Origin of the sequence: Paraburkholderia gardini (genome assembly GCF_907164545.1) — a bacterium.
Lineage (GTDB): Bacteria > Pseudomonadota > Gammaproteobacteria > Burkholderiales > Burkholderiaceae > Paraburkholderia > Paraburkholderia gardini.
This window is the reverse complement of record NZ_CAJQZB010000003.1, coordinates 107,850-165,520: the sequence shown is the minus strand read 5'-3', so window position 1 is coordinate 165,520 and position 57,671 is coordinate 107,850. Positions and strand designations below refer to the sequence as shown.

Sequence of the window (57,671 nt, the reverse complement as noted above, 5' to 3'; positions counted from 1 at the left end):
ACAGGCGCCGGGAAGATGGCTGTGCGCGACAAGCGCACAGTCCATGCCGCATCGCGATCTCTCCGGTCGCGAGAGCCGTTATCTGATTGCAAAAACCCAGTAGAGGGGAGACACGTGGTCCCGGTTCGCGGCCCTGAGGCGGAACCTGGCAGAGGGGTACAGCCATGTCCCCGCTCCACGATCACAGACATTAGAAGGGAACGACGCCATGAACGGCTTGATGATGCAAAAGCAGTTGTTGATCTCCTCACTCATCGTGCATGCCGACCGGCATCATGGCGACACGGAGATCGTGTCCCGGCGAGTGGAAGGCGATATCCATCGCTACACTTTCCGCGACTGCCACCGTCGCGCGCGCCAGATGGCCAATGCGTTGACCAGCCTCGGTGTCAATCCCGCCGACCGGATCGGCACGCTGGCGTGGAACGGCTACCGGCACCTCGAGTTGTACTACGGCGTCTCCGGCATGGGTGCCATTCTGCATACCATCAATCCTCGTCTGCATGAAGACCAGGTCGCTTACATCGCGAATCACGCCGAAGACCAGTACATCTTCTTCGACCTGACTTTCCTGCCGCTGATCAAGGCGGTCGCTGGCCGCTGCAAGACGGTCAAGGCGTTCATCGCCATGACCGACCGTACAAACATGCCGAAGGACGCCGGCATTGACAATCTGCTGTGCTACGAAGACCTGATCGAGGCGTCTTCGCCCGATTACGCGTGGCCGCGTTTCGACGAAAACGCCGCCAGTACGCTCTGCTACACCTCTGGCACGACAGGCAACCCGAAAGGCGCTCTGTACAGCCATCGCTCTTCGATGCTGCATACCTATGCGGCGGCGCTGCCTGATTCGCTGAACTGTTCGGCACGCGACGTGATCCTGCCCGTTGTGCCGATGTTTCATGTCAATGCGTGGGGACTTCCGTACATCGCGTGCATGGTCGGCGCCAAACTCGTACTCCCCGGGCCGGCGCTGGACGGCAAATCGCTGTATGAACTGCTCGAAGCCGAGCAGGTTACGGTCTCCGCAGGGGTTCCGACTGTCTGGCAAGGCCTGCTTGGCCATCTCGAGGAAACAGGCCAGGCATTCTCGAGCATGAGACGCACCATCATTGGTGGCGCGGCCTGCACCCCGGTCATGCTGCGCAAGTTCCAGGAAACATACGGCGTGGCGGTATTGCACGTCTGGGGAATGACCGAAATGAGCCCTATCGGAACCGTCGGCACCCTGAAGGCCAGGCACGTTGAGATGTCCATGGAAGAGCGTTATGCCGTGCAATCCAAACAGGGTCGCGCAGTGTTTGGCGTCGACATGAAAATCGTTGGCGCGGACGGCATGGAGTTGCCCTGGGACGTCGCGACTTCCGGTGACCTGCTGGTGCGTGGGCCATGGGTGGTGCGCGACTACTTCAGGAGCGAGGGGGACAGTCCGCTGCAGCTCGATCACGAAGGGCAGGAATGGTTCCCGACCGGCGACGTCGCGACCATCGATGCCGATGGCTTCATGCAGATCACCGATCGCAGCAAGGACGTCATCAAGTCCGGGGGCGAGTGGATTGGCTCCATCGATCTCGAGAATATCGCGATGGCGCACCCGGCAGTCTCCCAGGCAGCATGCATTGCCGCGAAACACGCGAAGTGGGACGAGCGTCCGTTGCTGATCGTCGTCAGGAAGCCGCAAGCGGATTTGACGCGGGAAGAACTGCTCGCTTTTTATGAAGGCAAGATCGCCAAATGGTGGACGCCTGATGATGTGGTCTTCGTCGACGCGATCCCGTTGGGCGCTACAGGCAAGATCCAGAAAAACCGTCTGCGGGAGCAGTTTGGCGATCATCTGATGACGAGAGTTGCGAACTGAGCGTGGTGGAATCGATCCGGTCGTGTCGATGAGGCCGACGGGGGAAACGTAAGCACGCGATTCGACCTGCCGCACCATCACCACAAGGAAGCCCCATGGCCGAGTTACAGCCCCAGATTGGCACGGTCCCCCTCTTGCATGCCGATATGGGCCTGCCGCTTCCGCAGCGCTTCTGGGCGGTCGTCTTCATCTCGCTGGGCACCCTGCTCGCCGTGCTCGACGGCGCGATCGCCAACGTCGCGTTGCCGACCATCGCGCGCGACCTGCATGCATCCGACGCCGCGTCGATCTGGATCGTCAACGCCTATCAGATCGCCATCACGATCACGCTGCTGCCGCTCGCGTCGCTTGGCGATCGCGTCGGCTACCGGCGCATCTACATTGCCGGCCTCGTGGTGTTCACTGTCGCGTCGCTCGGCTGCGCACTCGCGAGTTCGCTGCCGACGCTCGCGGCAATGCGCGTGATCCAGGGGCTCGGCGCATCGGGCATGATGAGCGTCATCGCGGCGCTCGTGCGGACAATCTATCCGTCGTCGATGCTTGGACGCGGCGTGTCGGTCAATGCGATGGTGGTCGCACTGTCGGCGGCGATCGGGCCAACGATCGCGTCCGCAGTGCTGTCGGTCGCATCATGGCCGTGGCTTTTCGCGATCAACGTGCCGATCGGCATCGCCGCGGTGCTCGGCGGCCTGCGCGCGCTGCCCGCCAATCCGCTGCACGACGCGCCGTACGATGCCAGGAGCGCGCTGATGAATGCCTGTGTGTTCGGGCTGCTGATCATGGCCGCGGACGGGCTCGGCTACGGCGAGCGCGGTGCGTTCATCGTTGCGGAATTGACGCTGGCGTGCATCGTCGGCTATTTCTTCGTGAAACGACAGCTATCGCAGCCGGCACCGCTCCTGCCCGTCGACCTGATGCGCATCCCGGTCTTCGCGCTGTCGATCTGCACGTCGATCGCGTCGTTCACCTCGCAGATGCTCGCGTTCGTCGCACTACCGTTCTGGCTCCAGAATTCGCTAGGCTTCTCGCAGGTGCAGACAGGCCTCTACATAACGCCCTGGCCACTCGTGATCGTGATCGCCGCGCCGCTCGCCGGCGCGCTGTCCGACCGCTACTCGGCCGGCGTGCTCGGCGGCATCGGGCTCGCGCTGCTAGCGGCCGGACTGCTGTCGCTTGCGACGATCGGCGCGCACCCGGGCACGGTTGACATCGTCTGGCGCATGGCGCTATGCGGTGCCGGCTTTGGCCTGTTCCAGGCGCCGAACAACCACGCAATCATGTCGTCGGCGCCGCGCAGGCGCAGCGGCGGTGCAGGCGGCATGCTCGGCATGGCGAGGCTGACCGGGCAGACGCTCGGGGCGGCGCTCGTCGCGCTGATCTTCGGCGTCGCACCCGGGCACGGACCGACGATCGCGCTCTATGTCGCCGCCGCGTTCGCGGCTGCCGCGGCCCTGGTCAGCACGCTGCGCATCGCGGCTCCGCACCTGGATGCGTCGGTCTAACCACGTCACGTCCGGCGCCCAGCGTGTCAAGTGCGTCCGCACGTAGCTGGCGATCCGGGCGTCCATAAAGGCCGGGATACTTCCAAAGGGCACCCGGCAGGTTTCGCAGTGGACCGGCCGTTCGAATGACAGAGTTGTGGGATGGGCAAGCGGCAACAAATGACCGGGAACGCCAGTCGGGCTGTGACGTACCCCGCCGGACAGGCGACGTTTACCAGGACGACACGGTTGATACCGGGGAGGTAATCCGCTCGCGCGGCTTGCCTTCAAAAAACTGACCATTGGGCCTGGCGAATCCAGGAATTGGCCCCTTGCGCGCTAACCCCGATCCTCCGGGAATTCCTCGCTGCCTGATGGTAGACCCATGGTAGACCCATGCCTGCCCATTTCTATCATGTCTATCGGACCAAGGTCGCATAGTTTCGCGAGAAAAATGGGACCAGACTGGTACTACAGGCGTAGCCTGCCTGCGCCCCGCGCTGATGTAACCTGGACCGCTGTCGAGGTCCGTTCATACGGGCAAGGCGATAGCAAGCCATCCGCGCACCACCGCGCCTTACGGCCTGTCGTGCCAGACCCGCGATCCCTGCTGGATTTATCGTGGCTTTTGACAACTGGAGCGAAAAATGAAGGTCATCAACACACTCAAGTTTGCTAGCGGCGCATTAATCGTGATCGCATCGATCAATGCGTGGCCCCAGACCAGCGAATCAGCCGCTACATCGACAGCGCCGGCAGCAGAGGGAAGTGCTAAAGCCACCCGACAGGCGAATCGCGCACTAAGCAAAAAAGTGCTTCACGCCCTCTCGAAGGGCGGTGTCGCCACTCCCGGAATCAACATCATTGCAAAAGGCGGCGCAGTGACCCTCGCGGGATTCGTCACTGACGCCAGTCATATCGACAAGGCGACCGAAATCGCAAAGACTGTGCCTGGCGTGACGTCCGTGAAAAATGCGCTGACAGTTAAAGAAAAGGGACAGTAACACTTCGTGAGGCATAGTTTCGATCAAACCCTGACGGTGGGATCGAGCAGGCTGCTGACCGCGCCTTGAAGCAGTTCGAGGCTGGATGCGAAGTGTTTCAGCAACCTTGATAGTCTGCGGTCACCCGTATTGCGATGCGAGTGTGAATTTGCGGACGGAAAGGTGCTGCCCGGATCCCTGGTTCTCCCACCGTCAGCAGATCAATGTATTGCGACGCGTGGCTGGGCAGCCTGATGCTGTCGATCACGCCCACGGGTCATATCGACGGCTACGGCACGAACGGCTGGGCCGCTGTCGCGCTCGTGCTGCTGGCCCTCGCGTGGATCAGCCGCGTGAAGGCCGTCGATGAGCAGGTTTCGCCGGTGGTTCTGGAAGACGCCGGCGTGCAGGCGAGCCGGTAGCCGGTCCGGGATGTCTCGCGCAACGCGGTAACGCCCGGACCAGCCGGCCGACGATCACCCGGCATCCCCGCCCTTGTCCTTGCGATACAGCTTGATCACCGCGGAGAAGTCCAGCCGGCCCGCGCCCTGCGTGCTCACTGTCTGATACAGCTGCTGCGCGAGCGCGCCGAGATAGACGGGCTGGCGGGCGAACTTCGCGGCGTCGGTGGCAAGGCCCAGATCCTTCAGCATCAGATCGGTGCCGAAGCCGCCGGTATAGCCGCGCGATGAAGGTGCCGTTTCGATCAGGCCCGGAAACGGGTTATAGGTGTCCGAACTCCAGCAGCGCCCCGTCGACGTATTGATGATGCCCCCCAGCACCTTCGGATCGATGCCAAGCGCCTCGCCGAGCGACATCGCTTCCGCGACGCCGGCCATCGTGATGCCGAGCACGAGGTTGTTGCAGATCTTCGCGACCTGCCCCGTACCAGTATCGCCGCAATGCACGATGTTCTTGCCCATAGCGGAAAGCACGGATTTCACGTGCTCGTACGACGCGACGCTGCCACCCACCATGAACGTCAGCGTGCCCGCCGCCGCGCCGCCGGTTCCGCCCGACACCGGCGCATCGACGAATGTATTGCCGTGTTTCGCGGCGATTTCGGCGCATGCCTTGACGGTCGCGGGATCGATCGTGCTCGAATCGATGATCGTCACGCCTTTCGGGATGCCCGCGAGCACACCGTCTTCGGCGGTGAGCACGCTGCGCACGTGGGCCGCGGCCGGCAGCATCGTGACGACACATTCGACGCCGCTCACGGCCGCTTTCGCCGAGTCCGCCGCTTTCGCGCCTGCGTCGACGAGCGACTGTACCGCCTGCGCGTTCAGGTCGAACACGTTGACGGTATGGCCTGCCTTCAGCAGATTGAGCGCCATCGGCGCGCCCATGTTGCCGAGTCCGATGAAACCGATTTTCATGGTGCTGTCTCCGTTGCGTGCATTCAGGATCGCGGCCTAGCGCAGGCTGATCGTCGTGTTGACGCCGTCGTTCACGGTGGCGTCGTCGAACCAGCGCGCGATGACGGTTTTTGTCTGCGTGTAGAACTGCACGACCTGCTTGCCGTACGGACCGAGATCGCCGAGCTTCGAGCCGCGCGAGCCCGTGAAGCTGAACGCGGGCACGGGCACCGGAATCGGAATGTTGATGCCGACCTGACCGATATCGATATCGCTCTGGAATTTACGCGCCGCCGCGCCGCTCTGCGTGAAGAGCCCCACGCCGTTGCCGAACGGATTGCGGTTGACGAGTTCGATCGCCTCATCGAGCGTCGGCACGGTCACGACCGACAGCACCGGTCCGAAGATTTCAGTGCGGTAGATTTCCATATCGGTCGTGACGCCGCTGAAGATCGTCGGGCCGATGAAGTTACCTTTCTCGTAGCCCGGCACCTTGATGCCGCGGCCATCCAGCGCGAGCGTCGCGCCTTCCTTCAGGCCGGCCTCGATCAACCCGAGAATGCGTTCCTTCGCCGCACGCGAGACCACTGGCCCGATATCCGTGTTTGCCTCGCTGCCTGCGTTGACCTTCAGCGTCTTCGCTTTTGCGACGAGGTCCGGCAGCCACTGCGCGGACGCGCCGACCAGCACGACCACCGACGTCGCCATGCAGCGCTGCCCCGCCGCGCCGAAGCCCGCGCCTGCCAGCGCGTTGAGGGTCTGTTCGCGGTTCGCGTCGGGCAACACAACGGCATGATTCTTCGCGCCCATCATCGACTGCACGCGCTTGCCATGTTCGCTGCCGAGGCGATAAACGTGGGTACCGACAGCCGTCGAGCCGACGAACGAAATCGCCTTGACGAGTTCATGCGTACACAGTGCATCGACGACTTCCTTGCCGCCGTGCACGACGTTCAGCACGCCCTTCGGCACGCCGGCTTCGATCGCGAGTTCGACGAGTTCCATCGTCGACATCGGATCCTGTTCCGAAGGCTTCAGCACGAACGTATTGCCGCAGACGATCGCCATCGGGAACATCCACAGCGGAATCATCGCCGGGAAGTTGAACGGCGTGATGCCCACGCACACGCCGAGCGGTTGACGCAGCGTATACGTATCGACGCTACCCGCGACGTTCTCCGCGAATTCACCCTGCTGCAGGGTGCCGATCGAACATGCATGCTCGACGACTTCGAGCCCGCGAAAGATATCGCCTTCCGCATCGGGAAGCGTCTTGCCCTGCTCCGCGCTCAGCGTCTTCGCAATGCGCGGCATATGCTCGCGAATCAGCGCCTGATACTTCAGCATGATGCGCATGCGGGCGCCGATCGGCGTGTTCTTCCACGTCTTGAACGCGTCGTGCGCGGCACGGATCGCAGCGTCGACTTCGCTGACCGTGGCAAACGGCACGCGTGCGAGCACGTCCTGCGTCGCCGGATTGACGATGTCGCGCCATTCAGTGGATTTCGATTCGACGAATTCGCCGTTAATCAGCAGTTTGACGGTCGCCACGCCGGACGCCTTGCTGGCGAGGGTCGATGGATGTGCACTCATCTGGATTCTCCTTTGCGTTTGGCCGCTCGCGCAGCCGCACATCAATGCAAACAATGAAAGACGGCAATCAGGCCGTACAACGCGTAAAACGTATCGTCTAGCGCTTCGAAGCGGTCTCGCGCAGCTCGGGGAAATCTTCTTCCCAGTATTCGCCAGGCAGGCGCGCGGGTTCCGCGTCGCGCTCCAGTTCGCGCCGGCGCAGCTCGACGCGGCGGATCTTGCCGGAGATGGTCTTCGGCAGTTCGCTGAACTGCAGCCGGCGAATCCGCTTGTAGGGTGCGAGTTTTTCGCGCGAAAACGCGAACACCGCACGCGCCAGTTCCGGCCCTGCTTCGTAACCCTGGCGCACCGTGACAAATGCTTTGGGTACCGACAGACGCAACGCATCGGCGCTCGGCACAACCGCCGCTTCGGCGATGGCCTCATGTTCGATCAGCACGCTTTCGAGTTCGAACGGGCTCAGGCGGTAGTCGGACGACTTGAACACGTCGTCCGCGCGGCCGACATAGACGTAGTAGCCGTCGTCGCGTCGCATCGCGACATCGGACGTGTGATAGAAACCGTTGCGCATCGCCTGCACGGTGGCCTTCTCGTTGTTCGCGTAGCCGGTCATCAGGCCAAGCGGACGCTGGTCCAGCGGCAGCGCGATTTCACCTTCGGTAGCCGGTTGATCGTCGGCGTCGACGAGTTCGATCCGGTAGCCTGGCAACGGTCGTCCCATCGCTCCCGCCACGACTGGCTGGCCCGGCGAATTGCCGATCTGGCAGGTGGTTTCCGTCTGGCCGAAGCCATCGCGAATGGTGACGTTCCACGCATGACGCACGCGCTCGATGATCTCCGGATTGAGCGGCTCGCCCGCGCCGACAATCTCGCGCAGTTTGACAGGGTATGACGCGAGCGGCTCCTGCACGAGCATGCGCCAGACAGTCGGCGGCGCGCACAGCGTCGTGACGTTAAAGCGCACGAGCGCGTTGAGGGTTTCCTTCGGCTCGAAGCGCGGCGTGTTGAAAATGAACACGCACGCACCCGCATTCCACGGTGCGAAAAAGCAGCTCCACGCGTGCTTGGCCCAGCCAGGCGAACTGATATTCCAGTGAACGTCGCCGGGTTGCAGGCCGATCCAGTACATCGTCGACAGATGGCCCACCGGATAGCTCTGATGCGTATGCTCGACGAGCTTCGGCTTCGACGTGGTGCCGGACGTGAAGTACAGCAGCATCGGGTCGGTCGCGTGCGTAGGACCATCGGGTTCGAACGACGACGGTGCTTGAGCGGCGCGCGCGAGATCGATCCAGCCTTCACGCGGCGCGCCTGCTGAAATGCGCGTGACACCGGCATCGATCGCGTCGAACTTCGCCAGCTCGCCGCTATCGACCACGACGTACTGCGCGCCGCCGATCTGCACGCGATCGCGCACGTCGTCCGGTGACAGCTGGGTCGTCGCGGGCAGCACGATCGCGCCGAGCTTCATTGCCGCGAGCATCACGTCCCACAGTTCGACGCGATTCGGCAGCATCAGCAACAGGCGATCGCCGCGCCCGACGCCGATTCCGCGCAGGAAGTTCGCCATGCGCGCCGAGCGCTCCGACATCTGCGCATACGTGTAGCGCGTGCCTTCGCCCGCTGCGCCGTCGACGATCATGAGTGCCGGCTGGTCGTTATTGCGCGCGAATGTGTCGAAATAGTCGAGCGCCCAGTTGAACTCGCCGAGCGTGGGCCACGTGAACTCGCGATACGCACTGTCGTAATCCGTGCGATGGCGAAACAACAGGTCGCGCGCCGCCAGAAAGCTGTTCGCTGCAGTCATCGTTGTCTCCTGATTGGCGCATACGCGCTCTATGTCTGATTATTTTGCGCTCAAACGTTCCGCGCGATCACCATTCTTTGTACCTCGCTGGTTCCTTCGTAAATCTGCGTGATGCGGGCATCGCGATAGTGGCGCTCCACCGCGTAGTCTTCCAGGTAACCGTAGCCGCCGTGAATCTGGATCGCTTTCGAACACACGTCTTCAGCGATTTCGGAGGCGTACAGCTTCGCCTGCGATGCCTCCGACAGACACGGCAACCCTTCGCTGCGCAACCGCGCCGCGTGATGCACGAGCAGGCGCGCCGCGTTCAGGCGTGTCGTCATGTCGGCGAGCATGTTCGCGATGGTTTGATGGTCCTTCAGCGCCTTGCCAAACTGGACGCGCTCGTTCGCGTAGACACGCGCCGCGTCGAACGCCGCGCGCGCGATGCCGACTGCCTGCGCCGCGATACCGATACGTCCGCCTTCCAGGTTCGACAGCGCGATGCGCAGACCTTCGCCGGGCTGGCCGAGCAGATTTGCTTCGGGCACGGCGCAGTCGTCGAACGAAATCGGGCAGGTGTCCGACGCGCGGATGCCAAGCTTCTTTTCCGGCTTGCCAACGTTGAACCCTGGCGTGGCGGTCGGCACGATAAACGCCGAAAGACCGCGCTTGCCGCGATCGGGATCGGTGACGGCGAATACGATTGCGATATCGGCGCGCGAACCGTTCGTCACGAACTGCTTGCTGCCGTTGATGATCCACTGGCCGTCGCGCAACACGGCACGGGCGCGCAGATTGTTCGCCTCGGAACCGGCCTGCGGCTCGGTCAGACAGAACGCCCCGAGGCGTTTTCCCGTTGCCAGATCGCGCAGATACTGGTCTTTCTGCGCGTCGGTGCCGAAGTTCAGCACCGGGCCGCAGCCGACGGAGTTATGCACGCTCATCAGCGTCGCGCACGACGCGCAGCCCGCGGCGATTTCTTCTATTGCGAGCGCATAAGCCACATAATCGCTGTAGGAGCCGCCCCATTCCGCAGGCACGATCATGCCCAGAAAACCGAGTTCGCCCATCTGCGTGACGATTTCCGGCGGCAATGCGCCGGCGCGATCCCACTCGCCCGCATGCGGTGCGAGACTATGGGTCGCGAAGTCGCGTGCTGCGTCGCGGATCATCCGTTGTTCGTCGGTGTAGAAATCGTGCATGGGGTCCGCCTTGCCTTGTGAGCGAATGGGGCGCATGGGTTCGCGCGTGTTACGTTCGGTCTGCGTCACACGCGCCCGTGATGTCGCGCCAGGACGGATCGGTCTGCGCTGCACCGCGTTGCTGCAGCGCAGCGTCGCGACGTACGCGCAGCGGCGCCTGATCAGAAAAGTGTAGGCAGTCCACGGCCCAGGTTCGATGCTCAGCCCGCTCAATCTCGGTGAGCGCATTTGCCATAGTCAGGATGAAAAGCGAAAAAGGCACCATTTCCGTCAGTCTCGTCGAGGAAACGCTCGCCCTCGCCCGTGCGCGCGGGCTCGACGTGCGGCCTGTCATCGAAGCCGCCGGCATCGCGCCACAGGTGCTGGCTTCACCGAAAAGCCGCGTGACGTCGGCGCAATATGGCGCGCTGTGGGCCGGTATCGCCCGTGCGCTCGACGACGAATTCTTCGGCCAGGACTCGCATCCGATGAAAAGCGGCAGTTTCGTCGCGATGACGCATGCGGCGCTCACCGCACGCACCGGCGCACACGCGCTTGCGCGCGCTGTCGGTTTCATGCGGCTCGTGCTGGATGACCTGCATGTGCGGATCGTGAAGGACGCGACGCGCGTCAGGCTCGAATTCACGCATCGCGAAGGCACACCTGCTCCGACCATGTTCGCCTGTGCGACGTATTTCATCCTGGTCTACGGCCTCGTGTGCTGGCTGGTCGGGCGACGCATTCCACTGCTTCAGGCGCGTTTTCGCTGCGCGGAACCGCCGGCTGCGCACGAGTACCGGCTGATGTTCTGCGACGACATGGCGTTCGGAGAGGACGCATCGTTCGTCGATCTCGCGCCGGCGTTCCTCGATCTGCCGGTCGTGCAGACCGCGAAATCGGCAAGAACCTTTCTGCGCGATGCGCCCGGCAATTTCGTCGTCAAGTACCGCAATGCCGGCTCGCTGGCGGTGCGCGTGCGCAAGCTGCTGCGCGCGCTGCCGATGTCCGCGTGGCCCGGCTCCGATGAAATGGCACTGCGCCTGCATGTCGCCGAAGCGACGATGCGCCGCCATCTGAAGCTGGAAGGCTATACGTATCAGTCGATCAAGGACGATCTGCGGCGCGACATCGCCATCGGCGAGTTGCAGGACACCGACCACGCGATCGCCGACATCGCGGCGAGCGTCGGTTTTGCCGAACCCAGCGCGTTTTACCGCGCGTTTCGCAAATGGACGGGCATGCGTCCGACCGATTACCGCGTCACGTCGCTCACGCAGCCAGCGGAAGCGGACTAAGCTATAGCTATCAGGCCAGTCCTTTCCGTCCGGCGCTTGCCGACAAGGTGTGCCGGCTGTCCGCGATGAGAACGTACTCGTTTCTCCTGCTCCGGCAGTCTGGTCCGCACCGTCATGTACCCCGTGACGGCCTTGCGGCCCAGTGTTTGAGCGTTCTGCGCGGCGCAGCCGTGTCGGGACTGCTGATGGCGTTGGCGGCCCTTCTGCCACATTCCCCTTTATTCGCGGCGCCGGCCTCAAAAAGCGTCGTCGTGATTCCGGTCAACGGTGCAATCGGCCCGGCAAGCGCGGATTTCATCGTTCGCGGCCTCGCGCGGGCAGCCCACGATCACGCGCAACTGGCCGTCATCCAGCTCGATACGCCCGGCGGCCTGGATACCTCGATGCGGCAGATCATCAAGGCGATCCTGGCTTCCCCCGTGCCTGTCGCTGCGTTTATCGCGCCAGGCGGAGCACGGGCCGCGAGCGCCGGCACCTATATCGTGTACGCGAGCCATATCGCGGCGATGGCGCCCGGCACCAATCTCGGCGCGGCAACGCCGGTGCAACTCGGGCTCGGCAGCGCTGCGCCGCAGCAACCAGGCGCGTTGCCTGCAGCGGGCGGCGGGAAAGCCGCTTCGTCACCGGGCGCGGCGTCCGAACCGGGCGCGCTCGATACGCAGTCGACCGAAATCCGCAAGCAGGTACACGATGCGGCTGCCTATATCCGCGGACTCGCGCAACTGCGCGGACGCAACCAGGTCTGGGCCGAACGTGCCGTGCGCGAAGCCGTCAGCCTGTCGGCGCGCGAGGCGCTCGACCAGCATGTGGTCGACCTGATCGCACGCGATGTCCCCGACCTGCTGCATCAGCTCGACGGGCGCACGGTCAACACCATCGCGGGAGACCAGCATCTCGCGACGAATGGAGCGCCTGTCGTCACGCTCGAGCCCGACTGGCGCAGCCGCTTTCTTGCGGTCATCGCCGATCCGAACGTCGCGCTGATCCTGATGATGATCGGCGTATACGGGCTTTTCTTCGAATTCGCCAATCCGGGTTTCGTGCTGCCGGGCGTCGCGGGCGCGATCAGCCTGCTCGTCGGGCTGTTCGCGCTGCAACTGCTGCCGGTGAACTTCGTCGGGCTCGGGTTGATCTTTCTCGGCATCGCGTTCCTGATCGCCGAGGTTTACCTGCCGACCTTCGGCACGCTCGGCTTTGGCGGGATCATCGCGTTCGTGATCGGCGCGTTGATGCTGATCGACACCGACGTGCCCGGCTACGGTGTGCCGGTTCCGCTCATCGTCTCGCTCACGGTTTTCAGTGCGCTCTTTATCTTCACGGTGTCGAGCGTGGCGATGCGCGCGCGGCGGCGGCCGGTCGTCACGGGTAGCGAAGCGATGCTGGGCAGCGTCGGCATCGTGCTGGACGACAGTGTCGTGTCGCCGGATGGTTCGGCGACGAACCAGGCCTGGGCGCGCGTGCATGGCGAGCGCTGGCGCGTAACAAGCGCAGAGCCGCTTGCCACAGGATGCGAAGTGCGTGTCACCGGGCGGCGCGGCCTGTTGCTGACGGTTGTGCCGCTCGCGCGCCATCCATCACCACAGGGAGAACACTCATGATCGGTTTCACGTTCGGCTTTAGCAGCATCCTGCTTCTGGTGATCATCGTGCTGATCGCGTCATCGGTGCGCATTTTTCGCGAGTACGAACGCGGCGTGGTGTTCATGCTCGGACGCTTCTGGAAGGTCAAGGGACCGGGACTCGTACTGATCATTCCAGTCGTGCAGCAGGTGGTGCGCATGGATCTGCGCACGATCGTGTTCGATGTGCCGCCGCAGGACGTCATCACGCGCGACAACGTCTCCGTCAAGGTGAACGCGGTGATCTATTTTCGCGTCGTCGATCCGGAGCGGGCCGTGATCCAGGTGGCGCGCTATTTCGAGGCCACCAGCCAGCTTTCGCAGACGACGCTGCGCTCCGTGCTCGGCAAGCACGAACTCGACGACCTGCTTGCCGAACGCGAACAGCTCAATGCCGACATCCAGAAGGTGCTTGACGCGCAGACCGACGCGTGGGGCATCAAGGTCTCGAACGTCGAGATCAAGCATGTGGATATCAACGAAACGATGATCCGCGCGATCGCGCGTCAGGCGGAAGCCGAGCGCGAACGACGCGCCAAGGTGATTCACGCGCAGGGGGAACTGCAGGCTGCCGCGCATCTGCTGGAGGCGGCGCAGATACTCGCGCGCCAGCCGCAGGCCATGCAGCTGCGTTATCTGCAGACGCTCACCACCATCGCCGCCGACAAGAACTCGACCATCGTTTTCCCGCTGCCCATCGACCTGCTGACGGCCGTGGTCGACCGGATGGGAAAAGCGTCGAACGCCTGACATGCAAGGTTTTTGAAGGCATGAGCGACGTGCATTCATGGCATTGCGCGCAACAATGCATTGCCAGATGACGTCTTCCTGTTCGCAGGTCGCACATCTAGAATGTCAGGGTTATCCCTTATAAAAGCCACCGCTACCATGAACATCATTTCCCGTATCGCTGCCGGCGCACTGCTCGGCACGCTGCTCGTGCCTGCTGTATTCGCCCAGACCGCGACGCAGACATACGATCCTTCCGCACCGAAGACCCGCGCCGAGGTGAAATCCGATCTCGTGGCGTGGCGTGCGGCCGGTTACGATCCGTTCGACTGGATCAACTACCCGACGAACGCGCAGCAGGCGGGCCAGATTGTCGCGGCGCGACGCGCCCAGTCAGCAGCCACCCCGCAATAACCGGGTAACAGGTAACAGGCCACACCCTGTCGCATCGGTCGCGCTATCCTGAGTCGGGTATCCTCACGCTCCTTCGACTCCGGAAGCCGACACGATGCAAATCTGGGTAGACGCGGACGCCTGTCCGGTCGTCATCAAGGACATGCTGTTTCGCGCCGCGCGGCGCGTCAGCGTGACCGTCACGCTGGTCGCGAACCAGTTCCTGCGTGTTCCTCCTTCCCCCCTGATCCGCACGATCCAGGTGCCGGCCGGCTTCGATGCCGCCGACGACCTGATCGCTGAACGCGTGGTGGCGGGCGACCTCGTGATCACCGCCGACATCCCGCTTGCCGCCGCCGTGCTGCGGAAAAACGCGCATGCGCTCGATCCGCGCGGCAACTGGTACAGCCCCGGCACGATCGAAGAACGCCTGCGCATGCGCGCGATGCTCGACCAGCTGCGCGGCAGCGGCGTCGACACGGGCGGCCCGTCCGCCTTCAGCGCGCGCGATACAAAAACCTTCGCGGGAGAACTCGACCGATGGCTGGCGCGCCATGCGCCGCGCCCCGTTCCGCCTTCTGCCGCGCCTGGCTCCCTGTCTGCCGGTACGTCCACGCCCGATGGCGATCCGCAAGATCCGCACGAAGACTGAAGCGCGTCAACCGGTGTTGCACCGCCTCCACGAAGCACGCGACGAACTGCTACTTCACAATCAATCGTGTTTACAATCCGCCCGTAGCATGCGGTTATGGCTGCTCTGCGTCCGGTTTCGTCTGCCTTGCGCCCGGAACGAAGCCTCCGCTCATCACAAGAAAACCATCAGGACACAACGAGAGACGCACTCATGGACTCCGTAAAACGCTATTTCGGCTTCGACGAAGCCGGCACCAATCTGCGCACGGAAGTGCTTGCAGGCGTGACCACGTTCCTGACGATGGCCTACATCATCTTCGTGAATCCAGCGATTCTCGGCGATGCAGGCATGCCGAAAGAATCCGTGTTCGTCGCCACCTGTCTCGTGTCCGCGCTCGCCACGCTCATCATGGGGCTGTACGCGAACTACCCGATCGCCTGCGCGCCGGGCATGGGGCTCAACGCCTATTTCGCGTACACGGTCGTGAAAGGCATGGGATTCACGTGGCAGGCCGCACTGGGGGCCGTGTTCATTTCCGGATGCCTGTTCCTGATCGTGACGCTGTTCCGGGTGCGCGAAGTCATCGTGAACGGCATTCCACATTCGATCCGTATTGCCATCACGGGCGGCATCGGCCTCTTTCTCGCGATCATCTCGCTCAAGTCGGCGGGTATCGTGGTGGGCGATCCGGCGACGCTCGTCACGCTCGGCAACCTGCACAGCGCGCATGTGGTTCTCGCGATCGTCGGCTTTTTCACGATCGCGACGCTCGACTTCCTGCGCGTGCGCGGCGCGATCCTGATCGGCATCGTCGGCGTGACCGTGCTCAGCTTTTTCTTCGGCGGCAATCATTTCAACGGCATTGTGTCCGCACCGCCTTCGATCGACGCGACGCTCTTTCACCTCGATATCCGCGCTGCGCTGTCAGGCGGCGTGCTCAACGTGATTCTCGTGTTCTTCCTCGTCGAACTGTTCGACGCGACCGGCACCCTGATGGGCGTCGCGAACCGCGCCGGCCTGCTCGTCGAAGGCAAGATGCATCGCCTGAACCGGGCGCTACTCGCCGACAGTACCGCGATTCTGGCGGGCTCCATGCTCGGGACGTCGTCGACGACGGCGTATATCGAAAGTGCGTCTGGCGTGCAGGCCGGTGGCCGCACGGGCGTGACGGCAATTACCGTCGGCGTGCTGTTCCTCGCCGCGCTGTTTTTCGCGCCGCTCGCGGGCGTCGTGCCGGGATACGCGACCGCGCCGGCGCTGCTCTACGTGTCGTGCCTGATGCTGCGCGAAATGGCCGACCTGCCGTGGGACGATGCCACGGAAGTCGTGCCGGCCGCCCTCACCACACTGCTGATGCCGTTCACGTATTCGATCGCAAATGGTGTTGCGTTCGGTTTTATCTCGTACGCCGGGCTGAAACTGCTGACGGGTCAGGTACGTCAGGTAAAACCTGTTGTATGGATCATCGCGGCCGTTTTTCTGTTCCGCTATTTCTATCTGGGCTCCGAATAGGCGCTCCTGACAAACCACAAAGGATGCCGCAGCGTGCAAAACTCGACCTCACAGGACCGCTATTCGAAACCTGCCGTGTTCTTTCACTGGGCAGTCTTCCTGCTCGTCGCGCTCGCATATCTGGCCATCGAGATTCGCGGCCCGAAGGGCAGCGATAGCCGCATCTTCTGGAACGGGGTGCATTACTGGGCCGGCACGCTCGTGCTCACGTTCGCGGTTTTCCGGCTGGTGTGGCGCTTGTGGCGCGGCGCGCCCAATGAGATTGAAGTCAACCCCGTGCTGACCTTTCTCGCGCGGCTCGCTCACGTCGCGCTGTATCTGTTTATTTTTGTGCAGCCGCTGCTTGGCATTCTGACGCTCAATACCGGCGGCCATCCGCTGACGCTAGCCGGATTGAACATCGAAATCACGCTGGTGGGAACCGACACGATTGCGCGACACGCGATAAAAAGCGCGCATGAGTGGATTGGCAATGCGTTTTACTTCGTGATCGGACTGCATGCGCTGGGCGCGCTCATGCATCACGTCGTCTTCAGGGACCGCACGCTGCGACGCATGCTTTGAGCGCATCACGGACGTAGCCCGTCGACGCAGCGTGGCAGTATCCGCCTCGACCGGGGTGAACTTCGGGCAAACTTCGACGCCGCCCTATCCGATGGCGGCGGTCACGCTGATCCGCTCGCGCGTCACGCGCCCGATACCCCAACCTAGTTGCGCAGGTTCGCCTGGTAGAAACGCACGTAACCGCTGCGCAGCACGAGACATTGCGCCCGTGTTTCCGACAGCAACCTGCGCGTTGCGGCTTCAATGTGTTCACGGTGCGTGGAGAATGCGCCGATCATGTCTTCGAGGCGTGTCGATGCGGCCCCGTAGTGGTCTTCCAGCGTTTCGGCGGTAATCATGCACTCCACCCTCTCCCCATCGACCATTACCGGGAATGCCAGGGTAAGTTCTTGTCCCGAGTATTCAGGGGTTTCGTTCAGGAAAATGATCTGCATGGGAATCGCCTTTCGGGTGACGAACAATCAATCGGGGCCACACATGTCTGCTAAAAGCGCCTCCTGACCGGTTACATGCGCGGATGACAGCCGCACAATCCGTAACGTGACACGCCGGGCGGCTGATTTTATTCACTTTAGACGACTTCTGCCGGGCTGCAAGTTTTCCCTGCCGCGCTCACCGTCGCGACGCAGTCGATATGAAGCACTGGCCCGCGCCGGCCGTGGATTCCGGGCTTTTCGGGTCTTTCCCGGCCGGTTCGTCGCGGCAGGTAGCGAAACGTCGTTACATGCCGCGCACTCCGTTTTCTCCCGCATGTGAAGACCTGGACGCATCTTGTATGATGGGGAATCCATCCGCTGCCATGCTGCAGCGCGCCATGAACAGCGGTGGCGACTCGCGAGGCTACGCATCTCGCGGGCGCGTTCGGGAAGAACCGGAGACATGCATTGACGCAACGCTATTCGACGCCACCCGCAACGGCACTCCCGGATGTCATCGCAACGGCTCACGCGCGCTCGTTGAGCGTCGGACTGCGCGCATCCGAAGCACCCGATTTCCATCCGCTGCGCCGCCCGGCGTTGCGCGAACTCGTCGAGCGCAATCACGCGCTATGCGCCCACGCATTGCCGGTGATGGAGACGTTGTATGCGCAGATCGTCGATACGCAGAGCATGGTGCTGCTCACCGATAGCGAAGGCGTCATCCTGCACAGCTTTGGCGATAGCGACTTCGTCGAAAAAGCGAATCGCGTCGCGCTGTGCGCGGGCGTGTCATGGGCCGAATCGGATCGCGGCACGAATGCAATCGGCACCGCACTCGTCGACGGACAGCCGACCGTCGTTCATGCCGACGAGCATTTTCTTCACGCGAACCGGATTCTCACCTGCTCCTGCGCACCGATTGCCGACCCGTTCGGGCGCACGATCGGCGCGCTCGATGTGAGCGGCGACACCCGCGGCTTTCACAAGCACACGCTGGCGCTCGTGCGGATGTCCGCGCAGATGATCGAAAACGTGATCTTCACGAACCAGTTCGCCGACGCCATCCGCATTCATTTCCACGCGCGTGCTGAATTCATCGGCACGCTGTTCGAAGGACTCGCCGCGTTCGCACCTGACGGCCGGTTTCTCGCCGCCAACCGCAGCGCGCTGTTCCAGTTCGGACGCCCGCTCGCGACCCTGCAAACGCAAACCTTTCCCGAACTGTTCGGCATGGCGCTGCCCGCGCTGCTGAACCATGCGACATACCGGCCCGGCGAATACGTGACGCTCACGTTGCCAAGCGGCGTGCGCGTCATCGCGCGCGGCGAATATGCAGCAGGCGCGCGACAGGTGTTTCGCGCACCTGCCGATGAAGGCTTCGAAACGGGTGTGCGGTCCATACGCGCCACACGCCCGGCGAACGCGCCGGCCCAGAATGTGACGTTCGCGACGCTCGACACCGGCGACGAACAGATGTCGGCGGTACTTCGGCGCGTCGGGAAAGTGCGCGGCCGGGATATTCCGATTCTGGTGCTCGGGCACACCGGCACCGGAAAGGAATGGCTTGCGCGCGCGATCCATAACGATTCGCCGCGTCGCGATGCACCGTTTGTCGCGGTGAACTGCGCGTCGCTGCCCGATACGCTGATTGAAGCGGAACTGTTCGGCTACGAAGATGGCGCGTTTACCGGCGCGAAGAAACGCGGCAGCGTCGGCAAGATTGTTCAGGCCGACGGCGGCACGCTCTTTCTCGATGAAATCGGCGACATGCCGCTCGCGCAGCAGGTGCGGCTGATGCGCGTGCTGCAGGAGCGCAACGTCGTGCCGCTTGGCGGAACGCGAGCGATTCCTGTCGACCTGCGTATCGTCTGCGCGACGCATCGCAACCTGCGCGCGATGATCGAAGCCGGCACGTTCCGCGACGATCTGTATTACCGCATCAACGGCCTTGCCGTCACGTTGCCGGCTCTCAGCGAACGAACGGATCTCGCCGCGCTGATCGCACGCATGCTCGATCTGCAACGCGACAGCGACGCCGTTCCAGCGCGTGTTTCGAGTGCCGTGCTCGAACGCTTCCAGCGTTGCCGCTGGCCGGGTAACCTGCGGCAAATGGCGAACGTGCTGCGCACTGCGGCCATCATGGCTGAAGGCGAGGACGAGATCGGACTCGAGCATCTACCGGACGATTTCCTGCAGGACTGCGACACCGCGCCCGAACGCTACGTGTCGCCGTCGATGCAGACCGTGCGAAGCGCCAGCACGACCCCGGGGAACATGCAGGACTGGCAGGTAGCGCTGATCGAACAGACGCTGGGGCGCAACGCAGGCAATGTGTCGGCGACCGCGCGTGAGCTCGGGCTCGCGCGAAATACGGTTTACCGTTATCTGCGGCAGCGGCGCACGCATTGAAACCGGCTCCCGGTTCACATGACGCGGCGGCTTAAGCTAAGCTTGCACGTTCTGGACACCTTCCCGTGATTGCCGGGAGAACCCGTCATGGCCTGCCGCCCCTCTTTCGAACCTGATTCAGGCGCCCGCGTTTGTGGTGGTAACAACGTGCGAGTGACATCGCATGCAAAGAGACTGTGCGGGTTGAACGATGTCTGAGGCCGCGCGACCGTTCTCCGTGCGTATCGAGCCGTCAGGGAAAACGTTCGAGGCACCGGATTCGCTGACCGTGCTCGAGGCCGCCGGCTTCGCCGGCTTGCGGCTGCCACGATCGTGCCGCAACGGCACATGCAGAACGTGTCTGTGCCAGATGAAGGAAGGCGAGGTGCGATACACGATCGAATGGCCCGGCCTGACCAGGGAAGAAAAGACCGAAGGTCTGATCCTGCCCTGCGTGGCGATTGCCGCGTCGGATCTGGTGATCGAGGTGCCTGACGCAGTCGAGCTCCAGAACACCTGAGCGCGAACTTACATGCGCGAACCCAGTGCGCGCTCGATCTTCTGGTCGGTCTTGTACTGGCTCAATGCATACACCGACCAGATTGCGGCCGGAATCCAGCCAATCAGCGTGATCTGCAGGATCAGACAGATGATCCCGGCGAACGGGCGCCCGATCGTGAAAAACTGGAACCACGGCAGGATGATGGCAAGCAATAGACGCATGTCTGTTTCTCTTTCTGCAAATCGCGCGCTTTCGACACGCGGTTAATCAATCGATCGGCGTAAACCGCGAAACGGTTGTGCCTTCGTGTTCGACAGGTTCGAAAAACACCGAAGCTGGACGGGTCCAGATCGTACCATTCGCCGCGCGGTAGACGATCATCGTCACGCCCGGGTCCGACTCCAGCGTCGCCTCGCAGACCAGTTCGTAGATGCCGCCCTTGTAGTGCCGGTAGCGCACGGATTCACTCCTGTTCAGGTTGCAGCAGCAGGTAACGCGCGATTTTCAGCTCGCGTTTTCCTTCATCTGCTTCAGATGTTTGTAGACGGTCGCGCGTCCCATACCGAGCACGGCAGCCACATAGTTCGCCGAGCTCTTGCCGCGGAACGCGCCTTCGGCATAGAGCGCCTCGACCAGTTCGCGCCTGTGATCGCGCGTAAGCGCATTCAGGCCTATCTGCCGTTCACGCAGCCAGCCATGCAGAAACGTGTTGATGCGATCCTGCCAGTCGTCGCGAAACAGTTCGTCCGGCTGCGCGACGATGCCCGCACCCTTGATAAACAGGTCGAGCGTGGAGCGCACCTCATCGAATACCGCGATATTGAAGTTAATGCACATCATGCCCGCGGGCTTGCCTTCGTCGTCGAACAGCACGTTGCTCACGCAACGCATGCGGCGACCGTCCCAGTTCAGCTTTTCATACGGACCGATCACCCGTTCGCGTGCCGAGTGATCGACTTCCTCCAGCGCCGAATCGTCGCCGATTTCGCGCCGCGACAGGTTGTTCGCGAGGTACAGCACCGTCTGGTCGCGCAGATCGTGGATGACGACCTCGGCGTACGGGAAAAAGAGCGTCGCGATACCGTCCGCGAGCGGCGCGTAACGGGTTAGCAGCAGGTCTTTGACAGGTGACGACTTTTTCTTGCGCATGGGTTCTGTAAGCACGTGGGGCGGATCGGAACGCACTGCCATGTTCCGGCAGTGCTGGCAGGCGCGGGGGAATCGTCGCCACCCGGAACGTTTCTGTCAAGCATCGCGCAGCGCGCGCAGATGCTGCAACAGCCCGTACGCAATCGCCACATCTTCGAGCCCGAGGCCGATCGAGCGGAAAAAGACCGGTTTTTCGTACGCCGGAACCGGGCACGTGCCGCAGAGCAGTTCCGGCAGATCGCCCGCCACGCGTTGCGCGGACCAGCCATGCCGCTCCGCGGCCAGCTTCATTTCACCCGCGCTGCCCGGCGTCGTGCGACGGTAATCGCAATACACGTCCATATCCGGCAGCCACGCGGGATCGATCTCGTGCGCATTCGCGACGTTCGTGCTGATCGATGTGACAAGCGCGGGCCTCGTGAGCGCGCCTTTGGGCAGCACCGATGTGCCCGACGACGTGCAAAGCATCACCACGTCCGCATCGCGCACACAGTCCTCGACGTTCGCGCTGAACGTCGCGCGCGCGTCGATTGCGCGCAGCGTGGCCTGCTTCGCCGTATCGCGCGGCAGATCGGGCGAAAACACGCGGATCGATTCCCACGGCCGCAGCGGCGCAACGTGCCGCAGATGCGCCTGTGCGATTGCGCCGGAACCGACGATCGCCAGCTGCCGCGCGCCCGCGGCAGCAAGATGCCCGACCGCGAGCGCCGTGGTTCCGGCGGTACGCTCGGTCGTCAGCAATCCGGCGTCGCACCACATCAGCGGCTGGCCCGTTTCCATCGACATCAACGCGGTCCACGCCGTGACGACCGGCCGGCCGCCCGTCACGATGTAGGGCGAAAGCTTGGCGCCGAACACCTTCGCCTGCGCCATCGCACCGAGGTACGTGATGAAGTCGCCGGATTGCGCGGGAAAGAGTGTGAGCGTCTGCGGCGGCTGTACGGCGTTGTCCTCGCCCAGCGCGCGAAACATCGCCGCGAGCGCGCCCTGCACATCCAGTGCGGGTAACGCGCGCCGCACGATGTCTTCATCGACGATCAGCGGCATAGCCTGTTCATTTCTGCTCATACGTATTTCTCCAGATCGGGGGCGCGCGCGAAAAGCAGGTTGCACGCCTTAAATTGTAGACATAGAGTCTATTCTAGACTATTAAAACCAGACTCGATGAAATCCCTTATAGTCCATAATAGACTTTCAGTCTATATTCGTTCCACAGGTTGTCCGTTTTCACACTGATTCGCAGTTCCACCCATCGCCCAGGAACCGTCCATGAAACTCAAACTCTCCCTTTGCCTTGCAGTCGCTTTTGCCGGACTCGCAAGCACCGCCCATGCCGCCGACACGCTGCGCTTCGGCGTCGAGGCCGCCTACCCGCCATTCGAAAGCAAAAGCCCGTCGGGCGAACTGCAGGGCTTCGACATCGATGTCGGCAACGCTGTCTGCAAGAAAATGAACGTGAAATGCGTGTGGGTCGAAAATTCGTTCGACGGCCTGATTCCCGCGCTGCAGGCGCGCAAGTTCGACGTGATCAATTCGGCCATGAACATCACCAGCAAGCGCAAGCAGAGCATCGATTTCACGCCGCCGGTCTATGTCGTACCGATCGTGATGGTCGCGAAACGCGATTCGAAACTGCTGCCCGACGTGAAGAGCCTGCAGGGCAAGCGGGTGGGCGTGCTGCAGGGATCGTCCCAGGAAGATTTCCTGAAACAGCACTGGGCGACAGCGGGTGTTTCCGTCGTGTCGTATCAGGACCAGGACCAGGTCTACGCGGATCTCGTCGCGGGCCGGCTGGACGCGTGCGTGCAGGAAGCGCAGACCGTGCAGGACGGTTTTCTCGGCAAGCCGGAAGCGCATGACTTCGCGATTCTCGGCGCTCCGCTGAGCGACCCGGCAACACTCGGCGAAGGCACGGGCCTCGGTCTGCGCAAGGGCGACCAGGCGTTAAAGTCGAAAGTGGTCGCCGCGCTCGATTCGTTGAAAAAGGACGGCACGTTGAGCGCGCTCTCGCAGAAATACTTCAAACGCGACATCATTGCGAAATAAGCGAGTCCTGATTAGAGTCGACGGCTTCGAGCCGCGCCGTGTGCGACTCGAAGCCGGAACTGGCGGCGCATGATCGCGCGGATGAAAAGCGCGCGGCGCGTCCGCCATTTCCCCTACTCCAATTTTCAGGCGCACAAGCGGAGCCTATGGATTTCGACGTCATCGTTCTGGGAGCCGGCATTGTCGGCGTATCTTCAGCGCTGCATCTGCAGGATCGCGGCAAACGCGTCGCGCTGGTCGATCGCCGCGGCCCCGGCGAGGAAACGAGCTTCGGCAACGCGGGGCTGATCGAGCGGTCGTCGATCGTGCCATATGGCTTTCCGCGCAATCTCGGCACGTTGCTGCGCTATGCGCGTAACGCCTCGACCGATCTCTACTGGGACTACAAGGCGCTTCCGTCGTACGCATCATGGCTCGCGCGTTTCTGGTGGGAATCTTCACCGGCCCGGCTGGCGGGCGCCGCGCGCGACATGCTGCCGCTGATTTCGCGCAGTGTGACGGAACACGACGCGCTGATCGCGCGCGCGGGCATGGATGCGCTCGTCCACGATGGCGGCTGGATCGAGGCCTTTCGCACGCAGTCGGCATTCGACAGCGAAGCACCGGCCGCCGAAGTCGCAGCCCGTGAAAACGGCCTGCGCGTTGTCGCACTCGACGCCGCCGCACTCCGTGCGCGCGAGCCCGGTCTCGCGGAAGGATTTCGCGGCGCGCTGCACTGGCTGGATCCGAAAAGCGTCGCCAGTCCGGGCGCGTTGACGAAAGGTTATGCCCGCCTGTTCGAGGCTGGTGGCGGTGCGATCCTGACGGGCGACGCAACGTCGCTATGCACCGAAGATGACGCCTGGACAGTGCAGACCCCGGCCGGCCGGATAAGCGCGAAGGAAGTCGTACTCGCGCTCGGCCCGTGGTCGGACACGGTCTTCGGCCCGCTTGGTTATCGCATTCCGCTGCGTGTGAAACGCGGTTATCACATGCACTACGAGCCGGCGCGGCAGATCCTGTCGGTGCCGGTTGTCGATTCGGAAAAGGGCTACGTGGTCGCGCCGATGCAGGGCCGGCTGCGACTCACGACAGGCGTCGAAATCGCGCGGCGTGGCGCGCCGCCGACAGGTGTACAGCTCGAGCGCGCGGAACGGATCGCGAAGCCGGTGTTCGGCCTCGGCGCACGTACCGATGCGGCGCCGTGGCTCGGCATGCGCCCGTGCACGCCCGACATGCGACCGGTCATCGGGCCTGCACCACGCCATCGCGGGCTGTGGTTCGCATTCGGCCACAACCATCACGGTTTGACACTCGGCCCCGTAACCGGACGCCTGCTGGCGGAAATGATGACCGGCGCGACGCCCTTCACCGATCCACGTCCGTACCGCGCGGGACGGTTCGACTAGAACAGGCCCCGTGCCATCCCCGAACAGGCCCCGTGCCATCCCCGACGCAGGCATCCACGCCCTCTCCGGAGGGTCGCCAGAACGCCTGCGGTAGAACGTCTTTGTGCCGCAACCCGCCGGCGCGGGAAACTTTTTGCTATCCAAGCTATCGCATTTAGTGCATCATATTGGAATAGCTGTACCTCGAATCTGCAGTACTGGCAGTATCGATCGGCACCAACCGGCGTCTCCGCAATACCCCCGACAGTTCGATCACCGCCCGCCGGCGATCCCGTCACTCCGGCAATGCGCTTGTTGCACTCATGGCGCATTCGCTGTCGCGAGTCGTGCTTTTTCATGCGCCCAGTGCCCACGCGGCATCGGCGTGTTTCTTCTCCATCGAATCCGCGAATCGCCGCGGCTGAGCGCAAGTCTCGTTGAAGCGGGCTGGCGCGATTCTTTTTTCGTGCGGCGCGCCGTCAGGCTGCGCCGCCAGACCGGTCGTTCCCGTGCGTCATGTGCGGGACATGCTGGTCACGTATTACAGGACATAGTGTTTTATGACTCAAGCTGTCAGGACCTACAAAGGCTTTGAAATTCACCCGCTCGTGTATCCGCGCCGTCATTCCGACGAGCAGACGCGACGCAACCCCGACGCCGGCTACGAAGCGTCGGTGCGCATCTGCCGCGTTGGCGCGAACCCGTCGGCCGACGGCCGCGTGTTCCGGCTGCCGCATCTGTGGCCGTTCGAAGGCACGGGCAAGGCGCGTCTCGCGTGCATGGCGCACGCCGAGCAACTGATCGACGGCCGCGTGGACGGCCAGACGGTCGCCGATCTTTAAGCGGCACCGCTTCGCACGTTTTCGCATTGATTGACGGGCGCGCCACGGCGCCGCCTTTTACCGCATCACACGCTTCGCCGGCATCCGGTCGAAGCGGCCCAAACTCATTGACCAGGAGCTATGCATGGCGAAAGAAGAACTGCTTGAACTGGACGGTATCGTCGACGAAGTACTTCCGGATAGCCGTTACCGCGTGACGCTCGACAATGGCGTCGTGGTAGGCGCATATGCGTCCGGACGCATGCGCAAGAATCACATCCGTATTCTCGCGGGCGACCGCGTGACGCTGGAACTGTCGGTCTATGACCTGACGAAAGGCCGTATCAACTTCCGCCACAAGGACGAACGTGCCAGCGGCGGTGGCGGCGGTGCCCGCAACTCGCAATTCCGTCGGCGCTAGGCCGGCCGTAGCGGCCCCGTCGGGGTAGCCGCTGCAACTCTCGTTCGTGGGTCCGTCGGGCGCATCCTCTATTCGCTGAACAGCGCGCCAGGATTGCTGCCGGATTGCAGGCGGACCTGCTGAACGACACGCTCCTCAAGTTCTCCAAGGTGAACCCGCATCACATCCAGCGCGGTGTGCAGTTCGCCTGCATCGAGCGCCTCGATAATCCGCGTGTGCTCATCGGCGGAACAGGTCGATCCTTTCGACGGATCGTACAACGCCTTGTACAACTCGGTCTTTCCGACCAGTTGCATCACCAGACCCAGTAATTCCGTGCCGCCAGCGAGTTCCGTCAACAGAACGTGAAACTGGCCCGCGAGGCGCACCGTTTCATCGACGCGCCCCGCATGCTGTGCCTTCTCTTCCTGACGCACATGCGCGATGAGACGCCGCTTCTGCTGCGCCGGCAACGCTCCGCATAATGCGGCGACAACACCCGCCTCCACGATCTGCCGCGCGCGATACACCTGCCGGATGTCTTCTTCGGAAGGCGCCGGCACGAATGCGCCACGATGCGCTTCCAGCACCAGCTTTCCCTCGAAGCCAAGCCGCGCCAGCACCTTGCGCAACGCGCCGCGCGTGCAGCCGAACGCCGCCGCCAGATCACGCTCGACAAGCTGTGTGCCCGGACGCAGCCTGCCCTGCAGCAACGCATCGGTAATCGACGCGTAAATGCGTTCCTCGACGCTGATCGGCACGGACACGTCCTCAACAGCGGGCGACGCGGTTTCGGCGGTTGAAGGTGAACGTCGGACGCGTGTGGTCATGGATGGGCGAATAGCGGCAGGCAGGCTGTAGCGAAGTCTGGCGGCATTGTAGCGACACGTATGGCTCCAAGGCCATCGACTGCGGCATACCCGGAACCGGAAATACCAGACATAGCGATCTGGTTAACCATTTTATCGTAAAATGGTTAACCATCGTGCAACGCAGAAACACGCCAATGCGTGCTGCGTGACCCGCATGCAGGGTCGGCACCGCCCATGTCCACTTCTTCCGACGAAGGTTCCGTGAGTCAATCTCCCACCGCTGCCCGCCCGTGTACGGACACACTTCGCCCCTCTCCAGCCATGCAGGCGCTGACCTGGCGCGATGCCGTGTGGTTGTGCGCGATCATCGTCGTGGGTGTGAATCTGCGGCCGCTTCTGAGCTCGATCAGTCCGCTCATGGCGGCGATTCGCGAAGCAACCGGCCTCAGTTTCTATGGCGCGTCGCTTTTGACGAGCCTGCCGGTCGTCGCCATGGGGATCGGCGCATTCGGTGCAGGCGCGCTCACGCGGGCCGTCGGCGAAACCCGCGGCGTTGCGCTCGGGCTTCTGGCGATCGGGCTTGCGTGTGCCGCGCGCTGGACGGCGGAAACCGGCGCCATGCTGCTGTTCACGGCGGCACTGGCGGGAATGGGTGTCGCGGCGATCCAGGCGTTGCTGCCGGGCGTGATCAAGCAGCGTTTCGGCACGCGCGTGCCGCTGGTGATGGGCGTGTTCTCGGCGTCGATGATGGCCGGCGGTGGGCTTGGCGCCGGACTCAGTCCGTGGATCGCGCAGCTTGCCGGTTCATGGCACGCCGCGCTCGCCGTCTGGGCATTCCCGGCGCTCGTGGCGCTCATCTGCTGGCTTTGCCTGAACCGCCAGCGTCCCGCAGGTCCGACGAGTCTTGCAAGTCCGGCATGCCCATCGTCCGCCTCACGCCACGATTTATCGCAGCCTTCCGTCAGTCTTGTGCGCAACCGCCGCGCATGGGCGCTCGGACTGCACTTCGGGCTCGTCAACGGCGGCTATACGAGCCTCGTCGCATGGTTGCCCGCGTACTACCTGCAGCACGGCGCCGATGTCGCTACCGGCGGTTCGCTGCTTGCCGGCATGACCGTATTTCAGGCCGCCGCTGCGCTGTTGCTGCCGCTCGCCGCAGCGTCGTTCCGCGACCGGCGACCGTGGCTCGTCGCGGGCCTTTCGGCGCAGCTTGCGGGCATTGTGGGGCTGACTGCGTGGCCCGAAGCAGCGCCCCTGCTGTGGGTCGCCCTCGCTGGCGCGGGTCTCGGCGGCACGTTCGCGCTCACGCTCGTCACCACGCTCGATCACGCCGGCGACCACCGGCTCGCCGCCCGGCTCGTCGCGTTTGTACAGGGCGTCGGTTTTGTCGTCGCGGCAGCGGCGCCCATGCTGGCGGGCTTCGTACGCGATCTGACGGGAACTTTCACGGCGGCGTGGATCATGCTGGCAGTGACCATCTCAGCGATGATTGCGCTGACGTTTGCGTTTTCTCCACGCAGTTATGCCCGGGCGCTGACACGAAGCGTGGCACGAAAAGCGTTGATATAAATTCGCCACATGATTCGCCACACTTAATATAACCACATGTAAATAAACATATTTTCAAGATTTTATATCGATGATAAGATTCGCCACGTGATCCGCCAACAGGTCCGCCATGGCACCGTCTTCCTCGAGATACCCGTATTACGCCGTCCATCAGATGCATCCGCTTCTGCCTTCGGAGCCGGGGCTGGACGGGCTGCGCCCGCTCGCCGCCCAGGTGATCGGCGATGCAAAGGATCTCGCGGCTCACGGCATGCCGCATCTGCGCGATCTGCTGCGCGACGCGCTGCGTCCCATGAACTCGTACTACACGAACAAGATCGAGGGCCAGCATACGGAGCCGCTTCTGATCGAACAGGCGATGCAGCAGGACTTTTCAAAGAAGCCCGCGGAAGCCCGCAAACAGCGCATTGCAGTGGCGCATATCGCCACTGAGCAATGGGGCGAACACACTTTTCCCGCTTTCGATTCGAGCGTCTTTTTCGAGGGCTCGGTGGCGCAGGCGATCCATCGTCATCTGCACGACCAGCTCTCGCCCACCGACCTGACCCAGATCGACGACGAAGGCCGCGAAGAAACCATCGTTCCAGGCGTGTGGCGCACGCGCGGCGTCAAGGTGGGTGCGCATATTCCGCCCGATCCCGCCACCATCCCCGCATTCATGGACGAATGGCATCGCGGCTATCGTCACGCACGTGCTGGCGAAACCGCTGTCATCGCGTTGATGGCGGCGCATCACAGGCTCGCATGGATTCACCCGTTTCTCGATGGCAATGGCCGCACGGCGCGTCTGCACACGCATCTCGGGCTGTCGGCGCTCGGGCTCACGCAGGGGTTGTGGTCGCCCATGCGCGGGCTCGCACGCGAACAGTCGAGCTATTACGCGCATCTGATCGCAGCGGACCAGCCACGTCAGGGCGACTACGACGGTCGCGGGGTTCTCTCCGAAAAAGGCCTCGTCGACTTTATCGAGTTTGGCATGAATATCTGTCTCGACCAGGTTCGCTTCATGAACGGCATGCTGGATATGCGCGCGTTCGAGGCGAGGCTCGCGCAGATGCTCGCCGCCGAAGGCACACGCGAAGCCACGCGTTATCTGCGCGCCGAGGCGGCGCAGCCGCTCGCGTGGCTGGGCACGGCAAGCACAATGGACCGGGCCCGCTTCAAGGGCATGATGGGGCTCGCCGCGCGCACCGCCGATCGCGTGCTCGCCGATCTGCTGACGCTTGGCATCGTGCGCTCCAGAACGCCGAAAGGGCCGATCGAACTGGCGTTGCCGCTGGGTCTTTTCCGCTATCTGTTTCCGCGCTTGTGGCCCGAAGCCGAAGCGAATACCGCCTGAGTCCATATAAAAATTCATGAGCGCGCTCCACGCGCCACGAACGCGCCACCCGCGCCAAGTCTGTGCGGCGACGCGAGGCGACGCACTGCTGCGGTGCAATATGCGACCTGCGGCTCTCTCTCCCAAACCCACGCCCAGCAAGGCTTTGCGCCGATGTCGCAAGGTGGCATGGCTGTTGCTAAGTAGCTATCGCACCTTGCAACGGCGCGGGGATGCATGAACCGGGCACCGCAGCACACACTGCGCGGGACCACGCAGCGAAACGGCACTCCGTGCCGTTCATCGGTCGGGCAATGGCGTTCGACGTTTGTCGTATCCGGTACATCATCCGGATGCGATCCGACGACGGAACAATCATGGACCGCAGCTTCTGGCGTAACGGCCACACCCCCACGCTGTTTTCCGCATTCCTCTATTTCGATCTGAGCTTCATGGTCTGGTATCTCCTTGGACCGCTGCAGATCCAGATTGCCCACACACTGTCGCTCACCACCCAGCAACGCGGTTTGATGGTCGCCACGCCGATTCTGGCCGGCGCGATCCTGCGTGTGTTCATGGGCATGCTCGCCGATCGCATCGGCGCGAAGCGTGCGGGCCTGATCGGTCAGGTGCTTGTGATCGCGAGTCTTCTCGTCGCGTGGCGCACCGGCGTGCATTCGATGGGCCAGGTGCTGCTGTTCGGCGCGGCGCTGGGTGTTGCGGGCGCGTCGTTCGCGGTGGCGTTGCCGCTCGCCTCGCGCTGGTATCCGCCGCATCAGCAAGGCACCGCGATGGGCATCGCCGGTGCGGGCAATTCGGGCACCGTGCTCGCCGCGCTGTTCGCGCCGGTGCTGGCCGTCGCGTTCGGCTGGCAGAGCGTGTTCGGCATCGCCTGTATCCCGCTCATCGCCGTGCTGGTGTTCTATACGCTCAGCGCGAAGGATGCACCGGGCGTCGTCGCGCACAAGCATCTGCGTGACTATGCCCGCATGCTCGCCAGTCGCGACGCGTGGTGGTTCATGTTCTTCTACTCGCTGACGTTCGGCGGCTTCTCGGGCTTCGCCAGCGCGCTGCCCGGCTACTTTCACGACCAGTTCGGTTTCGATCCGAAGCTGGCCGGCTGGGCCACGGCTGCGTGCGTGTTCGCAGGCTCGGTGATGCGTCCGTTCGGCGGACTGATGGCCGATCGCATCGGCGGCACGCGTTCGCTGCTCAACGTGTTCGCGGCTGTGGCGGTGCTGATCGGTCTCGCGGGCTTTGGCGCAGGCGGTCCGTTCGTCACGCTGCCGCTGTTCATTGCGGCGATGTTATGTCTCGGCGCGGGCAACGGCGCCGTGTTCCAGCTCGTCCCGCAGCGCTTCGCTAAGGATATCGGCGTGATGACCGGCCTGATCGGCATGGCGGGCGGCGTAGGCGGCTTTGCGCTTGCCGCGAGCCTCGGCTCGATCAAGCAGGCCACCGGCGACTATTCAATGGGTCTCTGGCTTTTCGCCGCACTGGCCGCGCTCGGCTGGGCCGGCATGAGCAACGTGAAGCGCCGCTGGCGCAGTGCGTGGTCGGTTGCAGCCGCACGCGTCTGAACGGGAATACATCATGATGAACAAACCTCGCCTCGTTGTAATCGGTAACGGCATGGCCGGCATTCGTACGATCGAAGAACTGCTGACGATCGCGCCAGGCCATTACGACATCACCGTATTCGGCTCGGAGCCGCATCCGAACTACAACCGCATACTGCTTTCGCCGGTGCTCGCCGGTGAGCAGGCATTCGGCGACATCATTCTTAATTCGATCGAGTGGTATCAACAGAACGACATCACGCTCCATCTCGGCAAGACGATCGAACGGATCGACCGCGTGAAGCGCGTGGTGGTTGCCGACGACGGCACCGAAGCACCCTACGACCGTCTGCTGATCGCGACCGGCTCCACGCCGTTTATCCTGCCCGTGCCGGGCAAGGACCTGAACGGCGTGATCACGTATCGCGACATCCGCGATACGCAGGCGATGATCGATACGGCTGCGGTGAAGCGTCGCGCGGTCGTGATCGGCGGCGGTCTGCTTGGCCTTGAAGCCGCGAACGGGTTAAAGCTGCGCGGCATGGACGTGACCGTCGTGCATCTGGCCGACACGCTGCTTGAACGTCAGCTCGATTCGACCGCGGGCAAGCTGCTGCAACGCTCGCTCGAAGAACGTGGCCTCGCGTTTTTGCTGGGCAAATCGACGTCGGAGATCGTGGGTAACGAAGCGGGCGAAGTCAGTGCGGTTCGCTTCAAGGACGGCGAGACGATACCCGCGGATCTCGTCGTGATGGCCGCCGGCATCCGTCCGAATACGACGCTTGCCGAAGCGGCCGGCCTGTACTGCAATCGCGGCATCGTGGTAAGCGATTCGCTGCAGACTTACGACCCACGCATTTACGCGGTAGGCGAATGCGTGAGCCATCGCGGCATTGCCTATGGTCTCGTCGCACCGCTCTTCGAGCAGGCGAAAGTCTGCGCGAACCATCTCGCGCTGCTGGGCATCGGCAGCTACAAGGGCTCGGTTCTTTCGACCAAACTCAAGGTCACCGGCATCGACCTGTTTTCCGCCGGCGATTTCATGGGTAGCGAAGGCACCGAGGAAATCGTGCTGTCCGATCCTTCGGGCGGTGTGTACAAGAAGCTCGTCATCAAGGACGATCAGCTCGTCGGCGCGTGCCTCTATGGCGATACCGCCGATGGTGCATGGTATTTCAAGCTGCTGCGTGAAGGCCGCAAGCTGGGTGACCTGCGCGATCACATCATGTTCGGCGAATCGAATGTCGGCGATTCGGGCGTGCAGGGCCAAAGCCGCGCCGCCGCGATGGCCGACAGCGACGAAGTGTGCGGCTGCAATGGCGTATGCAAAGGCACGATCGTCAAGGCGATCACGGAAAAAGGCCTCTTCACGCTCGACGAAGTGCGCAAGCACACCAAGGCGTCCAGCTCGTGCGGTTCGTGCACGGGTCTTGTCGAACAGATCCTGATGAGCACGGTCGGCTCCGACTTCCAGGAGACATCGAAGACGAAGGCAATCTGTCATTGCACCGATCGCAATCACGGCGACGTGCGCAAGGCGATCCGCGATCATCATCTGGTCACGCATCGCGAAGTGTATGACTTCCTGGAATGGCGCACGCCGAACGGCTGCGCGACCTGCCGCCCCGCCATCAACTATTACCTGCTTTCCACATGGCCGCGCGAAGCGGTCGATGATCCGCAAAGCCGCTTCGTGAACGAGCGCGTGCATGCGAACGTCCAGAAAGACAACACGTTCTCGGTGATTCCGCAGATGAAAGGCGGCGTGACGAACGCGGCCGAACTGCGCCGCATCGCGGATGTCGCCGACAAATACAACGTACCGATGCTCAAGGTCACCGGCGGCCAGCGGATCGACCTGCTGGGCATCCGGAAGGAAGACCTGCCCAATGTATGGAAAGACCTTGGCATGAAGTCGGGCCACGCCTACGGCAAATCGATCCGTACCGTGAAAACATGCGTGGGCAGCGAGTTCTGCCGCTTCGGCACGCAGAACAGCACGCAGATGGGTATCGATCTCGAGACGATGCTCGCGAACATGTGGTCGCCGCACAAGGTGAAGCTCGCCGTATCCGGTTGCCCGCGCAACTGCGCGGAAGCAGGTATCAAGGACGTCGGCGTGATCGCGGTGGATAGCGGCTGGGAACTGTATGTGGGCGGCAACGGCGGCATCAAGACGGAAGTCGCGCAGTTTCTCGTCAAGGTGAAAACGTCGGACGAGGTCAAGGAATATTCAGGCGCGTTCCTTCAGCTCTATCGCGAGGAAGCGTGGTATCTCGACCGTACCGTGCATTACATCGAACGCGTGGGCCTCGACTACATCAAGAAGAAGGTCGTAGACGATGCGGCGAACCGCAAGGCGCTGTACGAACGCCTCTTGTATTCGCTGGAAGGTTTGCCTGATCCGTGGGATGCGCGAATCGCCGGCAAGCAGAAGCATGAATACATCCCGCTAAAAATCGTGGCCTGAGGACGACACCATGGACATGAAAGTGACTCAAGAATGGACCCGTATCTGCCAGGTCGCGGACATTCCGCCGCTTGGCAGCCGCGTGCTCGAACGCGAAAGCGGCAACGTGGCGATTTTTCGCACCGCGCAGGACAAGGTGTTCGCGCTGCTCGACCGCTGCCCGCACAAGGGCGGCTCGCTCTCGCTTGGCATCGTGCACGGCGAAAGCGTGACCTGCCCGCTGCACGCATGGAATATCGATCTTGCAAGTGGACAGGCGCGTGCGCCGGATGAAGGCTGCGCGCGGCATTTCCCGGTACGCGTCGATGCAGACGGCTCGATCTATCTTGGCCTGAGCTGACCGGCGCACGGATATGACGAAGACCGTGACCCGCTCCACCTGCTGCTACTGCGGCGTCGGCTGCGGCGTGCTGATCGAAGCGGAAAATGGACGCATCGCCGGCGTTCAGGGCGACCCCGATCATCCGGCGAATTTCGGCAGGCTCTGCACGAAAGGGATGTCGCTCGCGCTGACCGCGCAAAGCGAAACGGGTCGCGCGACAATGCCGGAAATGCGGCTGCAACGCGACATGCCACGCAAGCAGGTCGAATGGTCCACCGCGCTCGATACCGTCGCGGCGCGCTTTGCCGAAGTGATCAAGCAGCATGGGCCGGATGCGGTCGCATTCTATGTATCGGGCCAGTTGCTGACAGAAGACTATTACGTCTTCAACAAGCTGGCCAAAGGCCTGATCGGCACGAACAACATCGATACGAATTCGCGCCTGTGCATGTCGAGCGCGGTCACGGCGTACAAGATGGCGCTCGGCGCCGACGGCCCGCCCACCTGCTACGACGATCTGGAGCGCGCGAAAACCGTGCTGTTCGCGGGCAGCAATATGGCGTGGGCGCACCCCGTGTTATTTCGCCGCCTCGAAGAAGCGAAAGCGGCCGATCCATCGATCCGCTGGATCGTGGTCGATCCGCGCCGCACCGATACGGCGGCCATGGCCGACCTGCATCTGCCGATCCAGCCGGGCAGCGACGTCGCGCTCTTCAACGGCATGCTGCATCACCTGATCTGGGAAGGCCTCGTCGATCGCGATTTCATCGAGCAGCACACCGCTGATTTTGACGCACTGAAAGCACTGGTGCGCGATTTCACGCCGCGCATGGTGGCGGGGATTTGCGGCATCACTGAGCGCGAAATCATGCAGGCGGCCGAATGGTTCGGCGCGAGCGATGCGGCGCTGTCGCTGTACTGCATGGGACTCAACCAGTCGAGCCACGGCACCGACAAGAATCTCGCCCTGATCAACCTGCATCTCGCTACGGCCCAGATCGGCCGCGCGGGCGCGGGACCGTTTTCGCTGACAGGCCAGCCCAATGCGATGGGCGGCCGCGAAGTCGGTGGCATGGCGACGATGCTCGCGGCACATCGCGATATCGGCAACGCGGCACATCGTGAAGAAGTGGCGCGGCTATGGGGCGTATCGCAACTGTCCGACCGCCCCGGCCTGCCCGCAGTCGACATGTTCGAAGCGCTGCACGCCGGCAAGATCAAGGCAATCTGGATCGCCTGCACAAACCCGGCGCATTCGATGCCGGATATTCCGCGCGTTCGCGAAGCGCTGGCAAAAGCAGAGTTCGTGGTCGTGCAGGAAGCGTTCATGCTGACCGACACGGTGCCGTTCGCCGACGTCGTGCTGCCCGCCGCGACGTGGGGAGAAAAATCCGGCACGGTTACCAATTCGGAGCGCCGCATTTCGCGCGTACGTGCGGCCGTCGCGGCGCCCGGCGAGGCAAAGCCTGACTGGTGGATCGTCAATGAAGTCGCAAAGCGGATTGAAGCGCGCCAGGGGGCGCTTAAAACACTGTTTGCATTCGATGATCCTGAAGATGTGTTCAACGAACATCGAACGCTTACCGAAGGCCGCGACCTCGATATCGGTGGACTGAGCTATGCGGTGCTCGAAGAAAACGGCCCACAGCAATGGCCGTTTCGCGCGGCTGTTATGCATGGGGAGGCGCGTCGCTATACCGATGGCGTCTTCGCAACGCAGGACGGCCGCGCGCGTTTTCACGCGACCCACTATCTCCCGGTTGCGGAAGCAACCAGCGCGCGTTTCCCGTTTCGTCTGCTGACCGGGCGCCTGCGCGATCAGTGGCACGGCATGAGCCGCACGGGCCGGGTCGGCAAACTGTTTTCGCACGCACCGGCGCCCGCGCTCAGCATGCAGCGCGGCGATGCCGCACGTCGTGGCTTCGTTGAAGGCGATCTTGTACGTGTGTCGAGCCGGCGCGGCAATCTCGTACTACCGGTGCAACTGACAGACGACGTGCAGTCCGGCACCGTATTCGCGCCGATGCACTGGAGCGCGCAATTTCTGGCAAGCGGCGGCATCAACGAGACGACGATATCCGCCGTCGACCCTTCCTCGTTTCAGCCGGAACTGAAGCACGCGGCGGTGCGTATCGAGCCGGTCGAGCTGCCGTGGCGGCTGGTTGCCGCCCGACGCGGCGATGTGCTCGCGCTACAGGCTGCCGTACAGCCGCTGCTGAAGGAATGCAGTTACGCCGCGATCAGCATCGAAGAGGACGATCTGATCGTGTTGCGCGCGGCGCACGACGATGCGCCTGCGGACTGGCTGCCGCGTCTCTACGAAGCACTTGATCTTCCCGTCGGCGAAGACACGCTCGAATACCGCGATGCACGACGCGGCCTTGACAAGCGCGTCGTATGGCGCGAGAACATTATCGACGGCTTTGTTTTCGCAGGGGACGTGACGAACGCAGACGCCCTCCTTGCACGCCTGCGCGACGCCACTCCGTGGTCCGGACCGCGCTTCGCGGTATTCTCTACGCAGAAGCAGACAAACGTCGCGCGCGAACGCGTGGTGTGCAACTGCATGCAGGTCGGCGAATCCCGCATCCAGGCGGCGATTGCGGCTGGCGCCACCCTGCCGGAACTGAAAACGAAGCTCGGCTGCGGCACGGTCTGTGGCTCGTGCATCCCTGAACTGAAACGGATGTGCGAGGCGACTACCGTTGCAACCTGAACACATTGAAACGGCCGATAACAACAGGCGAAAGATGCTGCGTGTACTGCTCGTCACCGACACCGACAAACCCATCGGCGAGCTGCGCGACGCCCTCGCGCGGCTCGGCTATGACATGCTTGCCGAAACCGCGACACCTGAAGCGTTGCATCGTGTCGTCCAGAGCGAGCGGCCTGATGTGATCATCATCGATACCGAATCGCCCTCCCGCGACACGCTCGAACAACTCGCGGTGATGAACGCCACGGCGCCGCGCCCGGTCCTGATGTTCAGCCCCGATGCAAACCAGCAGCTGATCCGCGACGCGGTAGGCGCAGGCGTGACGGCGTATCTGGTCGAAGGTCTCGCGACGGAGCGTCTCGCGCCGATTCTCGAAGTGGCGCTCGCCCGCTTCGCACAGGAATCGCGGTTACGCGAACGTCTTGCGCAGGCGGAAAACGAACTGGCCGAACGCAAGCTGATCGATCGCGCGAAACGCCTGCTGATGGATCAGCAGAAAATGACCGAAAATGCCGCTTACGCCACGCTGCGCAAGCGTGCGATGAACCAGGGCGTCAAACTCGCCGAGGTGGCGCGTCAGCTGATCGCGTCGGCGGAATCGTCCCAATGATGGCTCGCTCATGAACGCACCTACTCAACACGCCAGTTCCAACGCATCGGAGCGGCTCGAGAAAACGCATCTGCGGCTTGGCTTTGTCGCACTAAGCGACGCAGCGCCGCTCGTCGCGGCCAAGCTGCTCGAATTCGGTCACGCCCACGGCCTGACGCTCGAACTCTGCCGGCAGCCTTCGTGGGCCGCCGTGCGCGACAAGCTGCTCTCCGGCGATCTGGACGCGGCGCACGCGCTCTACGGGCTCGTCTACGGCATCCAGCTCGGGCTTGGCGGTCCGCAAACGGATATGGCCGTGCTGATGGTGCTCAACCGCAATGGTCAGGCGATCACCGTATCGAACCGGCTTGCCGCCGCGCTCGACGAGCACGGCACGCTACCGGCCGCACTGCGCACGCTCGGACGCAAACCGGTTTTCGCGCAGACGTTCCCCACGGGCACGCATGCGATGTGGCTGTATTACTGGCTCGCCGCGCAAGGCGTTCATCCGTTGCGCGATATCGAAAGCGTCGTTATTCCCCCGCCCCGGATGGTCGGCGCGCTCGCGGAAGAAAGGCTCGATGGCCTGTGCGTGGGCGACCCGTGGAATGCCGTTGCAGAAGCGCAAGGTGTGGGCCGCACCGCCGCTTACAGCAGCGAAATCTGGCCGGATCATCCGGAGAAAGTGCTCGCGTGCAGGCGCGATTTTGTCAGCGCGCACCCCAACACCTCACGCGCGCTCGTGCAAACCATGCTCGAAGCGTGCCGTTGGCTCGATGACGCCGGTCATCGAAACGAGATCGCGAGAAGACTCGCACAACCGGAATTTCTCGGCGCGCCCCAGGCGCTGATCGCGGCGCGACTGGGAACCGATGCAAGCAGCGCAACACGTCTGCCGGTGCGATTTTTCGAAGGCGGCGCAGTCAACTATCCGCGCGCGTCCGACGGCGCGTGGTTTCTCACGCAATATGAGCGCTGGGGCATGATCGCGCAGCGCGACGATTACACGGCTATTGCTGCTGCAATCAACCAGACGGCGCTTTATCGCGAAGCAGCACAACGCATGGGCCTCGCCGTGCCTGTGCTCGAAGTACCGCAGGTGCTGATCGATGGCCGCGTATGGGACGCAAGCAAGCCGGAAACATACGCGCAAGGGTTCGACATACGGGCTTAGCGCCGCCGCCTGGCCCCTGCACTTTTCCACGACCACAATCAGCGCTTTGTGAGTGCCTTCTCTTTTAGGGCGGACGCTTCGCGATTCCTCGCGGGTGTGCTGCTAGTACGCAAACTTCAGATAGCTTTCCGCATCGGCAAGCGAACCAGCGTCGTTCACCTGCGGCATGTAACGCAGCAATCGTTTCGCGCGCGGACTCAACGACTGGAACACATCGCGCGGCACATCGATATGCACCTCCGGCCGGAAATACCAGCTACGGCTATAACCGATGACAACCATCGGACGCGGCAGCGGTGAACGGTTGGGCGTACCACGATGCAACACCCGCACATCGCGGATCATCACGTCGCCGAGCTTCATCGGCACGGCAACGAGCGGATACTGGCCGCGCCCGTATGCGGTCATCGCCTCTTCCTTGTTGATCCTGTGTGTGCCCAGCGTCGTTTCGAACGGCCCGTTTTCCGCGGTCACGTCGCATAACGGAAAATTGACCGCCAGCTGGAATGATGGCGTTTCCGCTTCGCCCTCGAAAAGTTCTGGCGTATCGCGATGCACGTCCTGGTAAGTGGAACCGGCAAGCGGAGTATCGGTAGCAAGCTGACACATCGCAGGATCAGGCCCGGCAACCCGCTCGACGATCGCGAGCACATCGGGATCGCAGAAAATGCGCTCGTCCGCAAAGACGCCGACGAACGGAAGCGTAATGTAGTGACGATTTTCGCCTCGCACCGCAGTCGCCTTTGCAGCGATTCTTGCCTGCAGCAGCGGCGAGAACGCGTGTTGCCATGCAGCGAGGATTGCGTGCGGAAAATGATCACGCAATACAACCATGCCGTCGCGTTCGAAATCGCGCACAAATGCGGCGTGCTCTTCAGTGGTGTATCGACTCACGATTGCCTCCATTATCCGTTCATATCCATGCTTATACGGGCAATGCAGCTCTGGCTTCAAGCCCCTTCACTGGCTATCTTCTAGAAATGGCCAATGAAGCGCAGAATATAAGCATAACTGGCAGGAGACAAACATGCGCAAGCTTCGTTCGCAAGGCTGGTTCGGCAGGAATGACAAGGACGGATTCATTCATCGCTCGTGGATGAAAAACCAGGGCATCCCGCACGACGAATTCGATGGTCGTCCGGTGATCGGCATCTGTAATACGTGGTCGGAACTCACACCGTGCAACGCGCACTTTCGCGAGCTCGCCGAGTACGTGAAAAAAGGCGTGCACGAAGCGGGCGGCCTGCCGCTCGAATTTCCCGTGATGTCGCTCGGCGAGACGAACCTGCGCCCTACCGCGATGCTGTTTCGCAATCTCGCCTCGATGGATGTCGAGGAGTCGATTCGCGGCAATCCGATGGACGGCGTGATCCTGCTGGTCGGTTGCGACAAGACCACGCCCGCGCTGCTGATGGGCGCGGCCTCGTGCAACCTGCCCGCGCTCGCCGTCTCCGGCGGCCCGATGCTCAATGGCCGCTTTCGCGGCAGGAACATCGGCTCGGGCACGGGCGTCTGGCAGATGTCGGAGGAAGTACGCGCCGGCACCATGACGCAGGAAGAGTTCACCGAGGCCGAATCGTGCATGAACCGCTCGCGCGGCCACTGCATGACGATGGGCACGGCCTCGACGATGGCGTCGATGGTCGAGTCGCTCGGCATGGGCTTGCCGCACAACGCGGCGATTCCCGCGGTGGACGCGCGCCGTCAGGTGCTCGCGCATCTGGCCGGGCGCCGCATCGTCGACATGGTGCGCGAAGACCTGACGATGGACAAGATCCTCACGCGTCAGGCCTTTGAGAACGCGATCCGCACGAACGCGGCGATTGGCGGCTCGACCAATGCGGTGGTGCATCTGATTGCGCTCGCGAAGCGCATCGGCGTGCCGCTTTCGCTCGAAGACTGGGAGCTTGGGTCGGATGTGCCGTGTCTCGTGAATCTGCAGCCTTCCGGCGAATACCTGATGGAAGATTTCTATTACGCGGGCGGCCTGCCGGCGGTGCTGAGGCAGCTCGGCGAACAGGGGCTGCTGCATCGTGACGCGCTGACCGTCAACGGCAAGTCGATCTGGGAGAACGTCGCCAGCGCGCCCAACTACGACGAGAAGGTCATCACGACGTTTGCCGAGCCGTTCAAGCCCAAAGCTGGCATTGCGGTGCTCAAGGGCAATCTGGCGCCGGATGGCGCGGTGATCAAACCGTCGGCGGCGACCGCTTCGTTGCTCCAGCATCGGGGCCGCGCGGTGGTGTTCGAAAACATCGAGGAGCTGCACGCGAAGGTGGACGACGATTCGCTCGACATCGACGAGCACTGCATCATGGTGCTCAAGGGCGCGGGACCGAAGGGCTATCCGGGCTTTGCTGAAGTCGGCAACATGCCGCTGCCCAAAAAGGTGCTGGAAAAGGGCATCACCGATATGGTCCGCATTTCGGACGGGCGCATGAGCGGCACGGCGTACGGTGCGGTGGTGCTGCACGTGTCGCCGGAAGCGGCGGCGGGCGGTCCGCTCGCCCTAGTCAGGACGGGCGACATGATCGAGCTCGACGTCGCGGCGCGCCGGCTGCATCTGGAGGTGTCCGACGAGGAACTCGCGCGGCGTCGCGCCGAATGGCAGGCGCCGGATCTGCCGGAGCGCGGTTACTACAGGCTCTACGTCGAACATGTCTTGCAGGCGGATCAGGGCGCGGATCTGGACTTCCTTGTCGGATCGAGCGGCGCACCTGTGCCGCGTGAATCGCACTGATTCCTCACTCACGCGCGCGGAACACGACCATGCAAATGCCAGCAATGCAGCCTCCTGGCGGAATGTGGCCCGTGCTGTACGCTTACTTCGACGAGTTCAATCGTCCCGATCGCGATGCAATGCGTGCCCAGGTCGATGCGACGATCAACGCAGGCGCACCTGGCATCGTGATCCTTGGACTCGCCACCGAAGTGCATCGCATGTCGCTTGCCGAAAAACACCAGATCATCGATTGGGCCAGCGAAGATATCGGCGGACGCGTGCCGCTCGCCGTCACGATTACGGGAGACACGGTCGACGCACAGGTCGCGCTGGCCAGTTATGCCGTCACGCGCGACGCGTCATGGTTGATCCTGCAACCACCCGCCACTCGCACTGAACCCGAATCGTTCTATTTCAATTTCTTCGCCGACGTGATGCAGCGCGTAGAGGCGCCAGCCGGAATACAGAACGCACCGGAATATCTCGGCGTCGGGCTGTCGGTCGAATCGATCGTCGAGCTTGCACGGCTGCGCGAGAACTTTCGCTGGCTCAAGGGCGAAGGGCCCGCTATCACGATCAGGAACACAATCGATCAGCTACGGGCGCATGGGAAACCGCTTCCCGTCTTTAACGGGCGCGGCGGTCAGGAACTCATCGACAATCTGCGCGCGGGCTGCGCCGGCCTGATCGTGGCACCGGATACGTTCGACAGACAGGTCATCATTCAACGTGCTTTTGCTGCGGGAGAACAAACGCGTGCAGAAGCGCTCTATGCAGACGTACTGCCCACGATCGTATTCGTGATGCAGTCGCTCGATGCGCTGACCTGCTACGGCAAGCGGATCGCGGCATGGCGCATGGGATTTGAAGTGCTGCACGACCGGGGCATCGCGCCGACGGCATTCGGACTCGAATGCGCGCGACGCTTTGCCCGGCAACTGGGGGCTTACGCCTGAACCGTCAAGCGTTCAGGCGTATCGCCGTACCGTCAGAAATTGAAGTTGTCGATATTGCTTGCGTCAAACGTCGTCGGCGGTCCAAGGATGATTTCGCCCTTCGGGCCGATCGTGCGCTTGCCGAGCTTGCCCGCTTCGAACGATTCGCCTTCCTTGCCCGTAATCGTTCCCGAAGCGAGGTTCGCAGCAGCATAGGCGGCGAGATAACCGAGTTGACCCGGATCCCACAGCTGGAACGCCTTCACCGTGCCGTTCTTGACGAACGCGCGCATCTGGTTCGGTGTTCCGAGCCCCGTCACCGCAACCTTGCCTTTACTCGAGGAAGTCGAGATATAGCGTGCGGCCGCCGCGATGCCGACCGACGTCGGAGCGACGATCGCCTTCAGGTTTGGATACGCCTGCAGCAGACCTTGCGTCTCGACGAACGATTTCTGGTCGTCGTCGTTGCCGTATGCGATCTTCACCAGCTTGAGCTTCGAATACTCCGGCTTTTTCAGCTCTTCCTGCATCCACTTGATCCAGGTGTTCTGGTTGGTCGCATTCGGCGTCGCCGACAGGATCGCGAATTCACCCTCGCCGCCCATCAGCTTCGACACGAGCTGGATCTGACCACGCCCGATACTTTCCGCGTTAGCCTGGTTGACGAAAAGCTGACGTCCATCAGGCGCCGTGTCGGAGTCGAACGTGACGACCTTGATACCCTGCGACATGGCCTTCTTCAGATACGGCACGACCGCGTTCGCGTCGTTCGCGGCGATGACGATCGCGTCCTGCTTCTGCGTGATCAGCGTATTGATGTACTGCACCTGCGACGAGGCACCCGCGTCCGAAGGACCGACCACCTTGCCTATGCCGTGGAATTCCTTGATGCCGGCCATGCCGCCATCATCGGCGATGACTTCGTACGGGTTATTGATCTGCTTGGGCAGAAAGGCAATCTTCAGCCCGCTCTTGAGATCGGCCGCGCCCGCGGCAAAGCTCAAGCCTAGCAGTGCCGCACACAGCGCTGCCGCGCCCGCGCAACGAAGTGGTCTTCTCATGGCATGTCTCCTGGTTATAGTGTCGGGTCTTTTATACCCGGGGTTGTTGATCGTCCTGACGTCTAATCCCTGCTGTGTTATCCAGCTACTGCACAATCAACCCGATCGGGCAATAAAGCGCCGGTCGCGCATCGCGCGCCAGCGTGCGACCAGATTTGGAATAAGCACCGATGCGAGCAACAGCACGCCTGTGACGATCGTCAGCGTTTCGCTGGATACATCGTCGAGCGTCAACGCATTCTTCAGCACGCCGACAATCAGCAGCGATAGCAGCACGCCGTACATCGAGCCGCGCCCGCCAAAAATGCTCACGCCGCCAAACAGCACCGCTGCGATCACCGACAGTTCGAAACCTTCGCCGTTATCGCCGCGTGCGCTCGTAAAACGCAGCGTGTACACAATGCCCGCAAGCGCGCTAAGCACACCCGACGTCACGAACAGACGCAGGCGGATCCTCGCCACATCGATGCCAGAAAACGAGGCCGCCGTGGAATTTGCGCCGATCGCGTAAAGGCTGCGCCCAAAGGCCGTTGCCTGCAGCAACACGGTAAAGACCACGGCGCAGACAATCACGATCAAAAACGGCAGTGGAATAAAGCTCGACCACAGCGTGTTCATGCCGAACGCCGTATACGCAGCGGGAAAATCGGCCACCGCCTGGTCTCCGAGCAGCACATACGCAAGACCGCGAAACAGCGCGAGCGTGCCGATCGTCACCGCAAGCGAAGGCAGATTCAGCTTCACGATCACAAGACCGTTAAGCAGACCGGCCAGCGCGCCGAACACCAGCACCAGCACGATGACGACCGGCATCGGCAATCCCATGTGCCAGAGTACGCCCATCAGCGCGCTCGATGCGCCGAGCACCGAGGCCACGGAAAGATCGATTTCCGCCGCCACGATGATGAGCGTCATAGGCAACGCCATCAGCGCGATTTCGGTGAGATCGGCGAGCACGTTGCCCAGATTGCCCGCGCTCAGGAATACCGGCGACAGCACGCGCCCAAGAATCAAGGCCAGAATCAATACGACGACAAGCAGCGCTTCCCATTGCAGGGGCGTTTCGCGCCGGCGGGTCAGCAAGGCGGAATCGGGTTTAGCCATGATCGCGTTTCCTCATCATGCGTTTGGCGACAGAGCGTGCGAGCAGCGTATCGGCGGCAATCGCAACGACGATCAGCGCGCCTTCGATGGCTTGCTCCCAGAACGGCGACACATGCAGAACAACGAGCGCGATGCTGATCACCCCCAGCACCAGCGCGCCAAGCGTTGCACCGAGAATGGTTCCGACGCCGCCCGTGATCGCCACACTGCCCACTACCGCTGCCGCCACGACCTGCAATTCGATGCCCTTGGCCGTGCTTGCATCGACGGTACCGAACCGCGCAAGCCACAGCGCGCCGGACAAACCCGCAATCGCACCGCTGATCAGGAAACCCCTTATTACACACCGCTCGACGCTGACGCCGGCAAGCCGCGCGGCCTCCGGATTCGAGCCGACCGCATAGTGCTCGCGGCCGCCGCGAAACTGCTTCAGGTAGACCGACAGACCGACCAGCACGACAGCGGCAATCAGCGCAAGCGACGGCACGCCGAACACTTCCCCCGTCGCAAGCCGCGAGAACGATTCGGGCAGGCTGGTTGCATTGATCTGTCCGCCATGTACCCACGCGTAATCGGCGCCGCGAAAGATGTAGAGCGTCGAGAGCGTTGCCACGAGTGAAGGCACCCGGCCTACCGCCACGAGCAGCGCGTTGATGCCGCCCGCGATGAGACCGATCGCGAGCCCCGCGGCCAGCGCGACGATCACAGGCATGTGCGGAAACGCGACGAAGAGACTGCCCACCGCATAGGCACTCACGCCCACCGTCGACCCCACCGAGAGATCGATGTGCCGCATCAGGATCACGACGGTCATGCCCGCCGTCAGCAAGCTGACGATCGACACGTTCAGCAGGACGTCACGCAGATTCTGCAGATTGAGGAACTGGGGCTTTGCGAGTGCGGTGCCCACCACCAGCAGGATCAGCACGACAAATAGCGTCGTCTCGCGACTCTTCGCGATCGTGCCGATCAGGCCGCCGGCGCCGGGTGTCCGATGTTTCGCCTCAGTGGATTGCATGGGCGCCGCGTGCGTATGGGTTGTCGAATGGCGCATCATGCCGCGTGCCCCAGGTTCACGGTGGACTGGCCCAGCGCCGCGCCCATGATCCGTTCCTCGCTCGCCTCAGCGCGCGAGATGTCGGCGCTGAGGCGCCCTTCGTGCATCACGAGCACGCGGTCGGCCATGCCGAGCACCTCTGGCAGTTCGCTGGAAATCATCAGTACCGCCATGCCGTCGCGCACCAGTTCTGCCAGCGCGCCATACACTTCTGCCTTAGCGCCGACGTCAATACCGCGGGTCGGCTCGTCGATGATCAACACCTTCGGATTCGTCGCGAGCCATTTCCCGAGCACCACTTTCTGCTGGTTGCCGCCCGAGAGCGTGCCGACCGGCGCGGACGGATCACCCGCCTTCAGATGCAGCCGCATGCCCCACTGCGTGGCAAGTGTACGTTCGCTCTTCGCGGAAATAAGACCGTGCCTGACGAGCCGGTTGAGTACGGTCATCGACGCGTTACGTGCAATGCTCAGTTCGAGCGCGAGGCCCTGCTGCCTGCGATCTTCCGGCACGAGCGCAAGGCCCGCCAGCACGGCCGCCGCAGGGCGGCCTGCCTTGAGCGGCTTGCCTGCGATATGGATTTCTCCGGCATCGAACGGATCGATACCGAAGATCGCGCGCGCCACTTCGCTTCGCCCGGCACCGACAAGTCCGGCCAGCGCAACGATTTCCCCTGCGCGCACCTCGAACGAGACATCCTTGAAGACACCCGCACGCGTCAGACCGCGCACCGACAGCCGCACTTCGCCTGGCTTCACGTCCGCCTTCGGGTAGAAACTTTCCAGATCCCGGCCCACCATCTTCGCGACGATCGAAGCGGTGTCCAGTTCCGAAGTGGGCGCATCGAACACCTTCGCACCGTCGCGCATGATCGTCACGTGCTGCGTCAACGCGAAAACCTCGTCCAGCCGGTGGGTGATGAAGAGAATCGCGACGTCGCGCTCACGCAGATGCCGCACGATCGTAAAGAGCCGCTCGACTTCCGGCAACGACAACGCCGCCGTGGGTTCATCCATGATCAGCACGTTTGCGTTCAACGACAGCGCCTTGGCAATTTCAATGACCTGCTGGTCGGCAATCGACAGTCCGCGCACCAGTTGATCGGCGCGCAGATCCACACCCAGCGACGCGAGCAGATCGCGCACTTCGCGATACATCGCATCGTATTGAATGCGACCGACGCGGTCCACCGGCTGGCGACCCATGAAAATATTCTCGGCGATCGAAAGATCGAAGAACAGTGTCGGTTCCTGATAGATCACCGCGAGGCCCGCATCGCGTGCTTCGGCGGGTGTCGCGAACTGACGCGGAACACCGTCCACCAGCAGTTCGCCTGAATCCGGTCGATGGACACCAGCCAGAATCTTGACGAGCGTCGACTTGCCCGCGCCGTTTTCGCCGAGCAGCGCGTGCACTTCGCCAGGCCAGAGCGCGAGCCCGGCATCGGAAAGCGCCCGCACACGGCCGAATGATTTGGTCGCATGCTTCAATTCAAGCCGCGGTACGCCGGAAGGTTGTTGCTGCACTGCGTGTCTCCTCCATCTGGCGACGCTGGTTTAGCGTCGCGATAATTCCGTTCAGGCAATCGCGCTAGATGCGGTAGACGCGTTCAGCGTTACGCCTGAAAAGCGCATCTTTCTCTTCCATGCTGGCGCCTTCCACGATCGCGGCATACGCGTTCCACAAATCCGTATAGGAACCGAACAGCCGGTCGACCGGAAAGTTGGATGCGAACATCGCGCGCGAAGTCCCGAACGCGTCGATCGTTTCGAGCACGTAAGGACGCAGGCTTTCAACCGTCCAGCGATGATCGAACATCGCAAGACCGCTGATCTTGACCGCTACGTTCCCGCACGTGGCGAGCAGACGCATGCCATCACGCCACGCACGAAAACCCTCGACACTGCCGCGGTCCACGAACATGCCCGCATGATTGATGATGAACTGCGTGTCCGGATGCGCGTGCGCGAGCGCCACGGCTTCCGTCATCTGCGACGGATAGAGCTGCAGGTCGAACGACATGCCGTGACGTCGCAGCAGCGAAAAATTCTCCTGCCAGAGCGGATCGCGCATCAGATGCCGGCCGATATAGTCATAGAGCGGCTTTTCATGAACGTTGAGAATCTGCCGCACGCCACGGGTGTTCGCGAACGCCGCGTGGCCTTCGAGTACCTGCGCGGCGTTCGACGCGGACAGGTCCACTGCCGCGACAATGCCCTGCGGCATGCCGCGTGAGCCGCCTGCATCGGCAACCGCCTGCAGCCAGCGCGTCTCTTCGACCGGATCAGCCGGATCGTGATTCGCCTCGACGTGCACGACCTTTAGCACTTCGATATCGCGCGCATCCGCGTGCAGGTCTTCGACCAGATAATCGTGTTTCAGCTCACGTGCATCGCCGACAAACGACACGCCCGGGTTGGCAAGCCACGGGTAATGATGCGTTTTCAGGTCCCACAGATGAATGTGCGGGTCGACCACTTGCATGGGACACCCTCCGCCCGTTGAAGGTTTAAAGGTCGTTCAGGGAAGATGAAACACCGGCACGAGGGGTTGCTGCAATGGCGAGTGATCGGGCGCCGTCTGCATGATGTCCGCCATGTGATCCCACCATTTGCGCATGATCTCAAGTGCAGGCAACTGGTCCATCGTGTGATCCGCGGGACGGCTGAGCACAGCGAACAGATGATGCGTCTCTTCATCGAGGAAGATCCGGTAGTCGCGCACACCTGCGTTGTGCAGTGCGTCAACAAGCTCCGGCCAGATCTCCCGGTGCCTGCGCTCATATTCTTCGCGCATGCCGGGGTTGAGCATCATCCGGAAAGCCACTGTCTCCATTCCCTCGCGTCTCCAGTTGTGTTCCGCGCTTTCCCGGGCGAAGCGTCTGGAACGACTATAATTCCGGCGTCGATAGCATCTCAATCCGAAGTTGGGATTGGGCGATACTGAAACCGAATCGCACAGGTCCATGAACCACAACGCTTCCACGGTCGCCCTCGTCAACAGGCTTAAGTTCAAACACCTTGCGCTTCTCGTTGCGCTCGACGACGCGCGTAACGTCCATCAGGCCGCCGAAGCCATCAACGTCGCGCAGCCGAGTGCGAGCCGTATGCTTGGCGACATCGAGGAAGCGTTCGGCTTCCTGCTCTTCGAGCGCAACGCCCGCGGCATGCAACCGACGCCGCTCGGTGTCGTCACGCTTGCCTACGCGCGCCGCGCGCTTGCCGAACTCATCCGCTTCGCCGAAGATCTCGACGTCAAGCGCAAAGGCGGTCACGGCCAGCTGACTGTCGGCGCGATCATGGGTGCGGCGCCCGACCTGCTTGCGATGGCCGTCTCCGCGCTCAAGACCGAACGGCCGCTGCTCAACATACGCATACTCGGCGAAACCAGCGACCAGGTCGTGCAGTTGCTGCATCGGCGCGAAATCGATCTTGCGCTTGGGCGGCTGACGAGTCCCTTGCAACACAACGACTTCAACTTCGAACTGCTCGCCCGCGAACCGCTGCTGCTCGTCGTTCGCAGCGCGCATCCGCTTGCCGGCTGCAAATCGGTCACGCTTCGCGAGCTGATCGACTGGCCCTGGGTCGCGCAACCGGTTTCGAGCCCTGCCCGCGTGCTCTTTGAAGAAGAGCTCGCGCGCGCCGGGCTCGCGACGCCCGTGAACCTGACCGAATGCGCGTCGATCTTCGCGACGCTCCAGCTGCTGGAAAACTACGACGCCGTTGCGATGCTGCCGGAATCCGTCGTGCGCGATCACGTGCGCGGCAAACTGCTCGTCGCGCTGCCCGTTGAAATCGGCAAAAGCCTGCCAGGCTTCGGCATTCTCACCCGCAAGGGTGAACCGCTTGCCGAACCGGCGGAGCATTTTGTCGATCTGCTGCGCGGCGTTTCAACGTCGCTTGCGCGCGAGGATGAGGACGCTCACGACAACGCACCGCAACCGGCGCATTGATATTCATTGCAGGTTGACGAACAGGCCACCGTCCACGAGCAACGCGGCGCCTGTCACATAACGGGCACGATCGGAAGCCAGAAAAACGACGCAGTCCGCGACATCCTCCGGCCGCCCCAGTCTGCCAAGCGGAATGCGTTTTTCGAAGTACGCCTTTTTGGTTTCGTCGGCGAGGTCTTCCGCGTTCAGGTCAGTGGCGATCGTGCCCGGCATCACCGAATTGCAGCGAATACCGTAAGGTCCCAACGCGATCGCGCATGACTGCATCAACGAATGCACGCCCGCCTTGGTCGGCGTGTAATGCGTCTGCATGCCGCCGCCTACCAGCGCGCTGATCGAACTGGTCGCCACAATCGCGCCGCCCGTGCCCTGCTCTTTCATTTGCCGCGCCGCCGCCTGCGTGACATAGAACGCGCCGTTCAGGTTCACGCCGACAGTCGCTTCGAGCACCGCTGCGGGCATGTCGAGAAACGCGTGGAACGGACAGATGCCTGCGTTGCTCGCGAGAACGTCGACCTTGCCGAACGCATCGACAGTGCGGCACACGAGTTCCGTGCCGGTTTCCGCCAGCGCGACGTTGCCCTCGACCGCGATCACGCGACGCCCCAGGGCCTCGATTTCGCCGACCACTTCCTCGACCGCCGAACGGCGTCCATACGACGCGTCGTTATCGCCCCAGAAGTTGATCGCCACATCGGCGCCTTCAGTTGCACACGCAACGGCAATCGCGCGGCCAATGCCACGCGAGCCACCTGTGACGATCACTACCTTGTCCTTGAGCAGCACTGCTTTTCCTCCACTTTCTGGCTATAAACGATCGACGCGTTCAATGCACTCAGTGCGTATAAGGCCGCGCCAACGCGCATTCAGGATTCAGGCGCACGCCAAAGCCCGGCGTTTCGGGTACTTTCATGCGACCGTTCACGGGCACCGGTTCGTCCAGCAGCAACGGCGTAAACATCGGCACGACCTGATCCGCTTTCGGCGCCATCATCAGGAATTCCGCAAACGGCGAGTTATGGCGCGTTACGACAAAGTGATAGCTGTACACCGACGAACCGTGCGGCACGATCATCACATTGTGTGCATCGGCAAGCGCTGAAATCTTGACCAGTTCCGTCATGCCGCCGCACCAGCCTACGTCCGGCTGGATCAGATCGCAGCACTGCATCTCCAGCAACATGCGAAAACCCCAGCGCGTCGCTTCGTGTTCGCCTGTCGACACCATCATGCCGCGCGGCACGTTGCGGCGCAGTTCGGCGTAACCCCAGTAGTCATCCGGCGGCAAACACTCTTCGAGCCATTTCAGACCGTATTCCCCCGCGGCCTGCGCGAGACGTGTCGCATAGGGCACGTCGAGGCTCATCCAGCAATCGAACATCAGCCAGAAATCGTCACCGACTTTCGAACGCATGTCGGCCAGCTTCGCGATGTTCTTCTTGAGCCCTTCCTCGCCTTCCGCGGGACCGTGCTGCAGCGGCATCTTTCCACCGATAAAGCCCATCTGCTTCGCGAGGTCGGGACGTGCGCCCGTCGCGTAGAACACGAGTTCGTCGCGCACCGGTCCGCCCAATAACTGGTACACCGGCTCCTTGCGCACCTTGGCAAGCAGATCCCACAACGCGAGATCGACACCGGAAATCGTATTCAGCACGACGCCTTTGCGTCCGTAATAGAGCGTGGCGAAATACATCTGGTCCCACATCTTCTCGATGTCGGTAACGAGCTGCCCTTCCAGAAAGCGCGCAAGATGCTTTTCGACGATGAACGCGCCGATCTCGCCGCCCGTCGTTACCGCGAAGCCGACCGTGCCGTCGCTCGCCTCGATTTCGACGACAAGCGTACCCAGCACGTTGATCCCGAACGACTGGCGGCTCTGCCGGTATTCCGGGTAACGCGCCATGGGCGTCGAGATGTGATCGTCGATCCAGTGGCCGTCGGCCTGATCGTGATAGTCGGCGCCGCCGCCGCGAACGATGAAGGCACGCACGTGCCGGATGGTGGGCATGGCCATGAGGATGGGCTCCGTAGTGTCCGTATTGAAGTGCCGCCTGGCGCGCCGATTCGCGCCGGGCCTGCGTTAGCGGGAGTGATGAACCGGGTGATGAAAGAGCGAGGCCGAACTGTCTTTTCCGCGGCGAAACAGCGTCGCGATCAGAAGCGCCGCGAGCACGCTGGCCGCACCGAGTACGATCAGCCCTGCCTGCGTCGATGGAAACGCCAGATCGGCCTGCGTGCGCAGGGTCGGCGCGATAAAACCGCCGATGCTGCCCAGCGAATTGATCAGTGCGATGCCGCCCGCAGCGGCCGCGCCTGTCAGATAACGTGTCGGAAAGGTCCAGAAAAGCGGCTGCGCGGCGATAAAGCCACTTGCAGCGCAGCACAATGCAACGAGCGCAAGCACCGGGCTATGCAGCAATCCGGACAGACCGATGCCGCAACCCGCGATCACGAGCAACAGCACAGCCCAGCGACGATGCCCGCCGGTGCGATCCGCGCGGCGCGGCACATACCACGTAACCGCGACCGCACAGAGCCAGGGCAATGCCATTACAAGCCCGACACGCAGCCCCACTTTCGTGCCGAGCAACGCAGCGACCTGTTGTGGCAGATAGAAAATCACGCCGTACACGCTGGTCTGGATTAGCAGATAGATCAACGAAAGCGCCAGCACACGGCGATCGCAAAGCGCGGCAAGCACGTTGCGCGGGCCATGTGCGGCGGCTTCACGAGCGTCTTCATCAAGTGCCGCTGCAAGCAGGCTGCGCTGCTGGTCGTCGAGCCACGCGGCTTCCGCGGGCCGGTTGTCGAGATACCAGAACGCCCACACGCCGACCGCCGAAGCGAGGACGCCTTCGATCAGAAAGAGCCATTGCCAGCCCGCGAGACCGAACGCGCCATGCAGATCGAGCAGCAGGCCCGACAACGGGCTGCCGAAAATAAACGCAAGCGGTGCGCCGAAATAGAACACGCCAACCGCACGCGCACGCGCCGATTGGGGGAACCAGTGCGTGAGGTAATAGATGATGCCCGGAAAGAAGCCCGCCTCGGCGACGCCAAGCAGGAAACGCAGCGTGTAGAACGCAAACGGCGTGTGCACCATCGACATGCACGCGGAGACGATGCCCCATGTAACCATGATGCGGCACATCCACAGGCGCGCGCCGACGCGATGCAGGAGCAGGTTGCTCGGCACTTCAAAAAGCGCATAGCCCACGAAGAACACGCCGGCACCAAACGCAAACGCAGCATCGGAAAGTCCCGTGTCGTGCTGCAACGCCTTTTGTGCAAAGCCGATGTTCGCGCGATCGAGGAAAGCCAGCACGTACATCAGCAGCAGGAACGGCAAGAGCCGCCGCATGACCTTGCCGATGACTGCCTCGGTCGAGGAAATCGTGTTCATCGTGTCTCCTGATTCGTCCAGCTTCGTGGCCGGCTCGTTTGGCATCTTCTGGTGTGCAGCCTGACGACCCGGTTCAGACGCGCATCAGTACGTCGCGCGGCCGCCGGACAGATCGAACACCGAACCCGTGCTGAACGCGCAGTCTTCGGAAGACAACCAGAGAATCAGCGATGCCGCTTCTTCAGGCAGCAAAAAGCGGTTCATCGGAATCTTCGAGAGCATGTAGTCGATGTGCTCCTGCGCCATCGAATCGAAGATTTCTGTTTTTGCCGCAGCGGGCGTGACCGCGTTGACGAGAATATTGCTGGTGGCGAGTTCCTTGCCGAGCGACTTCGTGAGCCCGATGAGGCCGGCCTTCGAAGCGCTGTAGTGCGACGCGTTCGGATTGCCCTCCTTGCCCGCGACCGACGCAATGTTGACGATGCGTCCGTACCCCTGCTTCAGCATCTGCGGAACGATGGCGCGGCTGGTCAGATACGGGCCGATCAGGTTCACGTCGATCACGCGCCGCCATACGTCGGGCTCGAGCTCCCACGTTTTGCCGTTGCCGCCCGTGATACCCGCGCAGTTGACCAGCACATGGATCGCGCCGTGTTGCTCGATGGTCCGGGCGGTTGCCTGTGCAACGGACGCTTCGCTCGTCAGTTCGACGACTTCGGAGGTGACCTTGCCGTGTTCGGCCAGTTCGCGCTCGCTGCGCGCGAGACGATCGGCATCGACATCCCAGAGGGCGACGGATGCGCCCGACTGCAGCGCCCGCTGCGCCACCGCGTAGCCGATACCGCGCGCCCCACCGGTGATGACGACGACGCGGTTGTCCAGATCGATACGGTTCATTGCTGTCTCCTGCAATTGGCTTGAATGTTTATGTCACCAATATAAGGGCAGACCGATAGCGCAACAATTCGAGTATTCGATGCGGTGATAACAAAAGCGGATTGGAGAGGTGGACACGCAGAAGGACGTACCGGCGACTGGTTCCTGGCAAACCAATCCGTTCGGGCTTCGCGCGAACTCCCCCGCTTGCCCGGCGAATTTATCCCTCGCGATCAAATATTAAGGTATAAATTTGACACACATCTCTTTTATACCTTAACATGCAAACATGAGGTATAAGGAGTTGATAGCAATGACCAGCTTCCACAATGACGCACTGCAAACGCTGTATTCCTCTGTCACCGAGCGCGCCAGCACGCAATCTCACATCCCGCTGCATTCTCCTGGCTCCGCTGCGCAGAAGACCGTCGATGGGAAAACGTACACCTACTGGCGGGTGTATCTTGCGTCAGGAAAGCACAAGGAAACCTCACTAGGTCGAGCGGGAGAGCCCGCTACCGCCGCTGCGCTCGAGGCAAGACTACTCGAGAGCACGGAGATGCGCGTGCTTGCCACCGACGTCCAGGTCCTGCGTAAGGCGAGCTTTGCTGCTGCCGACAATTCTTCGACGCTAACGCTCGCAACGCTCTTTAACGCCGCCATCTTCAGCCATGGCGGAGTGCTCGTCGGATCTCACGCATTTGGTGCGCTACTGAACGGCCTCGGCGTTCGTCTGCCTGCGAACTACAGGACCGAGGATATCGACATCGGAAGCACGGGGACCATTTCGGTGGCCATCCCGGAAGACCGCAGCTTTCTCGACATCCTGCGTGACAGCGGTATTCCTTTTATCGAGGTGCCAGAACTGGACACACGAAAGCCGTCAACCTCGTTCAAGGTTCGAGGACAACCCCTCAAGGTGGACTTGCTCGTGCCGGGCACCGAGGCATACGAAACGAAGGCCTTGCCCCAGTTGCGCGCACACGCGACAGGGCTTCCGTACTTCAGGTATCTGGTATCAAACCCGGCGCGCGGCTTTATCCTTGGCAAGGAACATGTGGTCCCGGTGATGCTGCCGGACCCCGCGAGATTTGCCCTTCACAAGCTTGTCGTCAGCACGCTTCGCGACCCGTCGCATGCACTCAAGGCAGACAAGGACCGGCGGCAGGCCGCAGTGCTGATTGACGCGCTCACAGAAAAGTTTCCAGACTGGCTGACGACAGCTGCCAACGACCTGGAGAAGCGCGCCCGCCCCCGGGTTGCCAGGGCGGCCGCCCAAACCCTGAACCTTGCTCCTGGCTTGTCGGAACGCGCCCAGGATTTCCTGGCTGATTTAGGGACTCACGCGTAGCCGAACGCACGGTGCGCAACCAGATCGCTTCGCTGATGCAAAAGATGTCGTGTAGCAGACAATCGGAACTCGTCCGGCCAGGCTCGTTGCTGCGTTAGGGACACTTTAGCGAGCAGCTGCGCAAACTTTAGCGCCCGCGCAACGTCGCTCACGACAATCAGGCTGCCGCGCTCACGGCATGCGCGCGACGCAGACGTTCGCGGCTGTTGCTCAGATGCATCCGCATCGCGGCACGCGCGTCGTCGGCATCCTGGCGTTCGATCGCGCGATAAATCTGCTCGTGCTCGTTCAGCACGTTACGCAGATGCTCGACGTGATCCAGCTCGGCAATCTCCGCGGACCCGAGCCGCGTACGCGGACTCACCGCGCGGCCCAGCTGGCTGAGCACATCGAAGAAGTAGCGATTCCCGCTTGCCCGCGCAATCTGCAGATGAAATTCGATGTCGTGCGCCAGCACGTCGGTGCTGCCGCGTTCGAGCTCGGCGCCGAAGCGGTCAAGTGCGCTGCGAATCTGCTGGAGATGCTGTGCCGTGCGCCGGCCCGCCGCCAGCGCAGCCGAAGCCGATTCGACGTCGATCCGGAACTCGATGATGGCCATGACGTCGAGCATGCTCGAAAGATCCGCCACCGGAAGGCGCATCCGCTCTTCCTTCTCCGGCTCGCATACAAACGTGCCGATGCCGTGGCGTGTCTCGACCACATTGGCCGCCTGCAGCCGCGAGATCGCCTCGCGAACCACGGACCGGCTCACGGAGAGCTGCTTCATCATTTCCACCTCGGTGGGAATCCTGTCGCCGGGCCTCAGGGCCCCGCGGCGGATCTCCCCGGAGAGGGTGGCCACTACCTTTTCAGTCAGACTGCTCATCGGTGGTTTGCTGGGTAATCAACGGGAAATACGGCAACGGGAAACACCGGTGTCGTCCGGGTGAGAGATGTCATCCGACGTCTCGGCGAGCGACAATCATAGCGCCAGCGCGGCGCAATGGCGATGCATCGGGTGCAATTCGGCCATCGTTGGCAACGCAAACGCTTCGAAACCGGCCCTGCAGGAATCGCGTATTGGCATCGTTGTCGGACAACGTATAATCAAAAGATAATACTGAAAACGACAGCGCATCTATCAGGAGTCTTTCCATGGCCTCGTCCCCAACCCCGGCGCCCCAACGCGTGCGCGGCAGCCTTGCGGACCTCGTGGTGAATTACGTCAGGGAACAGGTCGCGTCGAACGCCCTGAAACCGGGCGATCAACTGCCGACCGAAACCGCCTTGATGTCCCTGCTCGGCGTCAGCCGTACGGTTGTGCGCGAAGCCATTTCGCGCCTTCAGGCGAGCGCCGTGATCGAGACGCGGCACGGCATCGGCAGCTTCGTGCTGGAACCGCGTCACCAGCCGCTCGGCCTCGACATGGTCCCCGCGACGACGCTGAACGATCTCCTGTCGGTGCTGGAACTGCGCATCAGCCTCGAAACGGAATGCGCGGGCCTGGCCGCGCAGCGCGCGAAAGAGCAGGACATCGCGAACATCCGCGCCGCGCTCGAAGCCGTCGAGGAAACGAACCGTGCAGGCGGCGACAGCACGGCCGCGGATTTGCGGTTCCACGTCTCGGTGGCACACGCGACAGGCAACCGGTATTTCGTCGACATCCTCACGCAAATGGGCGCGGCGCTGATTCCGCGTCACCGTATCGACTCACCGGGCATCGCGCGCAGCGATCCGGCTGCGTACATGACACGCGTCAACATCGAACACGAAAGCATTCTCGACGCGATCACCCGACGCGACCCGGAGGGCGCGCGCGCCGCGATGCGGATGCATCTGTCGAGCAGCCGCGAACGCCTGCGCCGCGCAAGCCAGACGCCGGAAGAAAGCGCGGAAGGTCTTGTCTGACGCGTCCGGCAATCCAGCAGGAAAGCGGCCGCCGGCCGCTTTTTTTTGCGCGGATGGAGCCGGCGTCGCTCCACTCGCCCTCGCCGCGCCCGCCTAAATGAACCGCGCCAGGCCCCGCTCCCGGTTCAATCGCCGAACGGCTGGCCTGAAAACCCGCCGGGACATCGCGATGTCAGGATTCTTCGATAAAAATCTCAACATCGGTCATCAGATCACATATCATCGCTGGCCCCGAAATCACCTTCCCGGAATCCAGTAAAATCCTGTATTACAGGCATTTAAAGCCAAAAATACGGGTAAACACTACATTGGAAAACGCCACTCCGAAAGAGTAGACTGTCGTCCGACAACATACAACACACAGGCTTGCAGACCCTCATCGTCGACCCCGCCTGCACCGTACTGTGTCCGATCAGGCCCGCACACCGGCCAATACTGGAGACATCTTGACATCTACTTTCGCCACCTCGACCGACCTGCTTGACTCAGCGGTCTCCAAGGTCAAACGGCATGTGCTGCCGCTCTTTCTCCTGATGTTTATCGCGAACTACATCGACCGCGTCAACATCGGCTTTGCTAACGCGCACATGCAGACGGATCTGGGCCTCGGCGCTGCTGCCTACGGGTTCGGCAGTGGCCTCTTCTTCGTCGGCTATGCGCTCTTCGAGGTGCCGTCGAACGTGTTGATGCAGAAGTACGGCGCGCGCGCCTGGCTTACGCGCATCATGGGCACGTGGGGCATCGTGGCCGCCGCGATGGCGTTCGTCTGGAACG

The 57,671-nt window shown here is 62.6% G+C and carries 53 protein-coding genes (1 of these 53 only partly in view); 31 read left to right on the top strand and 22 right to left on the bottom strand.

All coding sequences use genetic code 11. The features are described 5' to 3' along the window. Positions 1-208: 208 nt before the first annotated feature. From LPA37_RS04265 to LPA37_RS04250, 4 genes are all read left to right on the top strand, one after another. Positions 209-1,858 carry a 3-(methylthio)propionyl-CoA ligase gene (locus tag LPA37_RS04265; RefSeq protein ID WP_229011690.1) on the top strand — a complete coding sequence of 550 codons (1,650 nt, stop codon included), beginning with the start codon at positions 209-211 and terminating at the stop codon, positions 1,856-1,858. A 134-nt stretch (positions 1,859-1,992) separates the two neighbouring features. Continuing rightward, on the top strand, positions 1,993-3,360 hold the full coding sequence (locus tag LPA37_RS04260; RefSeq protein WP_229011752.1) for an MFS transporter: 1,368 nt from the start codon (positions 1,993-1,995) through the stop codon (positions 3,358-3,360). Between the two features lie 626 nt (positions 3,361-3,986). Beyond that, the gene (locus tag LPA37_RS04255; protein WP_229011688.1) at positions 3,987-4,343 is read left to right on the top strand and encodes a BON domain-containing protein; all 357 of its coding nucleotides are present in this window, start codon (positions 3,987-3,989) and stop codon (positions 4,341-4,343) included. Positions 4,344-4,546: 203 nt separating this feature from the next. Next, positions 4,547-4,744 carry a hypothetical protein gene (locus tag LPA37_RS04250; RefSeq protein WP_229011686.1) on the top strand — a complete coding sequence of 66 codons (198 nt, stop codon included), beginning with the start codon at positions 4,547-4,549 and terminating at the stop codon, positions 4,742-4,744. Positions 4,745-4,798: 54 nt separating this feature from the next. On the opposite strand, the gene mmsB is transcribed toward LPA37_RS04250, so the two are convergent. The 4 genes from mmsB to LPA37_RS04230 form a co-directional block, all read right to left on the bottom strand. After that, positions 4,799-5,701 (bottom strand): 3-hydroxyisobutyrate dehydrogenase, encoded by a 903-nt coding sequence (mmsB, locus tag LPA37_RS04245; protein WP_229011684.1) that lies wholly within the window; start codon positions 5,699-5,701, stop codon positions 4,799-4,801. 36 nt (positions 5,702-5,737) lie between these two features. Then, a complete protein-coding gene (locus LPA37_RS04240) occupies positions 5,738-7,273 on the bottom strand; it encodes a CoA-acylating methylmalonate-semialdehyde dehydrogenase (RefSeq protein WP_228981529.1) in 1,536 nt (511 codons plus the stop codon). A gap of 97 nt (positions 7,274-7,370) precedes the next feature. Beyond that, a complete protein-coding gene (locus tag LPA37_RS04235; protein ID WP_229011682.1) occupies positions 7,371-9,080 on the bottom strand; it encodes an AMP-binding protein in 1,710 nt (569 codons plus the stop codon). Positions 9,081-9,130: 50 nt separating this feature from the next. Further along, a complete protein-coding gene (locus LPA37_RS04230; RefSeq protein WP_229011680.1) occupies positions 9,131-10,264 on the bottom strand; it encodes an acyl-CoA dehydrogenase in 1,134 nt (377 codons plus the stop codon). Positions 10,265-10,506: 242 nt separating this feature from the next. On the opposite strand from LPA37_RS04230, the gene LPA37_RS04225 reads away from it, so the two are divergent. From LPA37_RS04225 to LPA37_RS04195, 7 genes are all read left to right on the top strand, one after another. After that, a complete protein-coding gene (locus LPA37_RS04225) occupies positions 10,507-11,538 on the top strand; it encodes an AraC family transcriptional regulator (RefSeq protein ID WP_229011678.1) in 1,032 nt (343 codons plus the stop codon). Between the two features lie 65 nt (positions 11,539-11,603). Continuing rightward, a complete protein-coding gene (locus LPA37_RS04220; RefSeq protein ID WP_407672477.1) occupies positions 11,604-13,136 on the top strand; it encodes an NfeD family protein in 1,533 nt (510 codons plus the stop codon). After that, a complete protein-coding gene (locus LPA37_RS04215; RefSeq protein WP_228981538.1) occupies positions 13,133-13,906 on the top strand; it encodes a slipin family protein in 774 nt (257 codons plus the stop codon). The genes LPA37_RS04220 and LPA37_RS04215 overlap by 4 nt, the downstream gene beginning before the upstream one ends. Before the next feature lie 138 nt (positions 13,907-14,044). Further along, positions 14,045-14,299, top strand: a complete 255-nt coding sequence (locus tag LPA37_RS04210; RefSeq protein WP_229011676.1) for a DUF4148 domain-containing protein — start codon at positions 14,045-14,047, stop codon at positions 14,297-14,299. A 94-nt stretch (positions 14,300-14,393) separates the two neighbouring features. Then, positions 14,394-14,930 (top strand): YaiI/YqxD family protein, encoded by a 537-nt coding sequence (locus LPA37_RS04205; RefSeq protein ID WP_229011674.1) that lies wholly within the window; start codon positions 14,394-14,396, stop codon positions 14,928-14,930. Positions 14,931-15,122: 192 nt separating this feature from the next. Continuing rightward, complete coding sequence (locus LPA37_RS04200) at positions 15,123-16,424, top strand: NCS2 family permease (RefSeq protein ID WP_228981545.1); 1,302 nt, start codon at positions 15,123-15,125, stop codon at positions 16,422-16,424. A 33-nt stretch (positions 16,425-16,457) separates the two neighbouring features. Beyond that, entirely contained in the window at positions 16,458-16,988 is a 531-nt protein-coding gene (locus LPA37_RS04195; RefSeq protein ID WP_229011672.1) for a cytochrome b, read from the top strand. A gap of 143 nt (positions 16,989-17,131) precedes the next feature. Here LPA37_RS04195 and LPA37_RS04190 read toward each other — a convergent pair whose 3' ends face one another. After that, complete coding sequence (locus LPA37_RS04190; RefSeq protein ID WP_228981550.1) at positions 17,132-17,422, bottom strand: DUF1488 family protein; 291 nt, start codon at positions 17,420-17,422, stop codon at positions 17,132-17,134. Between the two features lie 450 nt (positions 17,423-17,872). Here LPA37_RS04190 and LPA37_RS04185 point away from each other — a divergent pair, with 450 nt between their 5' ends. Both LPA37_RS04185 and LPA37_RS04180 read left to right on the top strand, forming a co-directional pair. Then, positions 17,873-19,816, top strand: coding sequence for a sigma-54-dependent Fis family transcriptional regulator (locus tag LPA37_RS04185; protein WP_229011670.1), 1,944 nt, complete (start codon positions 17,873-17,875; stop codon positions 19,814-19,816). Positions 19,817-20,006: 190 nt separating this feature from the next. Next, a complete protein-coding gene (locus LPA37_RS04180) occupies positions 20,007-20,315 on the top strand; it encodes a 2Fe-2S iron-sulfur cluster-binding protein (protein ID WP_228981554.1) in 309 nt (102 codons plus the stop codon). 8 nt (positions 20,316-20,323) lie between these two features. Here LPA37_RS04180 and LPA37_RS04175 read toward each other — a convergent pair whose 3' ends face one another. The 4 genes from LPA37_RS04175 to LPA37_RS04160 are packed head-to-tail and all read right to left on the bottom strand — an operon-like array spanning position 20,324 to position 22,514. Further along, a complete protein-coding gene (locus LPA37_RS04175) occupies positions 20,324-20,518 on the bottom strand; it encodes a YqaE/Pmp3 family membrane protein (protein ID WP_090534227.1) in 195 nt (64 codons plus the stop codon). Between the two features lie 46 nt (positions 20,519-20,564). After that, a complete protein-coding gene (locus tag LPA37_RS04170) occupies positions 20,565-20,756 on the bottom strand; it encodes a DUF1653 domain-containing protein (protein WP_228981555.1) in 192 nt (63 codons plus the stop codon). Positions 20,757-20,801: 45 nt separating this feature from the next. Then, positions 20,802-21,488 (bottom strand): helix-turn-helix transcriptional regulator, encoded by a 687-nt coding sequence (locus LPA37_RS04165; protein ID WP_324251762.1) that lies wholly within the window; start codon positions 21,486-21,488, stop codon positions 20,802-20,804. Positions 21,489-21,542: 54 nt separating this feature from the next. Continuing rightward, positions 21,543-22,514, bottom strand: coding sequence for an ornithine cyclodeaminase family protein (locus LPA37_RS04160; RefSeq protein ID WP_228981557.1), 972 nt, complete (start codon positions 22,512-22,514; stop codon positions 21,543-21,545). Between the two features lie 201 nt (positions 22,515-22,715). Here LPA37_RS04160 and LPA37_RS04155 point away from each other — a divergent pair, with 201 nt between their 5' ends. The 4 genes from LPA37_RS04155 (at position 22,716) to infA (ending at position 26,101) form a co-directional block, all read left to right on the top strand. Continuing rightward, the gene (locus LPA37_RS04155) at positions 22,716-23,492 is read left to right on the top strand and encodes an ABC transporter substrate-binding protein (RefSeq protein WP_228981560.1); all 777 of its coding nucleotides are present in this window, start codon (positions 22,716-22,718) and stop codon (positions 23,490-23,492) included. 146 nt (positions 23,493-23,638) lie between these two features. After that, a complete protein-coding gene (locus LPA37_RS04150; protein WP_228981562.1) occupies positions 23,639-24,880 on the top strand; it encodes an NAD(P)/FAD-dependent oxidoreductase in 1,242 nt (413 codons plus the stop codon). Between the two features lie 539 nt (positions 24,881-25,419). After that, positions 25,420-25,701, top strand: a complete 282-nt coding sequence (locus LPA37_RS04145) for a hypothetical protein (protein ID WP_090534236.1) — start codon at positions 25,420-25,422, stop codon at positions 25,699-25,701. A gap of 124 nt (positions 25,702-25,825) precedes the next feature. Next, the gene (infA, locus tag LPA37_RS04140; RefSeq protein WP_228981564.1) at positions 25,826-26,101 is read left to right on the top strand and encodes a translation initiation factor IF-1; all 276 of its coding nucleotides are present in this window, start codon (positions 25,826-25,828) and stop codon (positions 26,099-26,101) included. A 68-nt stretch (positions 26,102-26,169) separates the two neighbouring features. On the opposite strand, the gene LPA37_RS04135 is transcribed toward infA, so the two are convergent. Then, positions 26,170-26,910 (bottom strand): GntR family transcriptional regulator, encoded by a 741-nt coding sequence (locus tag LPA37_RS04135; protein WP_229011668.1) that lies wholly within the window; start codon positions 26,908-26,910, stop codon positions 26,170-26,172. Positions 26,911-27,126: 216 nt separating this feature from the next. Between LPA37_RS04135 and LPA37_RS04130 the strand changes: the two genes are divergently transcribed. The 8 genes from LPA37_RS04130 to LPA37_RS04095 all read left to right on the top strand — a co-directional run bounded on the left by LPA37_RS04130 (position 27,127) and on the right by LPA37_RS04095 (position 38,609). Then, positions 27,127-28,461: a cyanate transporter gene (locus tag LPA37_RS04130; protein ID WP_407672476.1), complete on the top strand. Its 1,335-nt coding sequence runs from the start codon at positions 27,127-27,129 to the stop codon at positions 28,459-28,461. A gap of 109 nt (positions 28,462-28,570) precedes the next feature. Further along, complete coding sequence (locus LPA37_RS04125; RefSeq protein WP_228981572.1) at positions 28,571-29,800, top strand: Fic family protein; 1,230 nt, start codon at positions 28,571-28,573, stop codon at positions 29,798-29,800. Positions 29,801-30,156: 356 nt separating this feature from the next. Then, on the top strand, positions 30,157-31,359 hold the full coding sequence (locus LPA37_RS04120) for a nitrate/nitrite transporter (RefSeq protein ID WP_228981574.1): 1,203 nt from the start codon (positions 30,157-30,159) through the stop codon (positions 31,357-31,359). Positions 31,360-31,375: 16 nt separating this feature from the next. Then, positions 31,376-33,808, top strand: coding sequence for a nitrite reductase large subunit NirB (gene nirB, locus LPA37_RS04115; protein WP_229011748.1), 2,433 nt, complete (start codon positions 31,376-31,378; stop codon positions 33,806-33,808). A gap of 16 nt (positions 33,809-33,824) precedes the next feature. After that, the gene (gene nirD, locus LPA37_RS04110) at positions 33,825-34,148 is read left to right on the top strand and encodes a nitrite reductase small subunit NirD (RefSeq protein ID WP_228981575.1); all 324 of its coding nucleotides are present in this window, start codon (positions 33,825-33,827) and stop codon (positions 34,146-34,148) included. A 13-nt stretch (positions 34,149-34,161) separates the two neighbouring features. Further along, entirely contained in the window at positions 34,162-36,846 is a 2,685-nt protein-coding gene (locus tag LPA37_RS04105; RefSeq protein ID WP_229011666.1) for a nitrate reductase, read from the top strand. Positions 36,847-36,880: 34 nt separating this feature from the next. After that, entirely contained in the window at positions 36,881-37,456 is a 576-nt protein-coding gene (locus LPA37_RS04100; RefSeq protein WP_228981579.1) for an ANTAR domain-containing response regulator, read from the top strand. Positions 37,457-37,466: 10 nt separating this feature from the next. Beyond that, positions 37,467-38,609, top strand: a complete 1,143-nt coding sequence (locus tag LPA37_RS04095) for a CmpA/NrtA family ABC transporter substrate-binding protein (RefSeq protein ID WP_228981580.1) — start codon at positions 37,467-37,469, stop codon at positions 38,607-38,609. Positions 38,610-38,711: 102 nt separating this feature from the next. Here LPA37_RS04095 and LPA37_RS04090 read toward each other — a convergent pair whose 3' ends face one another. Beyond that, entirely contained in the window at positions 38,712-39,503 is a 792-nt protein-coding gene (locus LPA37_RS04090) for a phytanoyl-CoA dioxygenase family protein (protein WP_228981582.1), read from the bottom strand. Positions 39,504-39,636: 133 nt separating this feature from the next. Between LPA37_RS04090 and LPA37_RS04085 the strand changes: the two genes are divergently transcribed. Further along, entirely contained in the window at positions 39,637-41,349 is a 1,713-nt protein-coding gene (locus tag LPA37_RS04085) for an IlvD/Edd family dehydratase (protein ID WP_229011664.1), read from the top strand. Between the two features lie 29 nt (positions 41,350-41,378). After that, complete coding sequence (locus tag LPA37_RS04080; protein WP_228981586.1) at positions 41,379-42,287, top strand: dihydrodipicolinate synthase family protein; 909 nt, start codon at positions 41,379-41,381, stop codon at positions 42,285-42,287. A 32-nt stretch (positions 42,288-42,319) separates the two neighbouring features. Here LPA37_RS04080 and rhaS read toward each other — a convergent pair whose 3' ends face one another. From rhaS to rhaM, 6 genes are all read right to left on the bottom strand, one after another. Next, a complete protein-coding gene (gene rhaS / locus LPA37_RS04075) occupies positions 42,320-43,327 on the bottom strand; it encodes a rhamnose ABC transporter substrate-binding protein (RefSeq protein WP_228981587.1) in 1,008 nt (335 codons plus the stop codon). A gap of 96 nt (positions 43,328-43,423) precedes the next feature. Next, positions 43,424-44,431, bottom strand: a complete 1,008-nt coding sequence (locus tag LPA37_RS04070) for an ABC transporter permease (protein WP_228981589.1) — start codon at positions 44,429-44,431, stop codon at positions 43,424-43,426. Then, positions 44,424-45,488, bottom strand: a complete 1,065-nt coding sequence (locus tag LPA37_RS04065) for an ABC transporter permease (RefSeq protein ID WP_228981591.1) — start codon at positions 45,486-45,488, stop codon at positions 44,424-44,426. The genes LPA37_RS04070 and LPA37_RS04065 overlap by 8 nt, the downstream gene beginning before the upstream one ends. Continuing rightward, positions 45,485-47,014 (bottom strand): sugar ABC transporter ATP-binding protein, encoded by a 1,530-nt coding sequence (locus tag LPA37_RS04060; protein WP_229011662.1) that lies wholly within the window; start codon positions 47,012-47,014, stop codon positions 45,485-45,487. The genes LPA37_RS04065 and LPA37_RS04060 overlap by 4 nt, the downstream gene beginning before the upstream one ends. A gap of 64 nt (positions 47,015-47,078) precedes the next feature. Next, positions 47,079-47,972, bottom strand: coding sequence for an amidohydrolase family protein (locus LPA37_RS04055; RefSeq protein ID WP_229011661.1), 894 nt, complete (start codon positions 47,970-47,972; stop codon positions 47,079-47,081). A 36-nt stretch (positions 47,973-48,008) separates the two neighbouring features. Further along, positions 48,009-48,323, bottom strand: coding sequence for an L-rhamnose mutarotase (gene rhaM / locus LPA37_RS04050; RefSeq protein ID WP_228981597.1), 315 nt, complete (start codon positions 48,321-48,323; stop codon positions 48,009-48,011). Positions 48,324-48,453: 130 nt separating this feature from the next. Between rhaM and LPA37_RS04045 the strand changes: the two genes are divergently transcribed. Then, positions 48,454-49,440 (top strand): LysR family transcriptional regulator, encoded by a 987-nt coding sequence (locus tag LPA37_RS04045; protein ID WP_228981599.1) that lies wholly within the window; start codon positions 48,454-48,456, stop codon positions 49,438-49,440. A 3-nt stretch (positions 49,441-49,443) separates the two neighbouring features. Here LPA37_RS04045 and LPA37_RS04040 read toward each other — a convergent pair whose 3' ends face one another. From LPA37_RS04040 to LPA37_RS04025, 4 genes are all read right to left on the bottom strand, one after another. Then, positions 49,444-50,226 (bottom strand): SDR family NAD(P)-dependent oxidoreductase, encoded by a 783-nt coding sequence (locus LPA37_RS04040; protein WP_229011659.1) that lies wholly within the window; start codon positions 50,224-50,226, stop codon positions 49,444-49,446. A 49-nt stretch (positions 50,227-50,275) separates the two neighbouring features. After that, the gene (gene rhmD / locus LPA37_RS04035; RefSeq protein ID WP_229011658.1) at positions 50,276-51,454 is read right to left on the bottom strand and encodes an L-rhamnonate dehydratase; all 1,179 of its coding nucleotides are present in this window, start codon (positions 51,452-51,454) and stop codon (positions 50,276-50,278) included. Positions 51,455-51,520: 66 nt separating this feature from the next. Beyond that, positions 51,521-52,843 (bottom strand): MFS transporter, encoded by a 1,323-nt coding sequence (locus LPA37_RS04030; RefSeq protein ID WP_228981605.1) that lies wholly within the window; start codon positions 52,841-52,843, stop codon positions 51,521-51,523. Positions 52,844-52,927: 84 nt separating this feature from the next. Continuing rightward, positions 52,928-53,680, bottom strand: coding sequence for an SDR family NAD(P)-dependent oxidoreductase (locus LPA37_RS04025; RefSeq protein ID WP_228981607.1), 753 nt, complete (start codon positions 53,678-53,680; stop codon positions 52,928-52,930). A gap of 292 nt (positions 53,681-53,972) precedes the next feature. On the opposite strand from LPA37_RS04025, the gene LPA37_RS04020 reads away from it, so the two are divergent. Beyond that, positions 53,973-55,010: a GSU2403 family nucleotidyltransferase fold protein gene (locus LPA37_RS04020; RefSeq protein ID WP_229011656.1), complete on the top strand. Its 1,038-nt coding sequence runs from the start codon at positions 53,973-53,975 to the stop codon at positions 55,008-55,010. Positions 55,011-55,167: 157 nt separating this feature from the next. On the opposite strand, the gene LPA37_RS04015 is transcribed toward LPA37_RS04020, so the two are convergent. Beyond that, on the bottom strand, positions 55,168-55,875 hold the full coding sequence (locus LPA37_RS04015; RefSeq protein WP_228981611.1) for a FadR/GntR family transcriptional regulator: 708 nt from the start codon (positions 55,873-55,875) through the stop codon (positions 55,168-55,170). A gap of 269 nt (positions 55,876-56,144) precedes the next feature. On the opposite strand from LPA37_RS04015, the gene LPA37_RS04010 reads away from it, so the two are divergent. Continuing rightward, positions 56,145-56,897, top strand: coding sequence for a FadR/GntR family transcriptional regulator (locus LPA37_RS04010; protein WP_228981613.1), 753 nt, complete (start codon positions 56,145-56,147; stop codon positions 56,895-56,897). Between the two features lie 533 nt (positions 56,898-57,430). Further along, a protein-coding gene (locus LPA37_RS04005; protein ID WP_407672480.1) for an MFS transporter crosses the window boundary here: on the top strand, positions 57,431-57,671 show its beginning. Its footprint extends 1,004 nt past the window's final position; only the first 241 of its 1,245 coding nucleotides appear in the window; its start codon is at positions 57,431-57,433; the stop codon falls past the right edge of the window.

Excerpts from the sequence above, each read along its gene's own strand:
- LPA37_RS04265 (WP_229011690.1), top strand. The coding sequence starts at position 209 with ATGAACGGCTTGATGATGCAAAAGCAGTTGTTGATCTCCTCACTCATC.
- LPA37_RS04255 (WP_229011688.1), top strand. The coding sequence starts at position 3,987 with ATGAAGGTCATCAACACACTCAAGTTTGCTAGCGGCGCATTAATCGTG.
- LPA37_RS04250 (WP_229011686.1), top strand. The coding sequence starts at position 4,547 with ATGTATTGCGACGCGTGGCTGGGCAGCCTGATGCTGTCGATCACGCCC.
- mmsB (WP_229011684.1), bottom strand. The coding sequence starts at position 5,701 with ATGAAAATCGGTTTCATCGGACTCGGCAACATGGGCGCGCCGATGGCG.
- LPA37_RS04240 (WP_228981529.1), bottom strand. The coding sequence starts at position 7,273 with ATGAGTGCACATCCATCGACCCTCGCCAGCAAGGCGTCCGGCGTGGCG.
- LPA37_RS04235 (WP_229011682.1), bottom strand. The coding sequence starts at position 9,080 with ATGACTGCAGCGAACAGCTTTCTGGCGGCGCGCGACCTGTTGTTTCGC.
- LPA37_RS04230 (WP_229011680.1), bottom strand. The coding sequence starts at position 10,264 with ATGCACGATTTCTACACCGACGAACAACGGATGATCCGCGACGCAGCA.
- LPA37_RS04225 (WP_229011678.1), top strand. The coding sequence starts at position 10,507 with ATGAAAAGCGAAAAAGGCACCATTTCCGTCAGTCTCGTCGAGGAAACG.
- LPA37_RS04220 (WP_407672477.1), top strand. The coding sequence starts at position 11,604 with ATGAGAACGTACTCGTTTCTCCTGCTCCGGCAGTCTGGTCCGCACCGT.
- LPA37_RS04215 (WP_228981538.1), top strand. The coding sequence starts at position 13,133 with ATGATCGGTTTCACGTTCGGCTTTAGCAGCATCCTGCTTCTGGTGATC.
- LPA37_RS04210 (WP_229011676.1), top strand. The coding sequence starts at position 14,045 with ATGAACATCATTTCCCGTATCGCTGCCGGCGCACTGCTCGGCACGCTG.
- LPA37_RS04205 (WP_229011674.1), top strand. The coding sequence starts at position 14,394 with ATGCAAATCTGGGTAGACGCGGACGCCTGTCCGGTCGTCATCAAGGAC.
- LPA37_RS04200 (WP_228981545.1), top strand. The coding sequence starts at position 15,123 with ATGGACTCCGTAAAACGCTATTTCGGCTTCGACGAAGCCGGCACCAAT.
- LPA37_RS04190 (WP_228981550.1), bottom strand. The coding sequence starts at position 17,422 with ATGCAGATCATTTTCCTGAACGAAACCCCTGAATACTCGGGACAAGAA.
- LPA37_RS04180 (WP_228981554.1), top strand. The coding sequence starts at position 20,007 with ATGTCTGAGGCCGCGCGACCGTTCTCCGTGCGTATCGAGCCGTCAGGG.
- LPA37_RS04175 (WP_090534227.1), bottom strand. The coding sequence starts at position 20,518 with ATGCGTCTATTGCTTGCCATCATCCTGCCGTGGTTCCAGTTTTTCACG.
- LPA37_RS04165 (WP_324251762.1), bottom strand. The coding sequence starts at position 21,488 with ATGGCAGTGCGTTCCGATCCGCCCCACGTGCTTACAGAACCCATGCGC.
- LPA37_RS04160 (WP_228981557.1), bottom strand. The coding sequence starts at position 22,514 with ATGAGCAGAAATGAACAGGCTATGCCGCTGATCGTCGATGAAGACATC.
- LPA37_RS04155 (WP_228981560.1), top strand. The coding sequence starts at position 22,716 with ATGAAACTCAAACTCTCCCTTTGCCTTGCAGTCGCTTTTGCCGGACTC.
- LPA37_RS04150 (WP_228981562.1), top strand. The coding sequence starts at position 23,639 with ATGGATTTCGACGTCATCGTTCTGGGAGCCGGCATTGTCGGCGTATCT.
- LPA37_RS04145 (WP_090534236.1), top strand. The coding sequence starts at position 25,420 with ATGACTCAAGCTGTCAGGACCTACAAAGGCTTTGAAATTCACCCGCTC.
- infA (WP_228981564.1), top strand. The coding sequence starts at position 25,826 with ATGGCGAAAGAAGAACTGCTTGAACTGGACGGTATCGTCGACGAAGTA.
- LPA37_RS04135 (WP_229011668.1), bottom strand. The coding sequence starts at position 26,910 with ATGACCACACGCGTCCGACGTTCACCTTCAACCGCCGAAACCGCGTCG.
- LPA37_RS04130 (WP_407672476.1), top strand. The coding sequence starts at position 27,127 with ATGTCCACTTCTTCCGACGAAGGTTCCGTGAGTCAATCTCCCACCGCT.
- LPA37_RS04125 (WP_228981572.1), top strand. The coding sequence starts at position 28,571 with ATGGCACCGTCTTCCTCGAGATACCCGTATTACGCCGTCCATCAGATG.
- LPA37_RS04120 (WP_228981574.1), top strand. The coding sequence starts at position 30,157 with ATGGACCGCAGCTTCTGGCGTAACGGCCACACCCCCACGCTGTTTTCC.
- nirB (WP_229011748.1), top strand. The coding sequence starts at position 31,376 with ATGAACAAACCTCGCCTCGTTGTAATCGGTAACGGCATGGCCGGCATT.
- nirD (WP_228981575.1), top strand. The coding sequence starts at position 33,825 with ATGAAAGTGACTCAAGAATGGACCCGTATCTGCCAGGTCGCGGACATT.
- LPA37_RS04105 (WP_229011666.1), top strand. The coding sequence starts at position 34,162 with ATGACGAAGACCGTGACCCGCTCCACCTGCTGCTACTGCGGCGTCGGC.
- LPA37_RS04100 (WP_228981579.1), top strand. The coding sequence starts at position 36,881 with ATGCTGCGTGTACTGCTCGTCACCGACACCGACAAACCCATCGGCGAG.
- LPA37_RS04095 (WP_228981580.1), top strand. The coding sequence starts at position 37,467 with ATGAACGCACCTACTCAACACGCCAGTTCCAACGCATCGGAGCGGCTC.
- LPA37_RS04085 (WP_229011664.1), top strand. The coding sequence starts at position 39,637 with ATGCGCAAGCTTCGTTCGCAAGGCTGGTTCGGCAGGAATGACAAGGAC.
- LPA37_RS04080 (WP_228981586.1), top strand. The coding sequence starts at position 41,379 with ATGCAAATGCCAGCAATGCAGCCTCCTGGCGGAATGTGGCCCGTGCTG.
- rhaS (WP_228981587.1), bottom strand. The coding sequence starts at position 43,327 with ATGAGAAGACCACTTCGTTGCGCGGGCGCGGCAGCGCTGTGTGCGGCA.
- LPA37_RS04070 (WP_228981589.1), bottom strand. The coding sequence starts at position 44,431 with ATGGCTAAACCCGATTCCGCCTTGCTGACCCGCCGGCGCGAAACGCCC.
- LPA37_RS04065 (WP_228981591.1), bottom strand. The coding sequence starts at position 45,488 with ATGATGCGCCATTCGACAACCCATACGCACGCGGCGCCCATGCAATCC.
- LPA37_RS04055 (WP_229011661.1), bottom strand. The coding sequence starts at position 47,972 with ATGCAAGTGGTCGACCCGCACATTCATCTGTGGGACCTGAAAACGCAT.
- rhaM (WP_228981597.1), bottom strand. The coding sequence starts at position 48,323 with ATGGAGACAGTGGCTTTCCGGATGATGCTCAACCCCGGCATGCGCGAA.
- LPA37_RS04045 (WP_228981599.1), top strand. The coding sequence starts at position 48,454 with ATGAACCACAACGCTTCCACGGTCGCCCTCGTCAACAGGCTTAAGTTC.
- rhmD (WP_229011658.1), bottom strand. The coding sequence starts at position 51,454 with ATGGCCATGCCCACCATCCGGCACGTGCGTGCCTTCATCGTTCGCGGC.
- LPA37_RS04030 (WP_228981605.1), bottom strand. The coding sequence starts at position 52,843 with ATGAACACGATTTCCTCGACCGAGGCAGTCATCGGCAAGGTCATGCGG.
- LPA37_RS04025 (WP_228981607.1), bottom strand. The coding sequence starts at position 53,680 with ATGAACCGTATCGATCTGGACAACCGCGTCGTCGTCATCACCGGTGGG.
- LPA37_RS04020 (WP_229011656.1), top strand. The coding sequence starts at position 53,973 with ATGACCAGCTTCCACAATGACGCACTGCAAACGCTGTATTCCTCTGTC.
- LPA37_RS04015 (WP_228981611.1), bottom strand. The coding sequence starts at position 55,875 with ATGAGCAGTCTGACTGAAAAGGTAGTGGCCACCCTCTCCGGGGAGATC.
- LPA37_RS04010 (WP_228981613.1), top strand. The coding sequence starts at position 56,145 with ATGGCCTCGTCCCCAACCCCGGCGCCCCAACGCGTGCGCGGCAGCCTT.